Below are 52,581 nucleotides of genomic sequence, written 5' to 3'. Positions count from 1 at the left end.
TCTTCACCCCCACTAAGGCGAATCAGGCTTTTCCCACCCGCAGCCAAATCAGACGCAAAGTCCGCGATATATGTAAAACCCTGGATGATTCCATCGCATATCGCGACACCCGCCCCAAGGATGCCTACCGCTTCTCCTCCAACGGAACCTCCGCCTGGCTAGAACTCCAAGTTACTGAAGATACCGGCATTAAACTCGATGCCTTCATCCACCACACCGCTGCCAAGCATGATCTGACGATTCCGGATGCTGTCAAAAAACTGCTTTCCGGTGAGATTGAGCCACCAGCCACCGTAGTCTTACACACCTACCAAGCCTGCGATATAGATGATGCCCCGACCTTCATCGAAGGCTTCGGCTGGCGCCAAACGCCCATGCCGCATGATAAAACCCGGGATTTAACCGGCGAGGTAGCCGAAGCAGACGGCTACCAACCAGGTGTTGTCATGCGCAAACACGTCGAAGGCCGCGACGGGACCTGCCGAGTCGGCGGATGCAACAAACCAGCTTTCCTCACCCAGTTAGACCACCGACATAACTGGGCTGAAGGCGGGCCAACACACCCGAAGAACCTGGCATGTTTATGCCAAGGACATCACAACATGAAAACCGATGGCACCCTCAAATACTTGCTGGACCCCTACAGTGGGGATGTTATCTGGCTTTTCGCTGACGGTACCTGGACCATCAACGAAGCAGAAGGACCCCTGGCGCCCAAGCAAAAACGGTGGGCACAAACCGTAGCCCAACACATCACCGCCACCAGAAAACGCGTGCGTGAAGAAGCCCAACAGCTCAAACAAGAACTCGACGACTACCACGCACAACAACAAGCCAAAGCCAAGGCCGAAACCAAAGCCGAAACCCAAACCAACACCAACACCGGCGACGAGGACATCCCCTTCTAAAACCTGGGTCGTCGAATCAAACGACGAAAAAGGCGAAAACACCCGTCGATTCAAACGACGACGATGACGAAGAACAGGGGCCTAGCCCTCGTCGAATCAAACGACGACACCACTCCAAACAACCGAAAGGACAAGAACCCAAGAACACACCCACCGTCGAAAAGAACGACGACTGTATCACTCAGCCCTAGTCAGGTCTCCCCTGCTGCAGGCAGGGCCGTCGGCGTGGTTTCGTCATGCTCGTTTATATGGGGCGAATGCAGATCTACATTGCTTCAGTACCTGTCGATGACGTTGCTCGCGCGCACGACTTCTATGTCAATACGCTCGGCTTTCGAGTCAAGGTCGATGTGACCCACGGAGACTTTCGATGGCTCACGGTGACCAATGCTGAAGGTCAGGGAAATACGGAGCCCCTCCTCGAGCCAAAGGCCCACCCGGCGTCCAAGGACTACGCAGCAGCGCTCAAGGCCGATGGCATTCCTGCCACCCAGTTCTTGTCCGCAGACGTGGAGAAGGAATATAGGGAGCTCACTGAAAAGGGCGTGGATTTCACTATGGAGCCCACCGACGTCGGCCCCTCTATCATCGCTGTCTTCGATGACACCGTAGGAAACCTCATCCAACTGGTACAGCTTAAGAGATAGCGAAATTGTCGCGCCTAGTTTCTTCCGCTTCCATCGTCGCAATCATCACCGCTGTATGTATCATGCCGCTGGGCGGATGCGCGGATCGCGTCGCGGATACTTTACCGGCGCCGCTGGTCAGCACGATTCCGTCGAGCACAGGCACCGCCGATGCACCGCAGCAGTCCAGTGACACGCAAGCACCTCCTTCCCGGCAGGTAGCCAATGCCGCTGCTTTTAAGGAAGCGCTTTTCTCAACCTGGGAATCGAAGGCACCCCGTGGCCTTCCACTCCCCAGCTTGAAGAAAAATATATGAAGCCGGGAAATACACCTGGTGCCGGCGTGGTGAGCGAAGTCGTATACACCACCTCATTCGAGGCACAAACCCAACTGGTCATTGGCCTGAACAAGAAGACGCCGTATTCGGCGACTTTCCTTGAGCACCCCTAGCGCTTGGTACTCGATTTCCAAGAATAGCGGCCGCAGCAACGCTAAGGGCCCTGCCTCAGCTACTTAAGAGCTGGGTGGCAGGGCCCTCGTCCTAGTAGTTCCTAGGCGATCTGAGGATTAGTCCTCCTCAACCGGAACCAGGGAAATCTTGCCGCGGTTATCAATGTCCGCGATTTCAACCTGGATCTTGTCACCAACGTTGACGACGTCCTCGACCTTTTCGATGCGCTCGTCGCCGCCCAGCTTCGAGATGTGCACCAAGCCATCGCGGCCCGGGGTCAGGGAGACGAAGGCACCAAAGGCCACGGTCTTAACTACGGTGCCAAGGAAACGCTCGCCAACCTTGGGTAGCTGCGGGTTAGCGATGCCATTTACTCGCTCAATGGCTGCCTCAGCGGCTTCGCCGGTAGCGGCAGAGATATACACCGTGCCGTCTTCCTCAATGGAGACATCGGCACCGGTCTCCTCGGTGATGGCGTTGATGGTCTTGCCCTTCGGGCCAATGAGCTCACCAATCTTGTTCACCGGAATGGTCACAGAGGTAATGCGCGGAGCCAGGCCAGACATCTCATCAGGGCCTTCGATGACCTCAGCCATGGTGTCAAGGATGGCGGCACGGGCGTCGCGGGCTTGCTCGAGGGCGTCGGCAAGCACGTGCGAAGGAATGCCGTCCAATTTGGTATCCAGCTGCAGTGCAGTGATGAACTCGGAGGTGCCGGCGACCTTGAAGTCCATATCGCCGAAAGCGTCCTCAGCGCCGAGAATATCGGTGAGCGCCACGAACTTTTCCTTGCCATTGACCTCACCGGAAACAAGGCCCATGGCGATACCTGCCACCGGTGCCTTCAGCGGAACGCCCGCGTTGTAGAGGGACAGGGTGGATGCACAGACGGAACCCATGGAGGTGGAACCGTTGGAGCCGAGGGCCTCAGAAACCTGGCGGATGGCATAAGGGAAATCCTCGCGGGACGGGATAACCGGCAGCAAGGCACGCTCAGCCAGAGCACCGTGGCCGATTTCGCGGCGCTTCGGGGAGCCCACACGGCCGGTCTCACCGGTGGAATACGGCGGGAAGTTGTAGTGGTGCATGTAGCGCTTGGACTCCACTGGGGTCAGGGAGTCGATCTGCTGCTCCATCTTCAGCATGTCCAGGGTGGTCACACCCAGAATCTGGGTCTCGCCACGCTCAAAGAGGGAGGAACCATGGGCGCGCGGAACGAGATCGACCTCAACGCCGAGGTCGCGGATATCGGTGACGCCGCGGCCATCGATGCGGAACCCTTCAGTGAGGATCTTGTTGCGGACGATGGCCTTCATCACGGCGTTGAAAGCATTGCGGATCTGCTTGGAGGCATCGGCCTCATCGAGGTCATCAAAGTCCTCGATGAGCTGTGCCTCAACCTGCTCCATGTAGTCATTGGTAGCATCGTCGCGGTCCTGCTTGCCCGGGATAGTAAGCAGCTTCTCCAGCTTCTTGGAGGCAGCCTTTTCGACAGCAGCGTAGACATCATCCCCATAGGCCGGGAAGAGCGGGAATTCCTGGGTCTCCTTGGCGGCGCGCTCGGCCAGGCCTGCCTGCGCTTCGCACAGGGTCTTAATGAAAGGCTTGGCAGCCTCAAGGCCCTCAGCCACGGTGGATTCCTGCGGAGCCGGGGCACCTTCCTTGATGCGCTCGGCCACGTTCACGCCGGCACCCGCCTCCACCATCATGATGGCGACGTCGTCCTTGCGGCCCTTCTTCACGATGCGGCCGGCAACGACCATCTCGAAGAGAGCACGCTCGTGCTGCTCGTTGTTCGGGAAGGCCACCCACTGTCCCTTCGGGTGCTTGTCATCGGCAATCAATGCCATGCGCACGCCACCCACCGGGCCAGAAACCGGCAGACCGGAGAGCTGAGTGGAGGCAGAAGCGCCGTTGATGGCAACGACGTCGTAGTACTCCTCCGGGTCCATGGAGAGGACCGTGACAACGACCTGAACCTCGTTGCGCAACCCCTTCACGAAGGTCGGACGCAGCGGACGGTCAATGAGGCGGCAAGCCAAAATCGCCTCGGTAGAGGGACGGCCCTCGCGGCGGAAGAAGGAGCCCGGGATCTTACCCGCGGCGTACATGCGCTCTTCCACATCCACGGTCAGCGGGAAGAAGTCGAAGCCCTCACGCGGCTGGTTGGAAGCGGTGGTCGTGGACAGCAGCATAGTGTCCTCGTCCAGGTAGGTGGTCACGGAGCCACCAGCCTGTCGGGCAAGCTGGCCCGTCTCAAAACGGATAGTACGGGTGCCGAAATCGCCGTTATCCAGGGTGGCGATGGCCTCGGTAATGCCGTAGTCCTCGTCGATTGCGAACTCGACGGAGTTGTTCGTTTGATTCTTAGCGTTCTTAGCGCTCATGTATGAAACTCTCCTTGGAGCTGTCATGGCGATCTTCGGTGCCGCCTCTTCTTCGATGTTTTCTGACAACGCCCAAGGATTTTAGCAGATGGGACAAGAAAACCCCCGCACACTTGGTGCGGGGGCTAAAAAGTCGAGCGCTTAGCGGCGCAGACCCAGACGAGAAATCAGGTCGCGGTAACGGTCAACGTCGTTAGCGGCCAGGTACTTCAGCAGGCCACGACGGCGACCAACCATGAGCAGCAGACCACGACGGGAGTGGTGATCGTGCTTGTGATCCTTGAGGTGCTCGGTCAGGTTGTTGATGCGGGAAGTCAGCAGCGCAACCTGTGCCTCCGGGGAACCGGTGTCGGTCTCGTGCAGGCCGTACTCCTTGAGGATTTCAGCCTTCTTCTCGGTGCTCAAAGCCATGGAAAAATCTCCTATTGTATTTCAGTCCACATGAAATGTTGCGCCTGAAAGACGCTGCCCGTGACTACTGTGGACCGCAGTCAGCAAGCCGAAGTAGAAGTATAGAGGCTGCCCAGCTTCGACATCAAATCCTCGACGAAGCGCGCGTCGTCGACAGCAACGGCCACGCGGGTGGTGGGATTGTTTAGGCGCTCAGGGTCACCGATGGTGCGTCCGTTCTCCTCACACCGCAGATTGAGGTCGAGGCATGTGACCAGCGAAGGATCCGCTGCCACTGCCACCGCCAAGGGATCGTGGAGCCCACAACCGCCGAGGTGCGGAGACGTCGTTTTGTAGGCGCGGATGTAGTAGTCCACGATGTCCGCGTAGATCCGGCCCGTCCGCGTGCCTCGCCACTGCTTCGTATGCTCCCTGGTGAGCAACGTGCGCAACGTGACGTCGAGCCCCACCATCGTGAGGTTCTGTGCATGACGGAAGACATAGTCCGTGGCTTGGGGATCTTGGAAGACGTTGGCCTCGGCATAAGGAGTGACGTTTCCGGGCACGGTTAGCGCGCCGCCCATCATGACGATGCGGGCGTTGCGGGCAAAGTCCGGGTCCTCGCGCATGGCGGCTGCAATGCTTGTCGACGGCCCCGTCGGCACTATAACCAGGTCCTCGCCATGCTCGCGGACCGAACGGACAAGAAAGCCCACCGCATCCTCGTAGGCTTTGCGCCGCGGCGGAGGCAAGAGAACCTCGCCGAGGCCATTGCGTCCATGAATGAACGCCGAAATGGGAGCCACGCTAAAGCCCGGCCGCGTCGGGCCGGAAAAGACGGGGACGTCCGAGGCGTCGAGAAGCTCGAGCAACGCCAGCGAGTTGCGCACTCCCAAGGCCACCGGCACGTTGCCATAGGTGCCGGTGACCCCGATCAGCTCGAGGTCAGGGTGCGCAACGGCATAGGCGAGCGCGAGGGCGTCGTCGATTCCTGTGTCGAGGTCGAGGATGATCTTCATTTAGGCCTCACGGGCAAGAATCTCACGAACTCGGGCGACGTCGCGCTCCATAGCCGCTAGGAGCTCCTCAACGGAGTTGAATTTCTCCATGTCGCGCACGTGATCGACAAAATGCACGGTGGCCTCGTGGCCGTAGAGGTCGGCGTCGCGGTCCAGCACGAAGGACTCCACAGAGCGCTCCTCGTCGCCGAAGGTGGGGTTCGTGCCCACCGAAATGGCCGCTGGATAAGGAACGCCGGGTTCCATGTCTCCTTCCAAAGGGGCGCCGGTGGGCTCGACCACGAACCAGCCCGCGTAGACGCCATCGGCTGGGATGGCAACGGATTCCGGGAAGTACTGGTTGGCGGTCGGGAAACCAAGTTCCTTTCCGCCGCGCCCCGCACCACGCACGACGGGCCCAGTCACCGTGAAATGACGGCCCAGCGCCCAATTCGCGCGTGCAATATCGCCCTTGGCAAGAGCGGCGCGGATGTTGGTGGAGCAGATGCGCTCGCCGTCGTCGTCAAGCAAGGGCACGATGTCAACGCCGAAGCCGAACTCGGCTCCGAACTCCGCCAGCGCCGCCGCCGTACCAGCCGCGCCCGCGCCAAAGGTGAAGTTCTCCCCCACCACGACGTGTTCCGCATGCAAGCGCCCCACAAGGAGGTCCGTCACGTACTCGCGCGGCTCGACGCCCCGGAGCTCCTCAGTAAAGTCGATGACGAGCACGGCCTCGATGCCCATTTCTTCCGCCAGTTGCATGCGGCGCTCAAATGTAATGACGGACAACGGCGCGCGCTCCGGAAGGAACACCGAAACTGGGTGCGGATCGAAGGTCACCATGACCGCACTATGACCGTGTTCGCGCGCGTGCTCGACGGCCTTCGTCACGAGCTGCTGGTGGCCGCGGTGCAGGCCGTCGAAGACGCCAATTGTCACCGACGTCGGACCGAGGTCAGCGGGGATGCTATCGATTCCGTACCAAATATCCACGGGCACCATGCTATCCCACAGCAGACGGTGCCCTAGACTGCAGGGCATGACTGATCCGCTCGAACGTTCTGGCCTCGTGGTCGTCGACAAGCCCGCCGGCATGACCTCGCACGATGTCGTGGGAAAACTGCGGCGCTTCTTCCACACCCGCAAGGTGGGGCACGCAGGCACGCTAGATCCCATGGCCACGGGGGTGCTCATCGTGGGCATTGAGCGCGGCACCAAGTTCCTCGCCCACATGGTGGCCTCTACCAAGGCTTACGACGCGACGATTCGCCTCGGCATGGCGACCCACACCGACGACGCGGAGGGGGAAAGCACGTGGGGCGAACCGGCAACCGCTGTGGAAGATTCAGCCATTGCGCAGGAAGTTGATGCCTTGACCGGCGATATTATGCAGCGTCCGGCAGCGGTGTCCGCGATCAAAATCGATGGCAAGCGTGCCCACGAACGGGTGCGGGCGGGCGAAGAGGTTGAGATTCCAGCTCGCCCGGTAACGGTCAGCCGCTTCGATATCCTCGATACGCGGCGCACCGGAGAGTTCATTGATCTGGACGTGTCGGTGGCCTGTTCTTCAGGCACCTACATCCGCTCGCTGGCTCGGGATTTGGGGGAAGCGCTTGGCGTCGGCGGGCATCTCACCGCGCTGCGCCGCACGGAGGTAGGGCCTTTTACGCTTGACGACGCCCTCCCCCTCGACGCCCTCGAGACCTCCCCGAGGCTGTCCTTGAGCCTCGACGAGGCGCTCGCTCGTAGCTATCCGGTCTTGGAGGTCACCGATGACGAGGCTCAGGCCTTGGCCATGGGTAAGTGGCTGGAGCCGCGTGGGTTGAAAGGCACCTACGCGGCCGTCGATCCGCAGGGCCGATCCGTCGCCCTAATCAAAGAGAAGGGCAAGCGCCTGGCCACGGTTTTTGTCGCTCGCCCCTCCACTCTTTAGTTCTCAAAGTTGAGCGCCGGGACGGCGGCGGCGACGATGACATAGCCGTCCCGAATGATCCAGTGGCCGGTAATGAACGGCACCGGGGTCGGTCGCGCTAGGAGGTAGGAGACTAAAGTTCCGTCGAGGCGCAAGTCAATTTCGGCCTGATCGAAATCGAGCCACCGCCGCGTCATGGGGAACCACGTCTTGTAGGTGGCTTCCTTCGCACAAAACAACAGGCGGTCCGGGCAGGAGATGCCCGCCGCGCGGAGGCGGGACAACTGCGGCATCTCCCCTGGCCGGGCGATCATCGTCAACACGTGTTCCGGCAAGGGCTCCGCTGGCTCGGCGTCGAGTCCCATCGAGCGCACGTGTGTGGTGGGCGCTGCCACCGCTGCGCGCAACCCCTCGGTGTGCGTCATCGATCCCGTGTAGCCTTCCGGCCACAGCGGCATGCCCCGCTCACCGCGCAGAATAGGTTCGTCGCCGGTGTAGTTAAGCTCCTTCAGCGCGCGGTGAGCGCACCAGCGGGCATCCCCAAATTCCGACTTGCGGACGTCCACGGCCTGCGAGACCACAGCGCGCTCCTCAGGGGATAGGTGATGGAAATTGAGGAGATTAGTCATCGACTCTTCCGTGCGCACGTAGCAGTAGCGCGCAGACTCTGGGAAGAGGGAAGGCTCAAGCATGCTCGGCCCTCCCCGTCGTCTCATCGATGGTGAGCACCGGATACGGCCACTGCTGGAGGCCACCGTGTGCCTGCCATTCACGCGGATACCCTAGCGAAACCTCGATGTGGTCCACACCGTCGATATTGGCTCGGTTTGGCATGTGAAGATGCCCATAGACCACGGCTTTGGCGTTGTAGCGCCGCGGCCACGAACGCGTGTGGCGGGTACCGCACCACAAGGCCACTTCGGGCCAGCGCAAGTAGAGGGTCGGCTCCTGGACCAATGGCCAGTGATTGATGAGGACGGTCTCCCCTTCCACCCGGGACAGGCGCTTAATTGAATAGGCCAGCCGGTCCCAGCACCAAGCACGCACATCGACGAAGGGGGCAATGGCGAATTCATCGGTCATGACGATTTGCTTTTGCTTTGCGCTCGCAAGCTCTTGTTCGACCGTGGTCCCCGGCGGGCGAAAGCTGTAATCGTACAGCGTAAACAGCGGGACGACGGTCACCCCTCCGAAGACCGGATAAGGATCCTCTGGGGTAATCACGCCGATCTCACGGCAGCCTTCAACAAGCCGGTCGTATTTTGCGCGCCCCTTAAATGCGTCCTGTCCCCGAGAAAACAGCTCATGGTTGCCGGGCACCCAAATGACGGTGGCATAGCGGTTCTTCAGCCGCGCCAAGGTGTTGATCACTAGGTCAATGCGCTCGGCGACGTCCCCTGCGACGATCAACCAGTCATGGGGATTCGGCGGTACGAGTTCATCGATGCGCTCACCGTTGACTCGCACCGCCGCGTGGAGATCGGAGACGGCCCACAGAGTGGTCATAATGCCTCCTTCACACGAACACTCCCTCTACTTCTACCACAGGCTTAGACCCGCGCCCACCGCATCGAGCGAAAGCGCCAGACGACGCCTACCATGCGGATGAAGATGAACGCGGCGATCCCGCCCCATACTCCGCTAAGCCCGGTGCCAAGAGCAAAAGCCAACCAGACGCCGGGAAGGAAGCCTAGAAGTACCGCCGCCAAGGTCAGCGTGCGAAGAAAAGCTGCATCCCCAGCGCCGAGGAGAACGCCGTCCAAGGCGAAGACCACCCCGCCGATGATGACGAGGAAAGTCATAACCCACCAAGGTCCGGAGATCACCTCGAGGACTTCCGGGCTCGTGGTGAAGATCCGCGGGATGATCCCGGAACCAAGCGCAAGAATCACAGCAAGTCCAAGGGAGAAGGACGTCGAATAGAGCGTCACCTTAGTACCCACCGTGCGGGCGTAGCGCGCTGAGCCTGCACCCAGTGCCGCGCCGGTCAAGGCCTGGGCGGCAATTGCCAGTGAATCCAGCACAAGGGACAAGAAGTTCCACAACTGCATCAAGATTTGATGCGCGGCCAGTTGTGCGGTTCCGATGCGCGAAGCCACAGCTGCTGCGGATAAAAAGGCCACTTGGAAACTCAACGAGCGCACAATGAGATCGCGCCCCAGCACGAGCTGCCGGCGTACGACGCGCCAGCGGACTTCCCACGAGCCGGTATGCTCGCGGCGCAGTTCCCTGAGGAAGAATGCCGCGATGATTCCCATCCCCAACACCGTGGCTAAGGCTGACCCCTGCAGCCCCCACAAGTGCACGAAAATAGGCACTGCACTAGCGCCAGGAATCATACCGGCAAGTGTGAAATACAAGGGCTTGCGGGTGTCTTGTACGCCTCGCATCCAACCGTTACCAGCCATCGTGATGAGGGTAAAGGGAATCGCGATGGCGGCGATGCGCAGCCACTGTGCGGTCCCCTTCGCTGTTTCGGGGTTGCCGGTCAACCAGGAGGCAAAGACCCCGGCGAAGAGCCACATAAGGACCGCTAGGACCAGGCCGACGCCGACCGCAACCCACGTGGCCTGAACGCCTTCGGCTACAGCTTCCTCACGTTTGCCTGCACCGAACAAACGCGAAGCACGCGCGGTTGTGCCATAGGACAAGAAGGTCAGCTGGGTAGTGACCACCGAATGGATCGTGGCCGCAGCCCCCAGCGAGGCCAGATCCTGCGCGCCCAACCGTCCCACTACCGCGGTGTCCAGAAGCAAATACAGCGGCATGGCCGCTAAGACACCCAAAGCGGGCACGGCAAGGCGGAAGACTTCCGCCGCAGAAACCTTGACGGGTTGCTCGGAAGCCATTTAAGACAACACACCTACCAGCTGCGCAATAACCTCCTCAGGCGTGCCGTGCGCGGTATAGCCGGCGGCTGGAATATGGCCTCCTCCGCCAAAGGTGAGGGCCACCTCGGCACAGTTCACTGCTGAGGAGCGCAGAGACACCGCCCACACTTCAGGGGCCTGTTCCTTGAACACAACCCCGATGTCTGTGCCTTTCAGGGCGCGGACATAGTCGACGAAGGACTCGATCGCGGAATCTGCGTGCGTACTGACTTCCTCATGCGGCACGAAGAGGACAGCGAGGCGGTGCTCTCCTGCTGCTTCGATCCTGAGGCCCGAGAGGACGCGACCGATCATCTGCAGGTCATCGGCGGTGCTGGCGTCCATAAGCTCCAACGCGATCTGCTTGGTATCAAGCCCATAGAGCATCAGGCGCGCGGCAATATCGTGCATCGCTGGGCGGCCCCACCGGAAGTTACCTGTGTCGGTCACTAGCCCGGCGTACAGACAGTGCGCGATGACGCGATCAATCTGAATGGACAGCCTATCTAAGATATCGAGCAACACCACCGTGGTGGACTCACATACCGGATCCACAACATTGATCGCACCAAAGCCATCGTTAGAAGCGTGGTGATCGATGCACAGGACGCGCCCAACGGCCGCCATCTCCTCAATGCCCCGTGCTACCGACCCAGTCCGGTCGATCGATCCGCAGTCCACAGTGACATAAAGGTCATAGCCCTGCGGGAGCTCATCCACCAACTCGATTTCATCCACGGTGGGAATGGAAAACAGGTTGGCGGAAATGTCTCGGCGCTGGCCAATCACGGTGCGGGTCTGCTTACCGCGCTGACGAAGCGCCAAGGTGAGGGCGGCCGCAGAGCCAACGGCGTCGGCGTCAGGGCGCAAGTGGGTAATGATGCAAATGCTGCTGGCCTGGACCAGCGCATCAACTGCGGCTTCGTAGTTGGTTCGTGACACTTAGTCTTCTTCCTCATCCGAGGTCTTATACGGGTTCGCATCCCCAGCCGGCTTCGCGCCTTCCTTCAGCTTGGCCAGTTCTGCATCGCGTGCACGTGCGCGTGCAAGCACATCCTCCATGTGAGCGGAGGCTTCAGGGACGGTATCGAGCTCAAAAGACAACGTCGGGGTAAAGCGAACGGACAGCTCATCACCCACGATCTTGCGCAATTGGCCCTTGGCCCTTGTGAGAGCTTCGGCCGCCTGGTCAAAATTCGGCTCGGAATCAATATCCGTTCCGCGCACCGTGTAATACACGGTGGCATCATGCAGGTCACCCGTAACGCGGGCATCTGTGATGGTAACCAGTTCAAGGCGGCGATCCTTAATCTGGCGTTCAATCGCACTCGCAACGATTGTCTGAATGCGCTTAGCCATGCGTGCGGCGCGTGCGTGATCAACCATGGTGAAGCTCCTTTGCGTACGGTTACTGGCAACTAGTCTAGGATACCGATTCGCCGCCGTTCGGCCGAAACGACTAAAGCCCAGCCAGAATATTTACTGGCTGGGCTTTAGTATCTGAGCTCTGTTACTGAGTGAAGAACTCAGGTGCGGCTAGTCGCGCGGGACCTCGACTTCTTCGAAGGCCTGAATGATATCGCCTACCTGGATATCCGGGTAGGACAGAACCATACCGCACTCATAGCCGGCATTAATCTCGTTGGCGTCATCCTTCTCGTGGCGCAGGGACTCGATCTTGGCATCGGAGGTAATGACGTTTCCGTCGCGCACGAGGCGCACCTTGCCGTTGCGCTTGACCTTGCCCTCGGTAACCATACAACCGGCAATGGTGCCGACCGCGGAGGACTTGAACAGCGCGCGGATCTCCGCTGCACCGGTGTCGCGCTCCTCGTAGATGGGCTTGAGCATGCCCTTCAGCGCTGCCTCGACCTCTTCGATAGCACGGTAAATCACCGTGTAGTAGCGGATATCAACGCCCTCAGCGTTAGCTTCCTCAGTTGCCTTACCCTCAGCGCGGACGTTGAAGGCGATGATGACGGCGTCGGAGGCAGCAGCCAAGGTGACGTTAGTCTGCGTCACCGCACCAACACCACGGTCGATGATGTTGAGCTGTACCTCGTCGTCGACCTCGATATCCAAGAGGGCGTCTTCCAGTGCCTCGACGGAACCGGCGTTGTCGCCCTTAAGGATGAGGTTGAGCGTCGAGGTTTCCTTGAGCACTGCATCCAGATCCTCGAGGGAGACGCGCTTGCGCGCCTTCGCCTGCAGAGCGGAACGCTTGCGGGCATCGCGCTGTGCTGCAATCTGGCGAGCCACGCGGTCGTCCTCAACAACCAAGAGGTTATCGCCGGCACCTGGTACGCCATTGAGACCCTGCACCTGGACCGGGCGGGACGGACCGGCTTCTTCCACATCGTTACCGAATTCATCGAGCATACGACGCACGCGGCCATGGGCATCGCCGACCACGATGGAATCACCGATGCGCAGCGTACCGCGCTGGATGATGACCGTAGCCACCGGGCCTCGACCGCGGTCGAGGTGAGCCTCGATGGCAGAGCCCTGCGCGTCCATGTCCGGGTTAGCGGTGAGCTCTAGGGAAGCGTCCGCGGTCAGGATGACAGCCTCGAGCAGGTCGTCGATGTTGATGTTGTTCTTCGCAGAAATATCCACGAACATCGTGTCGCCGCCGTACTCCTCCGGAACAAGTCCGTACTCAGTGAGCTGACCACGAATCTTGTCCGGGGAAGCTTCCGGCTTATCAATCTTGTTAACCGCGACGACCACAGGGATATCCGCTGCCTTCGCGTGGTTGATTGCCTCGATGGTCTGCGGCATCACGCCGTCATCAGCAGCAACCACCAGGATGGCCAAGTCGGTGGACTTAGCACCGCGGGCACGCATGGCGGTAAACGCCTCGTGACCCGGGGTATCCAAGAAGGTGATGGTTCGCGGACCGTCTTCAACGTCCACCGTGGTTTGGTAAGCACCGATGCCCTGCGTAATGCCGCCGGCCTCGCCCGCACCTTCGTTGGTCTTACGGATGGTATCCAGAAGGCGGGTCTTACCGTGGTCAACGTGACCCATCACGGTCACGACTGGCGGGCGCTTCTCAAGGGCTTCTTCGCCGCCCTCGTCCTCACCAAATTGCAGGTCGAAGGACTCGAGCAGCTCGCGGTCCTCATCCTCAGGGGAGACAACCTGGACCTCGTAATTGATCTCCGAGCCCAAGAGCTGCAGGGTGTCCTCAGATACGGAGGCCGTAGCGGTCACCATCTCACCGAGGTTAAAGAGCGCCTGCACCAATGCTGCGGGATCCGCACCAATCTTCTCAGCGAAGTCAGCCAGGGAAGCACCGCGGCGAAGGCGAACAACCTTACCGCCGCCATCAGGCAAGCGTACGCCGCCTACCTCATGCTTCTGCTGCTCTTCAAACTCATGGCGCTTCTGACGCTTCGACTTCTTGCCGCGACGCGGTGCGCCACCGGGACGTCCGAATGCACCAGCGGTGCCACCGCGGCGTCCGCCGCGTCCACCACGGAAACCTCCGTGGCCTGGACCGCCGTGGCCTGGACCACCACCGCGGCCGCCACGACCGCGACCGCCGCCGCCGCTACCTGCGGCCTTCGACGGCATGCTGGCCGGATTAGGATGCGAAGGCATCATCGCTGGCGAAGGACGACGTCCACCGCCACGGTTGCCATCGCCTTGCGGGCGTGCGCCGCCCTTACCGCCGCGGTTATCTCCCGGCTTGCCGCCAGAGCGCTGACCCTTGCTTCCGCCCGGGCGCGGCCCTGGGCTGGGTCGATCACTGGAGCTACCCGTGGAGAACGGGTTATTGGCCACGCGGCGGGTACCGCCAGGCTTCGGCATAGAACGCGGGGTAACTGCGCGTTCGCCACCCTTGCGCTGTGCTCCGGGCTTTGGAGCGCCGCCCGGCTTCGGGGCACCGCCCGGCTTGGGAGCGGCACCCGGCTTGGGGGCGCCGCTCTGCGTCGGAGCAGCACCTGGCTTCGGGGCACCACCTGGCTTGGGGCCAGGTTTTGGTGTGGCTGCTGGCTTCGTTTCTGCCGGCTTCTTCTCTGCAGTCTTCTTGGCAGCAGATTTCTTGGCAGCGGAAGCAGGGGTGGCTGCAGACGTGTTCTTGTCTGCGGGCTTGTCGTTGCCACCCTTTGCTTCATAGTGTGCGCGCATCTTCTTGATCACCGGCGGTTCGATGGTCGAGGATGCGGTCTTGACGAACTCGCCTTGTTCCTTCAGCGTGGCGAGCAGTTCCTTGCTGGTTACACCGAGCTGCTTTGCCAACTCGTGTACGCGTAGCTTTCCGGGCACTTGTCTCCTCTTTAATCTTTCTAGGAGCCAAGGCCGCGGAACACGGCTTGACCCCTAGTTAATGGCTATGGACTTTCATCGCTGATGCTGCTTCATCGTTGTGCGCTCATCAGTGTTCGGTCTTCCTTTTTAACTCTGGGCCGCACGGGCGATTGCCCGCCGACTGCACCTGCTGCTGAGCAGCGAGGTACTCACGTACGTGACCTGTGTCCACGTCTGTGGACAATCGGAGCGCGCGCCTGAAGGCACGGGTTCGCTCCGCCAGCTCTACTGCTTCCAGATCCGGTCTAATCCACGCTCCCCTCCCGGGAAGGCGGCGGCCTGGATCCGGAACAACACGGCGTCCTGAAGGATCGTCCCTATCGGCGACCACCCTGAGCAGTTCCGTGTCGGGATGCTTTTGACGCGTAGCAATACACGTGCGGAGCCGCTGTCCTTGAGACATCCAACTCCTTACGTCGTATCGCCACTATTCCTGCGCCACAGCATTCCTGCATGTGGGCCGTTGTCTACTCTACGCGAAAACGGGCCAAACCTTTAATCCCACCGCAGGCCCGTCGGAAAGCTAATCGCGAGCGGCATCAGAGTGAATATCAATCTTCCATCCAGTCAGGCGCGCCGCGAGGCGGGCATTCTGGCCTTCCTTACCGATTGCGAGCGAGAGCTGGTAATCCGGCACAGTCACCTTGGCCACTTGCGCCTCCGAGTCGAGGATCTCTACGCGCACGACCTTTGACGGAGCAAGAGCGTTGCCCACATAGACGGCAGGATCTTCGTTGAAATCGATGATGTCAATCTTCTCACCACCAAGTTCACGCATCACGTTGCTCACGCGCGAACCCTTCGGGCCGATGCACGCGCCCTTGGCATTGAGCCCCTTAACGTGACCGCGCACGGATACCTTCGAGCGGTGGCCAGCCTCGCGGGCAATAGCAATGAGCTCAACCGAGCCATCAGCAACCTCTGGGACCTCCAGCTCGAACAGGCCACGCACCAGCTCAGGGTGAGTGCGCGACAACGTGATCTGCACCTTGGCTCCGGTGCGGTTCACGCCCACGACGTAGGCCTTAACGCGGTCGCCATGCTCGAGCTTCTCCCCCGGCAGCTGCTCGGCGGGCAGCAGGAAAGCATCCTGCGAGTCGTGTTCGGTACCCAGCTGCACCACGACGACGCCGCGCTTGTTCGCGTGAATATCGCGCTGGACGACGCCCGACACAACCGTTCCGGTGAGCTCCGAATAGGAATCGTAGGTTCGTTCCGCCTCATTCTCGCGCAGCTTACGCAGGATGGCATCGCGGACCGCCTGCGCGCCGATGCGCCCAAAGTTGTCGGGAGTGTCGTCGTATTCACTGATGACCTCTCCAGTCTCCGGATCACTCTCGGTCACGACGACGGTGACAGCACCGCTATCGGCGTCGATGTCGACGCGAGACTTCGTACCTTCCGCCTTGGTCTCGGCTGACTCGGCACGGTGATCCAGGTAGGAATACAAAAGGGCACCCGCAATCGCTTCGAGCAGGTCCTTTACCGGGACGCCGCGCTCGCGCTGAATCGTGCGAAGTGCCTCTAGGTCAATATTCACTTGTTAGTCCTCTCGGGTTGCCGAGTTCTGCTCGGCGAAGTCGAACGTCTGCTGTGCCGCCTCCAGCTCCATGGCTGAAGGTTGGGCAAATTCAATTTCTACCACTGCGCGGCTTAGATTTTCCAATCGCTCAACCTGATAGCGCACCTCCTTTTTCACAGTGGTGATGAGCGCCACGGATTCTTCATCCTCGGACAGCGCTCCGATACGGGCGACGCGGGTCGTGCCAGGTTCCTCGGTGAGCGCGTAGCCCACGAGCCTCCCTTGGTTGCGGCGCCAGTGGCGCGGGGCACTCAGCGGAAAGTCCACCCCCGGCGTCGACACCTCCAGGGTGTAACCCGCGCCAAAGTTGAGGGTGCCCGCCTCTTCCTGTGCATCAAAGAGCGCCGAAATCTCCTGCGAGAGCTCCTCAATGAGATCGGAACTTGGGCGTTCGTCACCGTCAACACGGATGATGACCTGAGATTTCTTTCCTGCACGAGTGGTCTTCACGTCCTCGATGTCGAGGCCGCGCGCGGCGGCGACAGGCTGCAGGATTTCGGTTAGTTGCGCGGGTGTTGGGAATGCCATGCGCTCTAGACTAGGACACCCGGGTAGGGTCTATCGCGTGAACCGCCGAGTAGTTGTGCCCACCCTCTTAGTCTGCGCCGCCCCCTGGCTGGGCGGCTGCCAAGCCACCGACGCGATCGTGGATTATTTTGGCCCCCATGCAGACCCTACGTTGACCTCTCTGGCTCACGATGCCAGCGCCGACGCCCACGCACTGCAGAAACTCGATCCCGATGCCGCGTCCCTGCGCGCGCAGCACGCAGACGAGCTTTACTCCGAAATTGAGCGCCTCTGCGGCCGCGACGAGGAAGGACACGTTCCGCGCTCCTGCGAAGTGAATCGTGAGGGTGAAGCACACGAGGCCACCGATGCGGCTGCCGTGCTTGCCGCAGCTTCTTCATCGACTGAGGAGCAGCTTGACGCGGTCTCCCCGGAATCTCGGCCCTTGCTCGTCGCCCAAGCCATCGCAATGGAGGCCCGCTCCACCGATGAACCGGGCGCTGTGCCGGAGCTGACGGAGGGTGACGCTGACCTCGCCACCGAACTCTTGGACTGGGAATACCAGCAGGTGTATGCCTTGGACTTTGCTCGTTCCTATGTCACACCTGACGTCGAAGAGCTGGTTGATGAGCGCCTCGCTCTGCACGAGAGCCGCGTCCTCGCACTCCAAGAAGCAGTAGCCAAAATCGGACCAGTGCCACAGCCCGCAGCGGCCTACACCTCGTCCTCCGGTGAGCTGCCCGTAGACGCCGCCTCAGCGCGCGCGTTCCTTGACGACGTCGCGCATAGTGACACGGTGACATGGGCCTTCGCCGCCTCACAGGAGGCGCCCAACCAAGCGGCACCCAATGCTGAATGGCGAAGCTGGCTTATTTCTGTAGCCGCCCAATCTCACCGCATCAGTGCAGCTTAATTCCTCCCTCGCGGGCTCGATTTTCCTGAGCTACCGACGTTTGGCGTTCTTTTCGGCGTACAGCGACCAGGCATAGCGCATGACCGGAATCTGCAACGGCAGACGCACCGCGTGGTAGATCTTCTTGCCGGTTGATGCCTTGCCGCTTTCTAAGTCCCTGTAGGCCTGGTAGAAGTTCGCCGGCCACACGGCGGCGAGCAAAGCTAGGGCTGAAAGGCCGCCTGCAGGCCGCGTCGATGGGTTCGCCAGGAGCGCACCGGTAACCACTTCCCAGGCGCCAGAGGTGAAGTTGTAGAAGCGAGCCGACCCTGGAAGTTGTGGCGGGATGATGGACTCGAAGGGCTTCGGCTTAGCAAAATGCAGCACTCCCATGGCAGAGAGTGCTGCAGCCATTGAATATGCCAGTGCGGGGTGGTGAGAACTCATACCCGCGAGCCTACGCGCTTAACGCACCTAGCCGCGGATGAGCTCCGTTAAGGTGTCCACGATGGAGTCTGCGGGGACCTCACGCGTTTCGCCGCCACGGATGCGCAACTCAATGATGCCGTCCTTGAAGGAGCGGCCCAGGATGGCGATAAAGGGCATACCCAGCAGCTCCGCATCCTTGAACTTCACGCCCGGGGAGACCTTGGGGCGGTCGTCGAAAAGCACCTCGATGCCAGCGCGATCTAGGTCCTCCACCAGCTTCTGACCGGCCTCGAGGGCAGCGGCGTCCTTGTTGGCCACGGCCACGTGCACCTGGTACGGGGCCACGGCCACCGGCCAGTTGAGGCCCTTCTCATCGTGGCGCTGCTCCGCCAGCACGGCGAGCATGCGCGTGACACCAATGCCATAGGAGCCCATGGTCGGCACGGCACGCTTGCCGTTCTCATCCAGAATCTGGACGTCGAATGCTTCGGTGTACTTGCGGCCCAGCTGGAAGATGTGGCCCAACTCAATGCCGCGCTCCAGGGTCAGAGTGCCCTGACCGTTCGGCGCCGGGTCACCCTCCTTGACCTCCGCGGCCTCGATGAACTCATCCACGGTGAAATCACGGCCGGCCACCAAGCCGACGACGTGACGCTGCGGGGCATCCGCGCCGGTAATCCAGGACGACCCGGAAACTACGCGCGGGTCGGCATAAACCTTCACGTCGTGGGCATTCAGGACACGCGGGCCAACGTAGCCCTTGACCAGGAAGGAATTCTTCTTGAAGTCACCTTCACCGGCGAGCTCAAACTCGACTGGCTCCAGCGACGCTTCGAGGCGCTTTTCATCCAGCTCGCGGTCACCCGGAATGAGAACGGCGGCCAGCTCCCATTCCTTCTCTTCCTCAGCGGCCGCGGGCGCAGCCACCTTGATCATCATGCACTTGAGGGTGTCTGCGGCGGTGACCTCGTGGCCGTCGACAGTAATGCCGGCGCTGTTAGCCCACTCCACCAGGGACTCGATGGTCTCGGAATTCGGAGTCTCGTGCTCCTGGGCCTCCGGCAGACCGTCGAAGGGAATCTCCTCCGGCGCCTGGGTCACTACTGCTTCCACGTTGGCAGCGTAATCGCCCTCCGTGGCGCGGACGAAGGTATCTTCACCCACCTCGGACACGGCAAGGAACTCCTCGGAGGCCGAGCCCCCCATCGCACCGGAGGTGGCCTTACAGATCGCGTAATCGATCTCTAGGCGGTCAAAGATGTTCTGGTAGGCCTTGCGGTGGCGGGCATAGGACTCATCGAGCCCCTCGTCCGTCATGTCGAAGGAATAGGAGTCCTTCATGGTGAACTCGCGGCCGCGCAGCACGCCAGCGCGCGGGCGCTCCTCATCGCGGTACTTCGTCTGAATCTGGTAGAGCGTGACCGGGAAGTCCTTGTAGGAGGAATACATATCCTTCACCGCGGTGGCGAACATCTCCTCATGGGTCGGGCCCAGCAGCATGTCCGCGCCCTTGCGATCCTTAAGCCTGAACAAGTTATCGCCGTATTCCGTCCAGCGGTTCGACTGCTCATAAGGATCGCGCGGCAGCAGCGCCGGGAAGAGCATCTCCTGGCCACCGATGGCGTTCATTTCCTGGCGGATAACGTCTTCGATCTTGCGCATGGCGCGCAGTCCCAATGGCAACCAGGTGTACACACCCGGCGCGACGCGGCGCACATAGCCTGCGCGGACGAGAAGCTTGTGGCTGGGGACTTCGGCATCAGCCGGATCCTCACGAAGAGTGCGGAGGAAAAGCTCAGAAAGACGTGTAATCATGGTTGTTCAGTCTACATCGCTAGCATGTAGCCATGCTGATCATCCTCCCTCCTTCTGAGACCAAAGCACACGGCGGCAGCGGCGCGCCCCTCAACTGGGAAGAGCTCTCTTTCCCCGCGCTGAATCCGATACGCCAAGAAATCGCTGCTGAATTGTCTTCTTTGGACCTCGACGAGGCGCAAAAGGTGCTCAAGCTCTCGGAGAAGCTGCGCGGGGAAGCCGAGTCCAACCGCGAGTTGGCGTCCTCCCCCACCATGCCCGCCCTTGAGCGATTTACGGGCGTGCTGTACGACGCCCTCGATTCCCCCTCCCTTCCCCCAGCCGCGCGTCAACACCTCGCTGTGGGTGATGCGCTCTTTGGGTTGCTGCGCGCCGATGACTCCATCCCGCACTACCGTCTTTCTGGTGGCACGAAGCTGGGTGGGCGCACGCTGAAGTCACGCTGGGGTACGGCCATCACGGATGAGCTGCGCGCGCTTGTCGACGCTGGCGAGTTCCTCATCGATATGCGCTCGGGCACCTACCAGCAGCTGGGCAAGCTCAAAGAAGCCTCCACGGTGCGCGTGGAGTCAGTGCAAGAGGACGGCTCCCGCAAGGTGGTCTCTCACTTCAACAAGCACTACAAGGGGGAGCTCGCTCGCGTACTCGCCCTCCAGGGCGAGAGCGTCTCCACCCTCGAGGATGCCGCCCGCGTAGCCCACGAGGCGGGCATAAGCACCGAACTGCGCGGCAGCGAGCTGGTGCTCGTGGTCTGATTTATCTATTTATCAATTTATCTACGCCCGCCGATTTATCTATTTATCAATTTATCTGCCTGCTATATACTTCCAGCATGACTGGAAACCCTTTTCGCCCAACCTTTGGTGCCAGCCCACTTAAGTGGGCTGGCCGCAGTGCGGTCCTCAATGACTTCACGGTTGGGCTCGACGGCGGAGTTGGCAACCCTAATCGCGCAATGCTTATTAGCGGTCATCGTGGGATGGGCAAAACGGTCCTGTTGACTGAGCTCGAGGACATCGCAGCCCAACAAGGATGGGCTGTTATTCGAGTCAGTGGTCGAAGCAATTCAGTCACTCAGCTCATCGACTCCATCATCCCAGAAAAGATCAACCAGCTGGCTTCTCCATCAACCCGTCGAATCAAAGACATACGTATAGCGGGCCTCGGTGGCATTGGTACTGAAGAGATTGGTACGCCACCAGTGCCAACATTAGAATCGCGCTTGCGCGAACTCTCCGCTCATCTCCGAGACAGCGGAATTCTACTTACTATCGATGAGATTCAGGACGCCGATCCTCATGACCTTGAGATAATCGCAGTCGCATTCCAGCATCTTGTTCGCGATGAACTCGACGTTTCCATCGTGATGGCAGGGCTTACTGCCGGTGTTGACAAGCTTCTACACCTGCCGGGAACAACGTTTCTGCGCCGTGCCCGCAGATTTCACCTAGGACCTGTTAACCCGCAAGCTACGACCAGCGCTTTCAAAGATACGGCAGCTTTGACTTCGATTGCTTTCAACGACGAAGCCGCCGACCGCGCTACTGAAGCGAGCCACGGTTATCCCTTCCTCATCCAGCTCATCGGGTACTTGGCCTGGAACGCTGCATCCCAAGCCAGTGAGACGACCATTTCCTCAACAACCGTCGACGCAGTTCTTGGTGAGGCAATCACGACAATGGGAACCCAAGTGCACGATCCTGCGGTACGTGCGCTCAGCCAACGACAACTTGAGTACCTTCACGCGCTGGCTGATATCGCAGATGAGGCGGGGACGGCCACATCTGGCGCTATCGCTCACGAGCTGAAGACAACGACGACGTCTCTCAGTGAAGTGCGCGCGCGTTTGCTAGAGCAGGGGCTTATCGATGCCCCACGGCACGGCACGGTTGCTCTCGCCCTGCCGTACCTCCGCGATTATCTTCACGCAGGCGGCGAACAAACCTACGTGGACTAAACGTTACTGATTACACCAGCGGGTTATAACGCAAACTATTGCGTTTGAGCTCGCACTCAGTGGCGATAGAGATGCCGGAGGCAATCTTTCCGCGCTCACGAAGGCGGAACATGGCGTCCACGACGCGATCACGCAAGCCCCATGGATCGATGGTGTTGATGTAGACCTTCGTGCCGCCTTCAAAGCCGGCCAAGGTCGATACCCTGAGCTTGATCATCACGCGCCACGGCTGCGGCAGATCCACGCTGGGTGGGCGGTGGTGCCACTCTTCATTGCATGCCACATCCGGCCCCACTGCGGCGTGTGCTGCATGGATCAGATCCGACATCCCGCGGACTTCGCCAGGTGTTTGTGCCCATGGTTCGCAGCGGGGCGACTTGGAGAAGATCTCCAGGGTGGGATACCTGTGGCCAAAACCAGCGAAGAGCACCGCATAGTCATTCTCTGCGATAACGAGGTTGCGCTTTGCCGCATACCCAACTGCCCAATCGTTGTACATGTTGGGGTGTGCGCGCAGAATCGCATTTTCTTGCTGGGCTGCCATGCCCAGAGCATCAATTGCGACGAGCTGCTTGTGCAGGTGGTCGAAGGACGCGCCCGCCGGTGCCAGCCAGTTCTGGAACACGGCGACATAAGAGGCATAGCGGTTTCGCTGGTAGAGCTCGCGCGTTGATTCCGCAGTAAACGTGGTGAGCAGGAAGTGCTCATCGGGGCTCAGCGTGCCGGAGGAAGCCAGCTGACTGTCGTCGACCGCACCTTCCACGAAGTGGCGCGAAGAAATGATGACATCGTGCCCACCGCCGAAGAAGCCATCGGCGAGGGCGAGGAGGGAGTCGTCGTCCAGCGCGGCGTCCTTGCCCGCCGCCTTGAGCTTGGTGCGCACCACGTTGAGTACGTGCAGGCGCCCGGCCTCATCGGCTTCATATTTCTCCTTGTGCTGAGCTAGGTCTGGGTCCATGGTGAAGCCATAGTTCTCATGCCAGTAGTCATAAGACACGATCTCAAAAAGGTTAGGAACCCGGCGAAACACCGGCTGGGTTGTGTCCAGCTCGTGCGGAAGGAGCCCGCGCTGGATCTCCCCCGAGGCCAGGATGCGGGACTTTTCCGGCGGGGTGTCCAGCATGCGCCCGGAGCAAAAAGCACAGCTGTGCGTCAAGGCGTCGGCCGTCAGGGGCTGCGGATCCTTCGCTGGACGCGAGAGCGGACGGTTTCCACGTCCCGGCACCGTCCACACCTCCGTTCCGGAGAAAGGGTTGACCTGTTTGACGGTCCCATCCGCCATGGTCTGGATAGGTTCGACGCGGCTAAAGAGTGCTTCGCTCATGCAGCCCAGCGTAGACCTCCCTGCTCACCGGTGCGACTAGACTTAAGCCTCATGCAGCACCGATTCTTTGAAGTAGATGTCTTTGCCACTGGGCCGTTTACGGGAAATCCCCTTGCTGTGGTGGCGGATGCCGACGGCTTGAGCACCGAAGAGATGCAGCGCATCGCACACTGGACAAACTTTTCGGAGACAACCTTCCTGTGCTCGCCTACGGATCCACGTGCAGACTACCGAGTGAGGATTTTTACCCCGTACGAGGAGTTTCCTTTCGCCGGCCACCCGACGCTGGGCAGCGCGCGCGTGGCGGCGGAACTGCTCGGAAAGAACGGCACCCTGATTCAGGAATGCGGAGTTGGGTTGGTCACCGTACGCCAGGAAGAGGGCCGCTTCGCCTTCGCTACCCCGCCCTTGGTGCGTGACGGGGCGCTCAACGACGCGGAGCAGGCCGAAGCGGCAGCTGTCCTCGGAATCGGCCAAGAGAGCATCGTTGACTCCGGCTGGGTGGACAACGGTCCTGGCTGGCGCCTAGTCCAACTCGAGTCTGCCGAGGCCGTGCGCGGGCTTAACCCCAAGCCCACCCCGGGCGTCAAGGTAGGCGTGGTCGGCCTCACCGAAGCCGAAGATCCGGCATACGAAGTCCGCGCCATCACCGGGCAATTCGAGGATCCCGTCACAGGTTCTTTCAACGGCGGAGCGGCCCAATTCCTCCGCGCCAAGGGCGTTGTACCTGCCCGCTATACCGCTGCACAGGGCGGCCAGGTAGGACGCAATGGCCGCGTCTATATCGATGACGATGGCGAAGACATCTGGGTCGGCGGCAACGTCCACGTACGCGTTCGCGGAACCCTGGAGTCCCAGGGATGACTGATCATTCCCTCCCCTTCGAGCTGCACAATGATTTTGCACAACGCCTGCCCCACATGGTCTCAGCGAGCCGCGGGGAAGAACAGCCAGCGCCACGAATCCTAATTCTCAATGAGCACCTAGCCGCCGAATTAGGACTCGATCCGGACTGGTTGCGCAGCGAAGCCGGACTAGCATTCCTTCTAGGCCGCGGACCAATTACTCCCCACGCAATGGCCTATGCCGGCTTCCAATTCGGCCAGTACAACCCAGCAATGGGTGATGGACGCGCCCTTCTCTTGGGCGAAGTCACCGGCCCAACTACAACACACAATCCCACGGGACTCTGGGATCTGCATGCCAAGGGAACGGGGCTGACGCCCTACTCACGTTATGGCTCTGACGGGCGTGGCACGCTGCGCTCAATGCTGCGTGAGTACCTCTTCTCCGAATCGATGCATGCCCTCGGTGTGCCCACCACGCGGTCGCTGGCGGTCATTGCCACCGGCCGCCCGATCCAACGGCAGATGGTGGAGGAAGCAGGCGTGCTTGTACGCGTTGCCGCGAGCCACATTCGTGTCGGCTCCTTCCACTTCGCCGCGCACTCGCAGGTGCCCGGACTGCTCCAACAGCTCGCCGATTACACCAGTGAACGCCACTACCCTGGCGCCGACTACCGGGAGCTGTTTACCCGCGTCATGGACGCACAGGCAGCGACGGTTGCCGGGTGGATGCAGGTGGGTTTCATCCACGGCGTGATGAACACCGATAACACCACGCTATCGGGTGAGACGATTGACTACGGGCCGTGCGCGTTCTTGGAGAGCTATGACCTCAATACCTGGTTTAGCTCCATCGATACGCAGGGGCGCTACCGCTTTGGGCGCCAGCCCGACATGCTGGGATGGAACCTAGCGCGGTTGGCGGAATCACTGCTGCCGCTTTTCGACGTCTCCCCCAACGCCGCCCTCACCTGGGCTCAGGAGGCCATCAATTCCTTTGGCGAGCGCTATGAAAAGGCGCGCCGCCGCGAAGCCGCGAGCCGTTTGCAGATTCCCGATGAGCTCTTCCAGGACTATAGTGCGGCCCTTGCACAGTCCGCTCCGGATCTCACACAAGCCAACCGCAGTCTCGTCAGCGCTGCGGCGGGTGAACCGGCAGTAGCCTATGAGATGTTTGGTGACGCCCGTTTCGTTGATGTCTACCGTGCTAGTAGCCCCAACGCCGAGTCCCTCGAGCAAACTGTGCCCCGCGTGATTCCCCGCCCGCGTCTGGTCGAGGCCGCACTCAGCGATGCTGAAGAATTCCCCCGCTTGCTTCACGCCACCACGCATCCCTTTACTGCCGCGCCAGAATACGAGCAACCGGGTGGCACGGAAGGCTACCTCACCTACTGCGGAACGTAAGAGAAGAAAAGGAAAACACACCGCCGCCCCGAGGCCTCCGTAGGAAAGGAAACGGAGTCTCGGGGCGGCGGTGCGTCTCTATCTTTCACTGCCACGCTCCCAGTCGGTTTCTCGGGCCGACCGCCCCGCGCGGCTGGGGTTCTCTCTATCTCTCTCGCATGCGCTCTCTCAAACGCACACCATTATTATGGGGCGCTCTCCTTGGTGGAGCGTTCCGGTGCACTGGACGCTCCCTGCCAGTTGCTGAGAATTACCTGCGAGGCAAGCACCTACGAGCCGAAAGGAGAAATTACTTGGACGCAAGCTGCAGGGTCTTCTGCGTGTACTCCCACATCTCGTTGTAGAGCTTCTTGTCCTTGGAGAGCTTGGTGCCGTAGGAAGGAATCATCTCCTGAATCTTATCGCCCCACTGGATCATGTGCTCACCGAAGCAGCGCTCCAGCAGCTCCACCATGATGGCCGGGGTGATGGACGCTCCCGGGGAAGCGCCGAGCAGGCCGGCGATGTTGCCCTCAGGGTTATTGATGAGGGTGGTACCGAACTCCAAGGAGCCGAACTGCGGTGCACCCGCCGGCTTAATCACCTGGACGCGCTGGCCGGCGATGACGGTCTCCCAATCTGCCGGATCTGCGCTCGGGACGTACTCCTTCAAGGTCTCGACGCGCTTGTCAAAGTCCTTGAGGACCTCAGTAACCAGGTACTTGGTCAGGCCGAACTCCTGTGCAGCAACGCCCAGGTAAGAGGTGATGTTATCCGGGCGAATGGACTTAAACAGGTCCAGGTAGGAGCCCTTCTTGAGGAACTTCGGGGACCAGCCGCCATACGGGCCAAACAGCAGGCCTTGCTCGCCATCGATGACGCGGGTATCCAGGTGCGGCACGGACATCGGCGGAGCGCCCACGGCAGCCTTGCCATAAACCTTGGCGTGGTGCTGCTTAATCAGATCCGGGTTCTTAGAGCGCAGCCACAGACCGGAAACCGGGAAGCCTGCGAAACCAGAGACCTCACGGACCCCAGCCTTGCGCAGCAGGTCAAGCGCGTAGCCGCCTGCGCCCACAAAGACGAACTTGGCGTGGATAGCCTCGTAGTCACCGGTGTGCAGGTTCTTTGCCACCACGCGCCACTTGGAACCATCGCGCTTGATATCAACGACCTCGTGGCCGTAGCGGATCTCGGTGCCTGCTGCCTTAGCCGCAGTGAAGAACTGCTTGGCCAGGGCACCAAAGTTGACGTCGGTACCAACCTCAGTCCAGGAAATGGCGACCTTCTGGGCGTTGAAGTCGCGGCCCTGCGACATCAGGGGAAGCTTTTCCTGGAAGGTAGCGTCATCATCGCTGAACTGCATGTTTGGGAACATGTGATTGTCCTTCAGCGCATCGAAGCGGCGCTTCAGGTAGTCAACCTGGATGGAACCCTGCGCAAAGGACACATGCGGAACTGGGTTGATGAAGGCCTTCGGGTCAGTAAGAATGCCGTTGTTGAGCTGGTGGGACCAGAACTGGCGCGAGATCTGGAACTTCTCATTAATGTTCATGGCCTTGGAAACATCAATGCGGCCGTTCTTCTCCGGGGTGTAGTTCAACTCGCACAACGCGGAGTGGCCAGTACCAGCGTTATTCCACGGGGAGGAGGACTCAAGCGCAGGGCCATCCAGGCGCTCGAAGACCATCTGGGTCCAGCTGGGCTCGAGCTCACGCAGCATGGCGCCGAGGGTGGCGCTCATAATACCTGCACCAATGAGTGCGACCTCAACCTCGTCTACTACTTGTGCTGTCTTCTTATCGGAGGACACTGTACTTATTACCTCTTTAAGTCGATGTATTCGATGTGGTCAAATGCCCCGCACATGTGGGTGCACAGGGCGCGGTGAGAAAGCGCTCGACGATGCTAGGGTCCAAGCTGGCATACAGACCACCCCTGCGGAAGGTCCGTCAAGCATTAATTCCACTTTACGCCCCTAATTGCGAAATAGGCATTCCTGAATGAATAAATGCCCGAATTCGAAGTTGCTACCCCATTTGTGGTGCAGGGCATTTTTCGGCGGCGCTCCGCCCTGTCGGACGCATCTGGCCGCGCGACCTATCATGAATCCCATGACGCATAACGAACTCGAATGGTCAGAAGATATCCTCGGCCATGACTTCCAGGCCGCCTCACTCGAACTCGGCACCGACCCTGACGGCGAAGGCAATGTCTGCGCGACGCTCGTGCGCTATTGCCCCAGCGGCGATGCCCATGATGATCGGCCCGCCTTACTGTGGGTCCACGGGATGACGGACTATTTCTTCCACGACCACGTGGCGCGGTACTTTTATGAGCTCGGCTATGCCTTCTACGCCCTCGACCTGCGCAAGTGCGGACGCTCTCGACGAGACGGACAGACCTGGCACTACATCAGCGACTTGCAGTACTACGACGCTGATCTCAACGCGGCTCTCGATGCCCTCCCCAACCAACGTGCCATCATCATGGGCCACTCCACCGCTGGCACCATCACTGCGCTCTGGCTCGATCGCCTTCGCCGCCATGATCGCGAGCGATTCGCACGCATCGCTGGTGTCGTGTTCAACAGCCCCTGGCTTGCCATGATGGGAATACCGAATAGTGCCTTTGAGGCACTCAAGCACGTTATCTATGCCGGCGCTGCCATCGCCCCACGACTCGAAATACCCGCCGGTGCCCTCACAACCTATGGGGAGTCAGTCTATTCCGGGGAACAGGGTGACTGGGACTTCGATCTTCGCCTGAAGCCGTTGGGCGGGCACCCCAAGTTCCTGGGTTGGGTTGCGGCAGTCTTCCGCGGCTTCGACGCAATCCACTCCGGCCGCGTCAACATTGGGCTTCCGCTGCTCACTATGACCTCTGGGCGCTCCGAGCTCAACCGGCCATACAGCGAGTCTTCCAATACCGCCGATGTTGTGGTCGACGTACGCCAAAGCCAGCGCTGGGCCAAGGAGCTCAGTGCTCGCTACACGCTCCACGTTGTCAACAATGGGCGCCACGATCTTTTCCTCTCGCGCCCCGAGCCGCTACAAGACGCTCTCTCCACCACGGCGGAATGGTTGAGGACAGTAGCACCACTTGAGACGGATTAACTTCCCGCGCCTCGCGCTCCCTTAAAGCCTGCACGGTTTGCGGCTAGTCAACCTTTAGAATGATCGGCATGACTTCCGCACAGCACTTTGATCTCGTCATCATCGGCACCGGCTCGGGAAATTCAATCCCCTCTCCCGAGTTTGACGATAAATCCATCGCCATCATTGAGAAGGGAACTTTCGGCGGCACGTGCCTCAACGTAGGCTGCATCCCCACGAAGATGTACGTCTACGCCGCCGACGTTGCGCTTGCCGCGCGCGAGGCCACGCGCCTTGGGCTCAGCGCCCACGTGGATGCGGTGGATTGGGAGGGCATCGTCAAGCGCGTGTTCCACAACCGTATTGATCAGATCGCCCGAGGCGGCGAAGAGTACCGCCGCGGCGAGGAAACGCCTAATATTACAGTCTTCGATCAGCACGCCCGATTCATCGGGCCAAAGACCCTGCAGGCGGGTGAGGACATCATCACCGGTGACAATATTGTCATTGCTACCGGCTCACGTCCCGTGCTACCCGAGCCTTATGCCAGCGCCACTGCCCCGGTTCACACCAACGAAGACATCATGCGGCTTGAGAAGCAGCCGCGCAGCCTCATAGTGGTCGGTGGCGGTTATATCGCCATGGAGTTTGCTCACGTCTTCGACGGCCTGGGGACCGACGTCACCGTGGTCAACCGCTCGGAGAAATTCCTCCGTTTCCTCGATGAGGACCTAAGCTCCCGCTTCAACGACATCGCACGCAAGCGCTTCGACGTCCGCATCGGCACCGCCACAGCGCTCGATGAAACCGAGGATGGAGTACGCCTTACCTTGGATAGCGGGGACGCCGTGGAGGCAGAAGCCATCCTCGTTGCCACGGGACGCCAGCCCAACGGCGACCAGATGGATCTTTCCGCCAGCGGCATCGAGATGCACGAGGACGGACGCATTAAGGTCGACGAGTTCGGCCGCACAACGTGTGAAGGCGTATGGGCGCTCGGGGATGTTTCATCTCCATACATGCTCAAGCATGTGGCCAATGCGGAGCAACGAGCAGTGCAGCATAATCTGCTGCACCCGGATGATCTCCAGCCCATGCCCCACGAACACGTTCCCGCCGCCGTCTTTACGCACCCACAGATTGCGACGGTCGGCCTCACTGAGACGCAAGCCCGCGAGGAGGGCTACGACGTCACAGTAAAGGTGCAAAACTTTGGCGACGTTGCCTATGGCTGGGCCATGGAAGACTCAACGGGCATCTGCAAGCTCGTGGCCGACCGGGCGACCGGCAAGCTCCTCGGCGCCCACATCATGGGCCCACAGGCCTCCACCCTTATACAGCAACTGATCACCGCGATGAGCTACGACCTCGACATGCGCAATTTCGCCCGCTCTCAATATTGGATCCATCCGGCACTGCCAGAAGTAGTGGAAAACGCAGTTTTGGGACTAGAGTAGCTGGAGTGAAAGTTACATCGAAATGAGTGACGTTTTTCACATTGGCGTTGAACTAGTTTCACCATTCCCGCTGAACACCACTACAAGCACGTTTTAACGCCAGCAACATCTACCAGAAACCTTTACGAAACTCACCCATTTCGGGGGTAATAACAGGCAGGCGATAAAAGAACGCTCAAACTGACGTGCATTTTGCCTGACCGTTGGCTAGGTTAATTACGGACACCGGAACGAGCCGATACTCTCTACCGGCTCAGTGTGTTTTGGGGATACCAAACTAATCCCTATCCCTGTAAATCAAGACCTCCCAACCAGAGGCCTTGCACGTACGACACTAAGGACTTTTGATATGCGTATCCGCAATGCAGCCCTCGCCGGCGCTACTGCTCTCGCTGTTGCCTTCGGCGGCTCCACCGTCGCTTTCGCTGAGACCACTGAGCAGGGCGATAACACCGTCACCGTTGAGGACCAGAGCCAGTCTAATCAGAGCCAGTCTAATACCGCTCCGGGCGGCAAAGCCGACACCACCCCTGAGGATTACACGCCTTCCCTGTCCTCCAAGATTGGCAGCAAGGTTGAGGGCGACCAGGCAGCCGACGGCACTGCCATCTTCGGTTCCTCCAAGGACTTCTCCGGCCAGCCGGAGTGGGCAAAGATCCTCTACGGTCTAACCGTTGTTGCTGGCCTCGGCACTCTGCTCGGCACCATCATCGGCCCCGTACACAACTTCCTCGTACACGGCCCGTCCTTCTAAGCAACAGCCACACGGCTTCACCAAAACTTCCGAAAGGTAATTTTCACAATGCGTAACTTCCGCACTGCAGCCGTTGCAGCTGCTACCGCTGTCACCGTAGCTTTCGGCGGCACCGTCGTTGCCTCCGCAGAGACCGCGAACACCAACGAGGGCACCACCTCCTCGACCGAGAACACCAACGAGGGCTCCTCCAACGAGGGCTCCTCCAGCTCCTTTACCCAGCTGGGTAAGAAGTGGGGCGCATGGGAAGAGGGCGAGGACGGCAAGCCTGTCGTTAAACCTGAGCACAAGGTCACCGGCGAGGATATGTGGGGCACCGAGACCGACCCGAACATGCCGGAGTGGGCTTCCAAGTGGAAGAAGGGTGCTATCGCCCTGGGCGTCTCCTCCGTCATCGGCGCTATCATCGGTGCCTACAACTACGCTGTGTACAACAACATCATCCCGCAGCACGTGCTGGATCCGATTTTCCGCCGCTAATTAAGTTGCGGGTACGCTGACTTAGTTCAGCGCACTTTTCTAGCGCCCATCCTCTTGTCGTGAGGATGGGCGCTTTTGCATGCTTGGGCCCAATGCTGAGTAGCTGGGACGCTTTAAGCGGGATATGCGGGCATATTAATGATAGGAATTCCGTGAATCCCTCCAATGTTTACGCTAGAATCGCTCAAGTGACTTGGGGCACCCTATAGTTACTGCAGTTCCTACGATGTTTAAAAGGATTCACACTATGCGCATTCGCAAGGCCACCATTGCCGGTGCTACCGCTCTCGCTGTTACATTCGGCGGCGCCACCGTTGCTTCCGCTGCAGAGGGCAGCAGCAACGACTCCGCAACCAACTCTTCCGCAACCGCTGGTGAGCAGCAGGGCAACCAGAAGGCGGGCGGCTCCTCCGAGCTGGGCAAGGCACTCGACGCCGACAAGGAAGCCAACGCCCAGAACATCTTCGGCCAGAAGTCTTCTATCTCCGGTGAGCCGAAGTGGGCACAGGCCCTCGCTGGCATCGGCATCGTCGCCACCATCATCACCATCGCCGGTGGTCTGGTTGGCCCGGCACTGAACTACCTCAAGTACGGCATGTAGTTCTCCCCTTCCCCTTCTAACCCACTTTCTGAAAGGCTTTACTCAAGATGCGTAAATTCCGCACCGCCGCCGTTGCTGCTGCAACCGCCGCTACCATCGCCTTCGCTGGCACCACCGTTGCTTCCGCCGCTGAGGCTGTTGAGGGCTCCGGCCTGACCGAGCAGCAGGTTCAGGAGGAGCTCCAGAAGGACGCTACCTCCTCCGAAATGTCCTCCGCGCTCTCCTCTGAGGGCGAGGGCTCCCTCTCCTCCAAGCTGGGTGGCGTGACCGACGGCAACATCACCGGCAACGGCGCCGACGCTTTCGGCTCCACCAAGAACGAGTCCCAGGTTCCGCAGTGGCTGGACCTCTGGCGTGGTGGCACCATCGCTATGGTCGCCGCTGCCGCTGTCTCCACCGCAGTCGCCGGCTACAACTACGCCGTGTTCTCCGGCATGATTCCGGACTACGTTGGCCAGGCTTTGAAGAACGTCTCCTTCTAGTTAGCGCTCTTTACTGGCACCACAAAGCCCTCCACCCCACCGTGTAGTGCACGGGAGGTGGAGGGCTTTGTTTCATCTTGGCTAGGTTTAAGCGCTCGGCGCTTAAACGCTGGCGCTTAAACGCTAGGCCTCGTCCGGCAAAGTGAGGATCTCGTTGCCGTCATCGGTAATGACGATGGTGTGCTCGAACTGGGCAGTGAACTTGCCATCGGTGTTCTGGACGGTCCAGCCGTTATCCCAGATCTCATAATCCAGGGAGCCCAGGTTGATCATCGGCTCGATGGTCAAGGTCATCCCGGGCTCGAGGATGTCGCGGTAGGTCATGGAATCATAGTGCAGCACGACCAGCCCGTTGTGGAAGGTGGGGCCCACGCCGTGACCGGTAAAGTCAGTGACCACGTTGTAGCCAAAGCGGTGAGCGTAGGACTCAATCACGCGTCCAATAACGTTAATCTCACGGCCGGGCTTCGCGGCCTTAATGCCACGCATCATCGCTTCTTTGGTGCGCTCAACCAGCAGCTTGTGTTCCTCGGTGACGTTGCCGGCAAGGAACGTAGCGTTCGTATCGCCATGGACACCGTTCTTAAAGGCAGTGACGTCGATATTGACAATGTCTCCATCCTCAATCACCGTCGTGTCCGGAATGCCGTGGCAGACAATCTCATTGAGGGAGACACAGCAGGACTTCGTGAACCCCAGGTAGCCCAAAGTCGACGGGTAAGCACCGTGGTCACACATGTACTCGTGCGCCACGCGGTCGATCTCATCCGTGGTCACGCCAGGCGCCACTGCTTTTCCGGCCTCCTGGAGAGCATTGGCGGCGATTCGGGAGGCCTCACGCATGGCCTCAATAACCTCTGGGGTCTGCACGAATGGCTCGCCCTGGGCTTCCTGGACCGAGTCCTTCCACACGTACTCCGGGCGCTCAATGTCCTTCGGTACCTTGCGGATTGGAGTATCTTTTTCTTGCTTCAGCATCGCGCGCTTAGTCATAACTACTCATGGTAGCCCTCTTCCCCAGCGCCCGACAAAGGACACCACAGGCGCGCTGACTACGACGCGCTACTGCTCTTGTGCGGGGGCCACCTCGCCGTGGCCTTCCGCGCGGAGGGCGTCGAGGCGCTGCAGGAAATTGTCCGTGATGTTGACCGAAATCGTCGAGCCACCGCCCAGAACAACCAGAGTTGCGAAAGCGATATCGTCGTCGCGGTAGCCGGTGAACCAGGCATGCGAGCCACCATTGATCTCCGCTTCACCGGTCTTGCCGTAGACGGTGCCCTGCGCCTGCATCCCTGATGCCGTACCGCTTGCCACCACCTGGCGCATCATGTCCCGCACCTGAGTCAATGTTTCCTCGCTGGGCGCGGGGACCTTTTCGGACACCTTGGTCTCACGTGACTCAATAAGCGTCGGCGTCGGGGTCTTGCCCGCCGCGACCGTCGAGGAGACAAGCGCCATGCCGAAGGGAGAGACAAGGTCGAGGCCCTGTCCATAACCAGATTCCGTGCGCTCGAGGGGTGTCTCGCCCTCGGGGACGGAGCCGGTGAGCGTCGATAAGCCCGGCACCTCATAGTCAATTCCCAGACCATATTGTTTGCCCACATCACGTAGCTCACCCTTCGGCAGATCCGTTGAGATCTGCGCAAAAGTGGTGTTGCAGGATTGTGCAAAGGCTTGACGCAGCGGCACCGAGCCAAGGGAGAACCCGTTGTAGTTGGTGACGGTGCGCCCATACAGCTCCATGGTGCCGGGGCACGGAACGATAGAGTCTGGAGACAGGCCTTGCTTGTCGACGCCCGCCGAGGCCGTAATGATCTTAAACACCGAACCCGGTGGGAACTGACCTTGGAGGGCGATATCGCCCTTCTTATCTGCCTCCGGGGTTTGGGCCACGGCTAGAATCTCGCCGGTCGAAGGGCGCATGGCCACGAGCATGGCCTCGTATTCAGCACGCTGATTGACGGCTTCTTGCGCGGCACGCTGGACGTCATAGTCCAGCGATACCTTGATGGACGGAGCTGCCTCGGGTTCGTGATGCTCGACGTCGGAAAGCGCGGCTCCGTGTTCGTTGACGACAGAAACGGACCATCCATTTGTTCCGTCGACCTCCTCGGAGACCATGGAGCGCACGCGGGCGAGGATGTCCGGGGCCAAGCCAGTATCGCGCGTGATAAGCGCGGGTTCCTCGTTGAAGCGGATCCCTTTCTGGTTCTCCAGAACCGGGCGCAGCCGCGCTGCCTGAGCCTCATTGAGCATGGTGACTGAGTAGGAACCATCGACCTCCTCGAGATTCTTGGCTAGCTCACCAGAGTCAATCTCCGGGATGGAATCATCCTCTTGATGAGCTTGGCTCAGCGCGCCGGATACTTTCGCGGCGACGGGGCGTGGGTCGTCTACGGCGTCGGTATCGACAACGAGGCGGTATTGCAAGCCCGGAGACATGAGTTCCACTCCATCGGAGGAGACCACGCCGGCGCGTTTCGGCGCAATTGAGCGCAATTCGAGGTGTTGGTGCGCGCCGAGATCGGGATGGATAATGCTGGGCTGCCAGCGCACCGTCCAGTCTTTCTCCTTGCGCGTTAAGGCCATCGAGGTGTCATAGCGCAGGGAACGATTGCGAGGCAGGGTCCACGTCACCGAATAGTGCGCGGTGGCTTGGGCCTCTTGTTGATCAACCCCGGTCAATTCGACGTCGAGCCCCTCCGCTTGCAGGCCCGCGAAGGTTGCGTCAAGCGTGTTCGTAGCTGTGCTGCCATCATCGACAAGCTGCGCCAAGTCCTCATTATTGCGGGTTTCCATGTCTTCCAGGAATTGCTCAGCGACTGGACGTGCGGACACCGGCTTGGGGGTGCATCCCACCAATGACGACGCCGCGATACCTGCCGCACCGAGCAGCGCCACGAACCTCTTCATGCTTGGGCAGCGTAGCAGCCTGGGGCGGCTAGACGGCCGCCCCACACCGCAGGTGGGTTACTTGGTAACGCGGACCTCAGCCTTGGCGCCCTCCACAGCTTCCAAACCTTGTTCTTCAGCTAAGCGCATTGCCTCTTCGATGAGCGTTTCCACGATCTTGGACTCGGGAACGGTCTTGATGACCTCACCCTTGACAAAGATCTGGCCCTTGCCGTTACCGGAGGCCACGCCGAGGTCGGCATCGCGGGCCTCGCCCGGACCGTTGACCACGCAGCCCATGACAGCCACGCGCAGCGGGAACTCCATGCCGTCGAGGCCTTCGGTGACCTCGTTGGCGAGCTTGTAGACGTCCACCTGTGCGCGACCACAGGACGGGCAGGAAACAATCTCGAGCTTGCGCGGGCGCAGGTTGAGGGACTGCAGGATCTGGTCACCGACCTTGATCTCCTCGACCGGATCCGCCGACAAGGACACGCGGATGGTGTCACCGATGCCCTCGGCGAGCAGGGCGCCGAAAGCCACGGAAGACTTGATGGTGCCCTGGAATGCCGGGCCGGCCTCGGTGACGCCGAGGTGCAGCGGGTAGTCGCACTGAGCGGCGAGCTGGCGGTAGGCCTCCACCATGACGACGGGGTCGTTGTGCTTGACGGAAATGGCGATATCGCCGTAGCCGTGCTCCTCGAAGAGGCCGGCCTCCCACAACGCAGACTCGACGAGAGCCTCCGGGGTGGCCTTGCCGTACTTCTCCATGATGCGCTTATCCAGGGAGCCCGCGTTGACGCCGATGCGAATCGGGATACCGGCATCGCCGGCGGCCTTCGCCACCTCTTTAACGCGGCCATCAAATTCCTTGATGTTGCCCGGGTTGACGCGCACCGCAGCGCAGCCGGCATCGATGGCGGCAAAGATGTACTTGGGTTGGAAGTGGATATCTGCGATCACCGGGATCGGGGACTTCTGCGCAATCGCCGGCAAAGCCTCCGCATCAACCGTCTTCGGGCAGGCAACGCGAACGATGTCGCAGCCGCTCGCGGTCAGCTGTGCAATCTGCTGAAGGGTGGCGTTGACGTCGTGCGTCTTCGTCGTGGTCATCGACTGCACTGAAATCGGGTGTTCAGAGCCCACGCCCACCTGGCCAACCATGAGCTGACGCGTCTTGCGGCGCGGCGCCAGGGTGGGAGGCGGGCCGTCGGGGATTCCAAGACCAATAGGGGTCGACATGTGTGCTCCTTGCTAATTGGGTTTTAACGCCCCTACTCTAGCACCGCGCACCGCAGGTGGATCACTAGCCAAACAGCCGGATTGGGTTAACCACGTCCGCAATCATGATGAGAGCACCCACCGCCATGAGGAGGAAAGCCAGCACATAGGTCACCGGCATGAGCTTGGTGTAATCCGCGGGCCCCTTCGGGTCCTTGCCCATGAGGCGGCGCAGGGCGTCGCGGATTTTCTCATAAATAATGACGGCGATATGGCCGCCATCGAACGGCGGGAGTGGGATGAGGTTAAACAGCGCGAGGAAGAAGTTGAGGGTGGCCAGCATCATGAAGAAGGATGACCACAGGCTCCGCTCGACCAACTCGCCGCCCACCCGGGAGGCTCCCACCACAGACATTGGTCCGTTAACATCGCGCTCCTGCCCAAAGATGGAGGCCACCACGCCCGGGATCTTGGCTGGGAATTGCGCGATTCCTTGGACCGTGGCGTTGAGCGCATAGCCCGAGTAGCGGGCGGTCGCCGGGAAGGCGTCGACGAAGGAGTAGGTCTCCCTGATATCGATAATCTGGTTGCTCATACCGATGGCACCGACCTTCACCAATTGCCCCTCGGCATTGAGCCGAGTCACTGTAGCAAGTGTGATGTCGAAGTCACGCGGCTCGCCATCGCGTTCGACTTTGAGGGTGACAGTGTCACCGGGGTAGCTCATGACGGTATCGCGAAGCTGCGCAAAGGAGTCCATGGTCTCGCCGTTCAGCGCGAGAATGATGTCCCCAGGTTCCACGCCCGCCTCACCAGCAGGGCCTACACCCTGGCACGGTTCGAGTTCGCCATCGGCCTTCTGATTCGCCGCGCAGGACACCTCGCCAACGCGCGGGCGCACATCCGCGTCTGGGTTGGGCAAACCCGTCGTCATGGCGATGATCAGCAGGATAATAAATCCTAAAAGCAGGTTGACGGTGATGCCGCCGGCCAGCACGATGATGCGCTGCCACGCCGGTTTGGTGTACATGGCATAGGGCTTTTCCTCTTCCGTGAGGAACTCATCCTGCGCCGTCATGCCTGCGATATCGCAGAAACCACCCACCGGGAAGGCAGCGAGGCCATACTCGGTGTGTCCACGCGTAAAGGACGCAACGCGCGGACCGAAGCCGATGAAATAGCGGCGCACACGCATGCCGAAGGCACGAGCGCTAAACATGTGACCGGCCTCGTGCAGGGCAACGGTGATGCCGATCCCCAAGGCGAAGAGAACTATGCCGAGGACATTTGCCATAGATCGTAGGGCTTTCTAACGAGCGAGCGAATCCACCATCGCGTTGGCGCGACGGCGGGCCTCGCCTTCCACGGCGAGGACATCATCGACGCTAGAGGGTACACCAGCGAACTGCGCGGCCTGATCCACGACGTGGCTGACAACGTCAACAATTTCCGGGAAGTGAATGCGCCCCGCCAAGAAGGCCGCGGCCGCCTCCTCGTTGGCGGCGTTGTACACGGCAGCGTGGGTACCTCCGGCGGCGGCAACCTCGCGCGCCAAGCGAACGGCCGGGAAGGCCTCATCATCCAGCGGCTCAAAGCGCCAATCATGCGCGGTGGAAAAATCCAATGCCGGCTGGGCACCCGGCACGCGGCGCGGCCAATCCAATGCGAGGGAGATCGGCAGCTTCATCGACGGTGGCGAGCACTGCGCGATGGTGCAGCCGTCAGTGAACGTTGCCATCGAGTGGACGATGGACTGGGGGTGGACGGTGACCTCGATGCGCTCTGGGGAGACGTCGAAAAGCAGCGTGGCCTCAATGAGCTCCAAGCCCTTGTTGACCAGCGTGGCGGAATTCAGGGTGTTCATCTGCCCCATCGACCACGTTGGGTGCTGCGCAGCCTGCTGCGGGGTGACATCCCACATCTCCTCGCGGGTCCAGCCTCGGAAGGGACCACCGGAGGCGGTGAGGACGAGGCGATCAAGCTCCACATCACTGCCCGCTCGCAAGCATTGCGCCATGGCGGAATGCTCGGAATCCACCGGAATGATCTGACCCTCCCCCGCCAGGCGGGTCACGATGGAGCCACCGGCGACGAGGGACTCCTTATTCGCTAGCGCTAGAAGCTCGCCTTTTTCCAAAGTCGCGACCGTGGAGGCTAGGCCCATTGAACCGACGAGCGCGTTGAGGACCTTATCCGCATCGATGGCCCGGACCAGCTGCTCTGCGGAATCTGGGCCGGAGAGCACGGTGCCGCCGAGGGCCTCGGAGACGGTGCGTGCCGCATCGGGCTTGGCGACGGCCACGTGGTCAAACGAAAGGTTGAGGGCACGAGCCTGCTCGATGATGAGCTGCGGGTTGGAGCCGCCGGCGGCAATGCCTACGACTGTGAACTTATCCGGGTTATCCGCGATAACGTCCAGAGCCTGGGTGCCGATCGAGCCAGTAGAGCCGAGAATAAGAATGCGTTGGGTACTCACCCTCTCAACCCTAGCCGGTCACCCCTAGTCGGAGTCCCGTGCGCTCCGATAACGATAGGCGGGGGTGTTTAATCGCGGTTATCGGTGGGATCATTTAAACTACTACACAGAATAACTGGCATTTTCGTGCGCTCGCCTCACGCAACTAGTTCTAACCAGGGCGAGCCGCATGTACACGCAAAGGAGAGCAAGTGTCTTCCCACAAGCCGGCATCGCAGGTTTTCGACGGCGTATCCACCGATGACGTCCCGTCCGCAGGTTTCGGTTGGTCCCGCATCAGCCGCTCGGGCGTACAGATCGCCGGTTGGACGTCCGTCGTGTTCCTGCTTGCGTATAACTTTGGTAACCATAAGGGCCACGTAGAGACGGTCTGGCTTATCGCCCTGGCAGTCCTCATCGCCCTCGGCTTGGTCATTTACGCTCTGCAGCCGAAGCTCTCCCAGGTACGCACCTTGACCGCCCGCAACAAGCCGGTGGGCCACGAGGAGCCGGACTGGGCATACGAGCAGAAGACCGTTGGCAACGTCTACGCTTCCCTGACCGATGACGAGCTGCGTGCCCTCAACATTGAGCCCTCCCGCGTCGCTCACCTCCGCGGCGTGTCCGACGGCCGCCACGCTGCCAAGCCGGTGGCTAACTAAAGCTTCTTCGCTGTAAACAAAAGCTCCCTTCCCGCAGTTCATGAATGAACTGCACATGGAAGGGAGCTTTTGTACTATCTGCTCAACCCCTAGCTCACGTAACGGTTTACCGTGGCGTAAATCTCCGGGGTTCGCTCCTGCGCCCTCTTTCCGGCGAAGCGCCAGACAGCGGCGTAGACAAGTGACGGAACCAGCAGAGAAACTATCACAGCGGCATACAGCAGCCAGCCGCCGCGCTCATAGCTGAGGGCAGAAACTACGATGCCGGGAAGCGCGGGCACCCACACCAGCATCATGCCGACGAACGCCGTGAAGAAAGCGCCAGCGGAATAGCCGGATTTGTCATTCCACCGGTTCTGTCCCGGGGCTGACAAGGGATAAGGGTTGAGCACGGTCAGTCCCAAGCCCACCGCCGCCGTGGAAATGAACACGCCTAGAGCCACAGCTGTGCACAACATGCCCAAGGTGAAGTTGTCGCTAAAGACAAGAACCACTACAGCAAGCAGCACAAACCCGATCAAGGGAATAGTGACGTGTGCGAGGTGGCGCGCATGAAGGATGGTACGCGGAGCAACCGGCGCCACCATGTGGACCCAATTCGACGGCCCATCGAAGCCATAATCATTAGCCAAGAGCGAAGAGAGCACGATCGCGCTGAAGCACAGCATGAAATATGCGGTGAAATCATCGCCCTTCCACAACTGATATAGGGTCAGCACGCCAAACAAAGGCATCGTGTAGAGCATGCCGGTTTGCCGCTTATCGCGGGTGAGATAACGCAGTGCGCGAGAGTATTCCATCGCCGCCGGGCTGGAATAAGACCAAGCGCCCAACTCCAACTTGGACACACCCTTGCCCGTCACTTCGCTGGCTGCGTCACCGCCTGTTCCGGGGTTGCGCATGAGGCCGCCTATCTGACGGGACCATGCCCATACCAGCAGGACAAGGCTGCCCACCGCGATCAGTAGTTGGGATAGGGCGGTGATGAGGTGGCCGTCGGCAAGCGCGAGCGCCCACCCCACCCCGGCACCCAACGGGGTCCAGGCCATGATGGTGCCCACCGAATCGAGCGGAGGCAAGGACTCGAGGACGCTCTGTGCCTGCAGCATGCCAAAGACCAGCAGGCCCATAACCACCATCGCCGCAATTTGGGTGCGCGACTTTTGGGAATCCGCGATAGCGGAAGCCACTTGGCCAAGACATTCGCCAACGATGATGGTCGTCGCGCACGACAGCACCATGCCCACGACGAAGGGCACCGCAGCCCACCCGGTTCCTGTCAGGATGAGGAAAATGCTGCCGATGATCGCATACACCAGGGAAAAGACGACCGACATGATGGCGCGGGTGGTCAGCAGACCGGAGAAGAACAAGCCCGGAAGGACCTCACGGGGAGTCAGAGGAAGGGCTCCCAGAGTTGTCGGGCTCAATTGATTCTCCCCCGCCGGCATAAAGAGAGCGAGGAGTATGTAAATGAGCATGCCGCCCGCCACGCCGACGGTCAGTGCTTGGTAGCCGTGTCCGGGCGTGGTGATATCTGCATACACCATGGCTGCGATGGAAAAGAGGCCGATTGCTCCGTAGATCAGCATCATGAGCCCCATCATGAGCGTCGCCGGATTGGAAGAAACGCTTCGCCACCACAGAGTGCGATGAAGGCTGAACAGAGTGGATGTCATTCAGCCTCACCTGCCGCTGGCGAGCGCAGCCACCCAAACTTCGAGGCATCCAGGTCCCGCCCGCCGACGGCCGCGATAAACAGGTCGCTCAAGCTTTGGCCTTGACGGACATCGTCGACGTGGCCCGCGGTGATGACTTGGCCGCCGTTGATGATGGCGACGTGGTCGCACAGCCCCTCGACGAGCTCCATGACGTGCGAGGACAAAATAACCGTGCCGCCGCGGGAGGCATAGGCGCGCAGCATCTGCTGGATGAGGCGCCCGGAGACCGGATCCACGGCTTCCAGAGGCTCGTCAAGGATAAGCACCTCCGGGTTGTGCAGGACGGCCCCGGCCAGGAGAATCTTTTTGGTCATGCCGGCGGAATAGTCCGCGATGCGTTTATCGGCGGCCTCGGAGAGGGAGAGGGCATCGAGAAGCTCCTGCGCACGGCGCAGCGACTCGGAGCGCTCCAACTTGTGAAGGGCGCCGAGGTAGTGAAGGTATTCAGCGCCAGTGAGACGGTCAAAGACCGGCGCCCCATCCATGAGCAGCCCCATGGCCTGTTTGGCGGGGATGGGCTCCTCCCACACGTTGTGGCCGGCGATGAAGCTGTGGCCGGCATCAGGGCGCTGGAGGCCACACGCCATGGTCAGCATCGTGGTTTTGCCCGCGCCATTGGGACCCACAATTCCGTAGATGGAACCGCGCGGTACATCCAGGTTGAGGCTGTTGACGGCAATCTGAGAACCAAAAGACTTGCGCAGATCGCGCACCGCTAAAGCTTGGGTGCGTGGATCTGCCGCTAAGTCCTCGCGATAAGGATGAGTCATAAGCATTAACGGTATCAAGAACCATTAATGCTTTCTCCTCCGGCGAAACTATTGTTAGGAAACTGTAAGCAGAGCTCTTAAGCGCTCTCACGCTCGTCGGCGGCGAGCTGGCCACAGGCCGCAGCAATTTCATCGCCCTTGGTATCGCGCACGGTGCACGGCACGCCCTGCGCGATGACGCGGCGAACGAACTCGTCCTGGCGCGCCTTCGGGGCAGCATCCCACTCCGAGCCCGGCGTGGGGTTCAGCGGGATCACATTGACGTGAACCTTGGAGCCCAGAGCCGCATGCAGCTTCCGGCCCAACATGTCAGCGCGGAAATCCTGATCATTCTTATCGCGGATCAGCGCGTACTCGATGGAGACGCGGCGGCCAGACTTGTCGGCGTAGTACTTAGCGGCATCGAGGACCTCCTCAACCGGCCAGCGGTTGTTGACCGGCACGAGGGTATCGCGCAGCTCATCGTCCGGGGTGTGCAAGGAGACGGCGAGGGTGCAGGACAAGTCCTCATCCGCGAGCTTGCGGATGGCCGGAGCCAAGCCGACCGTCGACACCGTGACATTGCGCTGGGAAAGGCCGAAACCGGTGAGGTCAGCGCCGGTAATCTGGCGCACCGCGTGAACCACGCGCTTGTAGTTAGCCAACGGCTCACCCATGCCCATGAAAACAACGTTGCTTAGGCGCCCGCCCTCCTCTTCCATGAGGCGGGCAGCGTGCCTAAACTGCTCCACGATTTCCGCGGTGGACAGGTTGCGGTCCAACCCGCCCTGGCCGGTGGCGCAGAACGGGCAGGCCATGCCGCAGCCAGCCTGGGAGGAGATACACAATGTTGCGCGCCCTGGGTAGCGCATGAGCACGGATTCCAGCAAAGTGCCGTCGTGCAAACGCCACAGGGACTTGGTGGTTTCCCCATCATCGGTAGAGGTCTGACGAATGGGCTCCATGAGCGTGGGGAACAAACGCTCCTGCACCGCCTCGCGGGAGGCGGCCGGGATATCCGTCATCTCAGAGACATCGGCGGTGTGGTGGACGTAGTAGTGCTTGGCCAGCTGCTTTGCCCGGAACTTGGGCAGGCCAAGTTCCGCGAGCGCCTCAATGCGCTCGGCCTCGGTCAGGTCCGCGAAGTGCTTCGGGGGTAGCCCGCGCCGCGGAGCGGAGAAATTCAGTTTCAGTGGTTCAGCCATGATAGAGCCCATTTTCCACGTTTTCGGCCACATTATCCAATCTAAGTTCTGCTGGAGTGGCGAAAGTGACATCTCAACCTATTTAATGGATGCATGACGAATCCAGAAAACTCCCCTGAGGAATTCCGCACCAGCACTCCGGCCGAGGAGCCGCTGAATGATTACACCGCGGAAGCCCCCGCGACCGAAGGGCCAGTAGAGCCGGTTCCGACAACTTCGGACTATGCGGAGAAAAATGATGGCAAGGTGAAGGGCTCCTTCGCAGCCAGCACGTGGATCGCCCTGATCGTGGGCTTCCTACTGCTCATCGTCCTCATCATTTTCATCCTGCAGAACCAGCACCAGGTACCGCTCAACTTCCTTAACTGGACCGTCCAGTTCCCTGCCGGCGTCACCTACCTCATCTGCGCCATCTCCGGTGCGCTCATCATGGCCCTAGTAGGCGGCTGGCGCATGTTCGAGCTACGCCGCCAGGTGCGCAAGCAAGCTCGCCGCTAAGCCTTAAGGTGCGAGGGTGGTAAGGAAGCTCATTGCCACCCACGTCACCATCGCGGACGGCAGCATGCCGTCCAAGCGGTCCATGATGCCGCCGTGTCCCGGCAACAAGGCAGACATGTCCTTGATGCCTAGCTCGCGCTTGAACTGGGATTCCACCAAGTCACCGAGGGTGGCGCAAAAGACAAGACCCAATCCCATCAGTGCGCCCACCCACGGCTTGTGGTGAAGCAGGAATGCGAAAGAAAGCGCGCCGGTAAGGGTTCCGAAAACAACCGAACCGGCAAAACCTTCCCACGATTTTTTGGGGCTGACCGCCGGGGCCATGGGGTGCGAGCCAAACATCACGCCGGCGATAAAGCCACCGGTGTCTGAGGCGACGACACAGAGCATAAACACGACAATCGACGCCGCCCCCGAAGCAAAGGGCGTCTCCACCCGCGAAAGCATCGCGGCAAACGTGCCAAAGAGGGGTATCCAGGTCAGCACGAAGATGCCCATCGACATATCACGGAGATAGTTAATTGGCGGACGGTGCCTGCCGTTGTGGAAGAGGCGCCCGAACATGAGCGCCAGAACCGCAACCACATACACCGCAACGAGGCCCGGGGCGTTGAGGAACCACGAGACCCACACCATGGCTTGGCCAAGAACGATCAGCAGGGTGCGCGGGACATAGTAGGAGTGCTCCCGCAACCGGGTGAGAACCTCCCACATGCCCAAGCCCACTGCGGTGGCGACGACGAGATACCACACCAAAGGCCCGGCCCACACCGCAAAAACGACGAGCGCGCCCAAGCCGACGCCGACGGCAATCGCCGCGGGCATGTCTCGGCCCGCGGAATTCTTGGGTTTCGGCATCCGGCTCGGGTGCTCAGTGCTCACGCATGCTCCTCAGGTAGTCGTGGGTGCTTAAGCTCTACACAGAAAAGACCGCCGTGCTGGTCGGTGCCTGGCGCGGCGGCAAGTCAAAGCTCGTGTGTGGAGGCTACACCTCCATGAGCTCCTCTTCCTTATTGGCGACGAGCTTGTCCACCTGCTCGATGTAGCCGGAAGTAATCTTTTCCATTTCCTTCTCTGCAGCGATGACCTCGTCCTCGCCAGCATCGCCGTCCTTCTGCAGCTTCTTCAGCTGCTCCATGGCACGGCGGCGAATGTTACGGATAGCAATCTTGCCGTCCTCACCCTTGCTCTTAGCCAGCTTGACCATCTCACGGCGGCGTTCCTCAGTCAGCTGCGGAATAGTAACGCGCAGCACCTGACCATCATTGGTCGGGTTCACACCGAGATCCGAGTTGCGGATTGCGTTCTCAATCTCATTCATCACGGACTGCTCATAAGGCTTGATGAGCAGCATGCGCGGCTCAGGAACCGAGATGGTTGCCATCTGGGTAATCGGGGTCGGCACACCGTAGTACTCAGCGACCAAGCCGTTAAACATGGCTGGGTTGGCGCGGCCGGTGCGGATGGTGATCAGCTGCTCGCGGGCGTGCTCCACCGAGGCGGTCATGTGCTCTTCAGCTTCGAGCTGAATCTCGTCGATCATGAGGGTTACAACTCCCTTGAAATAGTCAAAAGTACTGGGAAAGAATGTAGCAGGTCGCGGCCCGTTTGTACTAAGACTGGACCAGCGTGCCGATCTTCTCGCCGTTCACGGCGCGCTTGATATTGCCCTCGGTAAGGAGGTTGAAGACCAGAATCGGCATATTATTATCCATGCACAGGCTGAACGCCGTAGCATCAGCCACCTTGAGGTTCTTCTCGATGACCTCGCGCGGGGTGATCTCGGAGTAGAGCTCCGCGTCCGGATTCGTGCGCGGGTCGGCGGAATAGACGCCGTCGACAGCCTTGGCCAGGAAGAGGACTTCTGCACCAATCTCCAGCGCGCGCTGCGCTGCGGTGGTGTCGGTGGAGAAGTACGGCATGCCCATGCCGGCGCCAAAGATAACCACGCGCCCCTTTTCTAGGTGGCGGTCGGCGCGCAGCGGCAGATACGGCTCCGCAATCTGTGCCATGTTGATGGACGTCTGCACACGGCAGTCGATGCCCTGCTGCTTGAGGAAGTCCTGCAGCGCCAGGGAGTTCATGACTGTACCCAGCATGCCCATGTAGTCGGAGCGAGCGCGGTCCATACCGCGCTGGGACAGCTCCGCTCCGCGGAAGAAGTTACCGCCACCGATAACGACGGCAATCTCAGTTCCTTGTTCGGCCACCTCGGCGATTTGGCGGGCGACGTTTTCTACAACATCAGGATCGATGCCGACCTTGCCACCGCCGAACATCTCACCGCCCAGCTTCAGCATGACTCGCTTGTATCCGGTTCGCTTCGGTTCAGGGTTAGTCACGGTCTTCATCGTCTCCTTCACGCATGGCGACGCTTCAGTTAAGCGCACGAATAATTCCGTTCCATCTTAACCATAGGAAGCCGCTCTTATATATTCAGCTGCGCACAACCCCCACCCTAAGGGGCGGCAGAAAACAGCAAACTCCCTCCCCCGCTTCTTCCCCACCGGCCAGGCGGCCACAGGGATGAAGAGGAGGAGGGAGAAACCGCAGCTACGGAGCAATACTCCCTAGCTACGAAAGCTCTAGTAAAGCTTAAGCGCCAACCTCGTAGCGGATGAAACCGGTGATGGTGGTGCCGGCCTCGTCTGCGACCTGCTTGACGGTCTTCTTGGAGTCAGACAGAGCTGCCTGCTCAAGCAGAACCACAGACTTGTAGAAGCCATTGAGACGGCCTTCCACGATCTTCGGCAGGGCTGCCTCCGGCTTGCCCTCCTCGCGGGTGGTGGCCTCAGCGATCTCGCGCTCCTTCTCAACGACCTCAGCCGGAACGTCCTCGCGGGTGAGGTACTCGGCGTTCATGGCCGCAATCTGCAGTGCCACTGCGTGAGCGCCTTCTGCGTTGCCCTCGTAGGAGACCAGGACACCCACTGCCGGCGGCAGGTCAGCGGAACGCTGGTGCAGGTAGACAGCAACGTTGTCGCCCTCGATGGTGACTGCGCGGCGGGCCTGCAGCTTCTCGCCGGTCTTTGCGGACTCTTCGTCAACGATCTCAGAGACCTTCTTGCCGTCGATCTCCAGGTTGTTGAGCTCCTCACCGGAGTTGACCTTGGCCTCACCGGCAGCCTCAGCGATCTTGGCGGCAAAAGCCTTGAAAGCCTCGTTCTTAGCCACGAAGTCGGTCTCACAGTTGATCTCGACCATCGTGTTGCCGGAAACGGCGATCAGGCCCTCGGTGGCCTCACGCTCGGCGCGCTTGGACACGTTCTTTGCGCCCTTGATGCGCAGGTATTCAACGGCCTTGTCGTAGTCACCCTGGGACTCTTCGAGAGCCTTCTTGCAATCGAGCATGCCGGAGCCGGTGGCCTCACGCAATGCCTTTACGTCTGCAGCAGTGTAGTTCGCCATAGTTGGAGCGATCCTCCTTGGAATTGAACGGTATTCGTTGAAACAGCGTAGCGGAATCACTACCACCACGTCGCGTTGAGGGGGTGCTAGTTTTTCGCCAGCTCCCCCAGCGAAGAATCTGAAGACCTTCAGCGTGGTGTTTTCAACCCTTTAATGTGCCACGCGTCTTAGCACGCTAAGAAAACACGTGAGAAAAAGCCCCCATCGCCGCGGACACTGTGGGCCGTGCGGTACGGGGGCTTAAGGTGTGCAGATTACTCTGCGGACTTCTCAGCGTCCTCAGACTTCTCTGCGGAAGCCGGGTCAGACGCAGCGGCGGCCTCAGCGGCGTCGCGGGCGTCCTTCTCAGCGCTGTCGCCGGCGGCCTCCTTGGCCTGAGCCAGCTGGCGCTCCTCGCGAGCCTTCTTGCCCTCTTCCACAGCGGTGGCGATGATACCGGAGAGCAGCTTGGTAGCGCGGATGGCGTCGTCGTTACCCGGAATCGGGAAGTCAACCTCATCCGGATCACAGTTGGTGTCCAGGATGGCGACGACCGGGATGTTCAGCTTCTGAGCTTCCTTGACCGCGATGTGCTCCTTGTTGGTGTCAACGATCCACAGTGCGGACGGAGCCTTGGTCATGTCGGAGATACCGCCCAGGACGCGCTCCAGCTTGGTGCGCTCACGGGTCAGCATCAGAACTTCCTTCTTGGTGCGGCCCTTGTAGCCGTCCTCAGCCGCATCCATAGCCTGCAGCTCCTTCATGCGCTTCAGGCGCTTGGAGACAGTCTGGAAGTTGGTGAGCATACCGCCGAGCCAGCGGTGGTTAACGTAGGGCATTCCCACGCGGGTTGCCTCTTCAGCAACGGCTTCCTGAGCCTGCTTCTTGGTACCAACGAAGAGGATGGTGCCGCCGTGTGCGACGGTTTCCTTAACGAACTCGAAGGCCTCATCGATGTAGGTCAGCGTCTGCTGCAGGTCGATGATGTAGATGCCGTTACGGTCGGTGAAGATGAAGCGCTTCATCTTCGGGTTCCAGCGACGGGTCTGGTGACCGAAGTGGACGCCAGCGTCGAGGAGCTCGCGCATGGTTACGACTGCCATGTTTCGCTCGCTTTCTATATGTTGTTTCGGTTTTGCAAAAATTGTGCGGTGTTTTATTCCGCACCCTAGCAACGAAGGCCCTGGTCAACACCCCACTATTGCGGGGACCACGTCAACCACAGACTGCCTCTTCCTTAACCCAGGAAGCGGCTGCTTCGCCGCGCGTAGTCAATCCATGCACCAGCCTTTAGGCCTGAGCACAGACTGCTGTGGGCTAGCTTAGTACTGCACACACGGTGATTCCAAACGACGGGCCTGATTTATCTCAGCAGGATTGTTGATGACTCTACGGTCTTCTCCTCTGCCGCAACAGTGGCCTCTTCTTTAACAGGTTATCCACAACAGCGGCTGCACCCCTTCTCTGAAGAGGCGTCAGCGCGCAGGCTTGGAGGCATGCGTCACCGTCTTCTTTATGTATCCGTCTTGCTGTGTGCTTGGGCCGCGCTTGTCGACGTCCCCCTAGCCGCCGCCTACGTCGACCCCACCACCGGGGAACCTGTCGTTTCGCGTGTTTTGCGCGGCTTCGAGCCTCCCGAAAAGCGCTGGATGGCGGGCCACCGCGGTGTCGATCTGGACCTGCCTGTCGGCGGGGTGGTCCTCGCGGCCGGCGATGGCGTCGTGTATTTCGCCGGCTCGATCGCGGGCAAACCCGCCCTATCGATTGCCCATGGAAACGGCCTGCGCACGACCTATCAACCAGTGTTTGCGCGGGTCAAGAAAGGTGACCGGGTACAGGAAGGAGACGTGATTGGCACCCTCGCCCCGTCCGTGGACGGCTATCCGGGACTGCATTGGGGCGCGATTGAAGGACGCGAGGACTACATCAATCCGCTGGACTTGCTTGGGGAACCTGTCATTCGCCTCAAGCCCGTGGGTGGGCGCGGGCGTAGACGTCCTTAAGCCGCTGGGCGGAGACGTGCGTGTAGACCTGCGTGGTCTGTAATGAAGAGTGCCCGAGCAGCTCCTGGACAATACGCAAATCCGCTCCGCCCTCGAGCAGATGCGTTGCCGCCGAGTGACGCAATCCGTGCGGGGTCAAACCCGGCGTTCCCGTCACTTGCGCGGCGCGCTCGACAACACGGCGGACTTGGCGGGGGTCGATACGCCCGCCGCGGGTCCCCACGAACGCCGCGTCCGTATCACCCGCAAGCTGGGGACGGCCCGTTTCCAACCAGGCACAAAGCGCATCGTGAGCTGCATCCCCGAACGGGACGACGCGCTGTTTATTGCCCTTACCTGTGACGCGGGCAGTACGCCGGGACACATCGATATCCCCGATGTTAAGACCGACGAGCTCAGCCACGCGCGCGCCAGTGGCGTAGAGGAATTCGAGCATGGCGCTATCGCGTAGGAAATGGATTTCATCGGCGGAGACGGCATTGCCCATCAGCTCCCCCGCCGCTGAAGGCGACATCACCGTCGGCAAGTGTTTGCCTACCTTGGGCGTGGCCAGACGCTGCGCCACATCAGTTTTTAAATAGCCTTCACGCGCAGCCCATGTGGAAAAAGCGCGCACCGCGGCGGTGCGGCGCGCCAGTGTGGAGCGGGACTTGCCCTCGGAAACGGCGTGGGCCAACCATTCGCGCAGGGAATTCAGTGTGAACGCTGAGAAGTCCGGAACCTCCGTCGCCAGCAAGCGCAGGTCGGAGCAATAGCCGCGAACGGTCGCATCGGAACGGCCGCGGACGATGCGCTGGAAGTCCGCGAAGTCTTCGATCGCCTCGTCCAGCTGTCCGCCCACGTGCCGCTCACCGTTACCACTTGCACCACTCATGTCTCATGAGTGTACTCAGGTGCGCTGCCACATCGCCCCCGAGCGAGTAATCACCCCCATCTTCTGCATCGCCACGAGAAGGTGAATGGTCAACGCCACCCGCATTCCCGCGGCCGCCGCGATGTCCTCAGCGCTCGCGCCTTCCTCCGCGCTTTCCGGTGGAGTGGAGTCATACACCCGAAGCTCATTACGGGACAGGCGCTGCACAGCAGTCGGCTGAAACTCGAGCTCATACTGCCCCACCACATCTACCTCCCCTGCTTTGCCGACCAACCCCCGAACTTCATCCGCAGACGCCACCAATTGGGCCCGCCCATCCTGAATTCGTTGATGACACCCCAAGGAACCAGACGTCGTGATTGGCCCCGGTACGGCCATGGCAACCCTGCCCAGTGCTTCCGCCCAATTCAGCGTGTTAAGAGCACCAGAGCGGAACCCCGCTTCGACCACCACAGTGCCACTTGTCATCGCCGCCACGAGGCGGTTGCGGGACAAGAAGCGGAATCGCTGCGGCCGCGTGCCCGGCGCGAACTCAGACACGATGCATCCTTTCTCGGCGATTCTGTCAAAGAGTTTCGCATTTCGCGCTGGGTAAGAAATATCGATGCCGCAGGCCGCCACGGCGACGGTCAGTCCGCCCGCATCGAGGGCCGCTTCATGGATCGCCGTATCAACGCCTACCGCTCCGCCGGACACCGCTGTCCATTGATGAGCCGCAAGGCCACCCGCTAAGAGTGACGCAGCCTCCCAGCCATACCTGCTCACCGCGCGCGTGCCCACGAGGGCCACAGATTGAGATACCACTTCGCGCAGGTTTCCACCGCGTACCCACAGACTGTGCGGTGGAACTGCTTGGTCATCAAACGTTGCCGGGGCATCAACCACCCCTTGGTGATAGAAACCGAAGGCACGGGAGAACTCTTCCCCGGGCCACTCAGCGTCCGCGGGCGTAATAAGCCGAGCGCCTTGCGCTTCTGCTACAGCCAGGTCTTCATCTTGCCGCAGCCACTCACGCCGCGAAGCCGTGGCTTGCCTCAGGGGCCCAATCCAATCCTCTCCTTTGTAGATTCCCCGAGCAATCTCCTCAGCCGAGTATTGGGTCAACAGCCCGTGAAGAGTTGGTGAAGGACCCTCCACCACGCGATTGAGATAGGCCCAGGTATGCCGGCTACTCGATAGATTGAGCTCACTCATGCCGCCAGCCTTTCGATCGTCCCAGCCCCGCGGAGATCCAGCGCCCGGCTGACGTGCTCGAGCTCAGGGCGAGATGAGCCGTCGAGGTCTGCCAGCGTCCAGGCTAGGCGCAGAACACGGTCGACCCCGCGCTGGCTCAGCTCCCCTTCCGCCAGGTAGGCGGCGAGCATGATCATCGCAGACTCCGCTGCTGGGCGGTGGCGCCGCAAATATGAAGCCGGAACTGCTCCATTGACCACGCTTCCCAACCCGTCGCCCTCCCAGCGCGCCTTCATGCGTTCCCGGGCTGCGGCCACGCGCTGAGCGATGACCTCAGAGGTCTCTTCACCTTCCGCTTGGAGCACCGCTGATTGCCCCGACAGGGACACGATGATGTCGAGGCGGTCCCGCAGCGGCCCCGACAGATTGGATAAGTAATTCATCCTGTCTGATACGCGGCACTCGCAACGCGCCGGTTCTTCGGCTCCACACCGGCAGGGATTTGCAGCCAGCACTAGTTGGAATTGGGCGGGGAAGATAACCTCCCGGCTCGCCCGCGTCAGGCGCACCTGTCCTTCTTCCAAGGGGGCGCGCAAACTATCGAGAACCTGCGCGGGCACCTCACTGACCTCGTCGAGGAAGAGCACGCCATGGTGCGCCAAGCTCACTGCTCCTGGCCGTGGGCGCCCTGAGCCGCCACCGATCAGCGCGGCCCTCGTTACCGAAGCGTGCGGCGCAATGAACGGAGCCCGTGAGATGGCGGTGCCGACGGCTCCCGCCACCGAGTGGATGGCCGTGGCTTCCACTGCTTGCTCTGTGCTCAGGCGCGGCAGAATCCCCGGCAAACGCGAGGCAATCATCGACTTACCGGAGCCGGGTGGACCCACCATCATCACGTGGTGGCCGCCGGCAGCGGCAACTTCCGCCGCCCACTTGGCTTCCTTCTGGCCTGCCACCTCGCTGAAATCGGCGACTTGCTCACACGCAGGCGCTGCCGCATGCGCAATGAGGTGCGCGTCCGGCAGGCAATCACTCCCGCACGCCCACGCAAAAGCATCCCACAGCGTTTCAGCCACGAGTACCGTGATGCCGGACACCAATGCTGCTTCCGCAGCGTTTCCCACCGGAATGATCAGGGTGTCATAGCCCTGTGAACGCGCAGCCAGAATGGCCGGGATGATGCCGGAGACCGGGCGTACCTGCCCGTCCAACCCCAGCTCACCAAGAACCAGCGCCCCGCTAAGGCGACTCTTCTCCGCCTGGCCTGCTCCTAGAATT

51 protein-coding genes (1 of these 51 cut by a window edge) are annotated in these 52,581 nt (G+C 60.6%); 17 read left to right on the top strand and 34 right to left on the bottom strand.

The window, feature by feature from the left end; all coding sequences use genetic code 11:
• Both HMPREF2912_RS04245 and HMPREF2912_RS04240 read left to right on the top strand, forming a co-directional pair.
• On the top strand, positions 1-908 hold a 908-nt coding region (locus HMPREF2912_RS04245; RefSeq protein ID WP_070683374.1), incomplete at its 5' end, for an HNH endonuclease signature motif containing protein.
• Positions 909-1,165: 257 nt separating this feature from the next.
• The gene (locus HMPREF2912_RS04240; RefSeq protein WP_070520126.1) at positions 1,166-1,555 is read left to right on the top strand and encodes a VOC family protein; all 390 of its coding nucleotides are present in this window, start codon (positions 1,166-1,168) and stop codon (positions 1,553-1,555) included.
• Here HMPREF2912_RS04240 and HMPREF2912_RS12845 read toward each other — a convergent pair.
• The 5 genes from HMPREF2912_RS12845 to HMPREF2912_RS04220 form a co-directional block, all read right to left on the bottom strand.
• A complete protein-coding gene (locus HMPREF2912_RS12845; protein ID WP_141752575.1) occupies positions 1,545-1,730 on the bottom strand; it encodes a hypothetical protein in 186 nt (61 codons plus the stop codon). The two genes, HMPREF2912_RS04240 and HMPREF2912_RS12845, sit on opposite strands and share 11 nt — an antisense overlap.
• A 372-nt stretch (positions 1,731-2,102) precedes the next feature.
• A complete protein-coding gene (locus HMPREF2912_RS04235) occupies positions 2,103-4,373 on the bottom strand; it encodes a polyribonucleotide nucleotidyltransferase (protein ID WP_070520124.1) in 2,271 nt (756 codons plus the stop codon).
• A 141-nt stretch (positions 4,374-4,514) separates the two neighbouring features.
• Positions 4,515-4,784: a 30S ribosomal protein S15 gene (gene rpsO / locus HMPREF2912_RS04230; RefSeq protein WP_010190317.1), complete on the bottom strand. Its 270-nt coding sequence runs from the start codon at positions 4,782-4,784 to the stop codon at positions 4,515-4,517.
• Positions 4,785-4,864: 80 nt separating this feature from the next.
• Positions 4,865-5,782: a nucleoside hydrolase gene (locus HMPREF2912_RS04225; RefSeq protein WP_070683372.1), complete on the bottom strand. Its 918-nt coding sequence runs from the start codon at positions 5,780-5,782 to the stop codon at positions 4,865-4,867.
• Positions 5,783-6,763: a bifunctional riboflavin kinase/FAD synthetase gene (locus HMPREF2912_RS04220; protein WP_070683370.1), complete on the bottom strand. Its 981-nt coding sequence runs from the start codon at positions 6,761-6,763 to the stop codon at positions 5,783-5,785. It abuts the gene before it with no gap.
• A 37-nt stretch (positions 6,764-6,800) separates the two neighbouring features.
• Between HMPREF2912_RS04220 and truB the strand changes: the two genes are divergently transcribed.
• Positions 6,801-7,694 carry a tRNA pseudouridine(55) synthase TruB gene (gene truB, locus HMPREF2912_RS04215; protein ID WP_070683368.1) on the top strand — a complete coding sequence of 298 codons (894 nt, stop codon included), beginning with the start codon at positions 6,801-6,803 and terminating at the stop codon, positions 7,692-7,694.
• Here truB and HMPREF2912_RS04210 read toward each other — a convergent pair.
• From HMPREF2912_RS04210 to rimP, 9 genes are all read right to left on the bottom strand, one after another.
• Positions 7,691-8,365, bottom strand: coding sequence for a 4'-phosphopantetheinyl transferase family protein (locus HMPREF2912_RS04210; RefSeq protein WP_070683366.1), 675 nt, complete (start codon positions 8,363-8,365; stop codon positions 7,691-7,693). The two genes, truB and HMPREF2912_RS04210, sit on opposite strands and share 4 nt — an antisense overlap.
• A complete protein-coding gene (locus tag HMPREF2912_RS04205; protein ID WP_070520114.1) occupies positions 8,358-9,179 on the bottom strand; it encodes a metallophosphoesterase family protein in 822 nt (273 codons plus the stop codon). Before HMPREF2912_RS04205 ends, HMPREF2912_RS04210 begins: the two co-directional genes overlap by 8 nt.
• 44 nt (positions 9,180-9,223) lie before the next feature.
• Positions 9,224-10,522 carry an MATE family efflux transporter gene (locus HMPREF2912_RS04200; protein ID WP_070596915.1) on the bottom strand — a complete coding sequence of 433 codons (1,299 nt, stop codon included), beginning with the start codon at positions 10,520-10,522 and terminating at the stop codon, positions 9,224-9,226.
• Complete coding sequence (locus HMPREF2912_RS04195; protein ID WP_070520110.1) at positions 10,523-11,485, bottom strand: DHH family phosphoesterase; 963 nt, start codon at positions 11,483-11,485, stop codon at positions 10,523-10,525.
• Positions 11,486-11,929 carry a 30S ribosome-binding factor RbfA gene (gene rbfA / locus HMPREF2912_RS04190; RefSeq protein WP_070520108.1) on the bottom strand — a complete coding sequence of 148 codons (444 nt, stop codon included), beginning with the start codon at positions 11,927-11,929 and terminating at the stop codon, positions 11,486-11,488.
• 150 nt (positions 11,930-12,079) lie between these two features.
• Positions 12,080-14,818 (bottom strand): translation initiation factor IF-2, encoded by a 2,739-nt coding sequence (infB, locus tag HMPREF2912_RS04185; RefSeq protein WP_070683364.1) that lies wholly within the window; start codon positions 14,816-14,818, stop codon positions 12,080-12,082.
• 109 nt (positions 14,819-14,927) lie between these two features.
• On the bottom strand, positions 14,928-15,263 hold the full coding sequence (locus HMPREF2912_RS12575) for a YlxR family protein (RefSeq protein WP_083304493.1): 336 nt from the start codon (positions 15,261-15,263) through the stop codon (positions 14,928-14,930).
• A gap of 120 nt (positions 15,264-15,383) precedes the next feature.
• Positions 15,384-16,400: a transcription termination factor NusA gene (nusA, locus tag HMPREF2912_RS04180; protein WP_070533127.1), complete on the bottom strand. Its 1,017-nt coding sequence runs from the start codon at positions 16,398-16,400 to the stop codon at positions 15,384-15,386.
• A gap of 3 nt (positions 16,401-16,403) precedes the next feature.
• The gene (gene rimP / locus HMPREF2912_RS04175) at positions 16,404-16,970 is read right to left on the bottom strand and encodes a ribosome maturation factor RimP (protein WP_070533129.1); all 567 of its coding nucleotides are present in this window, start codon (positions 16,968-16,970) and stop codon (positions 16,404-16,406) included.
• 37 nt (positions 16,971-17,007) lie between these two features.
• Between rimP and HMPREF2912_RS04170 the strand changes: the two genes are divergently transcribed.
• Positions 17,008-17,862 (top strand): hypothetical protein, encoded by an 855-nt coding sequence (locus tag HMPREF2912_RS04170; protein ID WP_070683361.1) that lies wholly within the window; start codon positions 17,008-17,010, stop codon positions 17,860-17,862.
• Positions 17,863-17,892: 30 nt separating this feature from the next.
• Here the strand turns inward: HMPREF2912_RS04170 and HMPREF2912_RS04165 are convergent, their stop codons facing one another.
• Complete coding sequence (locus HMPREF2912_RS04165) at positions 17,893-18,288, bottom strand: DoxX family protein (protein WP_070533133.1); 396 nt, start codon at positions 18,286-18,288, stop codon at positions 17,893-17,895.
• A gap of 27 nt (positions 18,289-18,315) precedes the next feature.
• Positions 18,316-20,085 (bottom strand): proline--tRNA ligase, encoded by a 1,770-nt coding sequence (locus HMPREF2912_RS04160; protein ID WP_070683359.1) that lies wholly within the window; start codon positions 20,083-20,085, stop codon positions 18,316-18,318.
• Positions 20,086-20,117: 32 nt separating this feature from the next.
• Here HMPREF2912_RS04160 and yaaA point away from each other — a divergent pair, with 32 nt between their 5' ends.
• Both yaaA and HMPREF2912_RS04150 read left to right on the top strand, forming a co-directional pair.
• Positions 20,118-20,840 (top strand): peroxide stress protein YaaA, encoded by a 723-nt coding sequence (gene yaaA, locus HMPREF2912_RS04155; RefSeq protein WP_070683357.1) that lies wholly within the window; start codon positions 20,118-20,120, stop codon positions 20,838-20,840.
• A gap of 77 nt (positions 20,841-20,917) precedes the next feature.
• Positions 20,918-22,042: an ATP-binding protein gene (locus HMPREF2912_RS04150; protein ID WP_070520090.1), complete on the top strand. Its 1,125-nt coding sequence runs from the start codon at positions 20,918-20,920 to the stop codon at positions 22,040-22,042.
• 10 nt (positions 22,043-22,052) lie between these two features.
• On the opposite strand, the gene HMPREF2912_RS04145 is transcribed toward HMPREF2912_RS04150, so the two are convergent.
• Complete coding sequence (locus tag HMPREF2912_RS04145) at positions 22,053-23,366, bottom strand: DUF4921 family protein (RefSeq protein WP_210396365.1); 1,314 nt, start codon at positions 23,364-23,366, stop codon at positions 22,053-22,055.
• 51 nt (positions 23,367-23,417) lie between these two features.
• Between HMPREF2912_RS04145 and HMPREF2912_RS04140 the strand changes: the two genes are divergently transcribed.
• Both HMPREF2912_RS04140 and HMPREF2912_RS04135 read left to right on the top strand, forming a co-directional pair.
• Positions 23,418-24,230, top strand: a complete 813-nt coding sequence (locus HMPREF2912_RS04140) for a PhzF family phenazine biosynthesis protein (RefSeq protein ID WP_070683355.1) — start codon at positions 23,418-23,420, stop codon at positions 24,228-24,230.
• Complete coding sequence (locus tag HMPREF2912_RS04135) at positions 24,227-25,615, top strand: protein adenylyltransferase SelO family protein (protein WP_070683353.1); 1,389 nt, start codon at positions 24,227-24,229, stop codon at positions 25,613-25,615. Before HMPREF2912_RS04140 ends, HMPREF2912_RS04135 begins: the two co-directional genes overlap by 4 nt.
• A 289-nt stretch (positions 25,616-25,904) precedes the next feature.
• On the opposite strand, the gene mqo is transcribed toward HMPREF2912_RS04135, so the two are convergent.
• A complete protein-coding gene (gene mqo, locus HMPREF2912_RS04130; RefSeq protein ID WP_070683351.1) occupies positions 25,905-27,407 on the bottom strand; it encodes a malate dehydrogenase (quinone) in 1,503 nt (500 codons plus the stop codon).
• A gap of 301 nt (positions 27,408-27,708) precedes the next feature.
• Here mqo and HMPREF2912_RS04125 point away from each other — a divergent pair, with 301 nt between their 5' ends.
• From HMPREF2912_RS04125 to HMPREF2912_RS13175, 6 genes are all read left to right on the top strand, one after another.
• On the top strand, positions 27,709-28,710 hold the full coding sequence (locus tag HMPREF2912_RS04125) for an alpha/beta hydrolase (protein ID WP_180952023.1): 1,002 nt from the start codon (positions 27,709-27,711) through the stop codon (positions 28,708-28,710).
• A 59-nt stretch (positions 28,711-28,769) separates the two neighbouring features.
• Positions 28,770-30,146, top strand: a complete 1,377-nt coding sequence (mtr, locus tag HMPREF2912_RS04120; RefSeq protein ID WP_070683347.1) for a mycothione reductase — start codon at positions 28,770-28,772, stop codon at positions 30,144-30,146.
• Between the two features lie 349 nt (positions 30,147-30,495).
• Positions 30,496-30,900: a hypothetical protein gene (locus HMPREF2912_RS04115; protein WP_070596908.1), complete on the top strand. Its 405-nt coding sequence runs from the start codon at positions 30,496-30,498 to the stop codon at positions 30,898-30,900.
• Positions 30,901-30,948: 48 nt separating this feature from the next.
• Positions 30,949-31,380 (top strand): hypothetical protein, encoded by a 432-nt coding sequence (locus HMPREF2912_RS04110; RefSeq protein ID WP_070683345.1) that lies wholly within the window; start codon positions 30,949-30,951, stop codon positions 31,378-31,380.
• A 247-nt stretch (positions 31,381-31,627) separates the two neighbouring features.
• Positions 31,628-31,981: a hypothetical protein gene (locus HMPREF2912_RS04105; RefSeq protein ID WP_070596906.1), complete on the top strand. Its 354-nt coding sequence runs from the start codon at positions 31,628-31,630 to the stop codon at positions 31,979-31,981.
• 47 nt (positions 31,982-32,028) lie between these two features.
• On the top strand, positions 32,029-32,463 hold the full coding sequence (locus HMPREF2912_RS13175) for a hypothetical protein (RefSeq protein ID WP_230310860.1): 435 nt from the start codon (positions 32,029-32,031) through the stop codon (positions 32,461-32,463).
• Between the two features lie 123 nt (positions 32,464-32,586).
• Here HMPREF2912_RS13175 and map read toward each other — a convergent pair whose 3' ends face one another.
• From map to dxr, 5 genes are all read right to left on the bottom strand, one after another.
• Positions 32,587-33,456, bottom strand: a complete 870-nt coding sequence (gene map / locus HMPREF2912_RS04095; protein ID WP_070533153.1) for a type I methionyl aminopeptidase — start codon at positions 33,454-33,456, stop codon at positions 32,587-32,589.
• Positions 33,457-33,525: 69 nt separating this feature from the next.
• On the bottom strand, positions 33,526-35,376 hold the full coding sequence (locus tag HMPREF2912_RS04090) for a penicillin-binding transpeptidase domain-containing protein (protein WP_070683343.1): 1,851 nt from the start codon (positions 35,374-35,376) through the stop codon (positions 33,526-33,528).
• A 57-nt stretch (positions 35,377-35,433) separates the two neighbouring features.
• Positions 35,434-36,597, bottom strand: a complete 1,164-nt coding sequence (gene ispG, locus HMPREF2912_RS04085; protein ID WP_070565576.1) for a flavodoxin-dependent (E)-4-hydroxy-3-methylbut-2-enyl-diphosphate synthase — start codon at positions 36,595-36,597, stop codon at positions 35,434-35,436.
• A 64-nt stretch (positions 36,598-36,661) separates the two neighbouring features.
• Positions 36,662-37,870, bottom strand: coding sequence for a M50 family metallopeptidase (locus HMPREF2912_RS04080; protein WP_070565574.1), 1,209 nt, complete (start codon positions 37,868-37,870; stop codon positions 36,662-36,664).
• A gap of 15 nt (positions 37,871-37,885) precedes the next feature.
• Entirely contained in the window at positions 37,886-39,052 is a 1,167-nt protein-coding gene (gene dxr, locus HMPREF2912_RS04075; protein ID WP_070683341.1) for a 1-deoxy-D-xylulose-5-phosphate reductoisomerase, read from the bottom strand.
• A 191-nt stretch (positions 39,053-39,243) separates the two neighbouring features.
• Here dxr and HMPREF2912_RS04070 point away from each other — a divergent pair, with 191 nt between their 5' ends.
• Complete coding sequence (locus HMPREF2912_RS04070; protein WP_070683339.1) at positions 39,244-39,693, top strand: DUF2631 domain-containing protein; 450 nt, start codon at positions 39,244-39,246, stop codon at positions 39,691-39,693.
• 89 nt (positions 39,694-39,782) lie between these two features.
• Here HMPREF2912_RS04070 and HMPREF2912_RS04065 read toward each other — a convergent pair whose 3' ends face one another.
• From HMPREF2912_RS04065 to rlmN, 3 genes are all read right to left on the bottom strand, one after another.
• On the bottom strand, positions 39,783-41,372 hold the full coding sequence (locus tag HMPREF2912_RS04065) for an ABC transporter permease (RefSeq protein WP_246816458.1): 1,590 nt from the start codon (positions 41,370-41,372) through the stop codon (positions 39,783-39,785).
• Positions 41,369-42,190: an ABC transporter ATP-binding protein gene (locus HMPREF2912_RS04060; protein WP_070683337.1), complete on the bottom strand. Its 822-nt coding sequence runs from the start codon at positions 42,188-42,190 to the stop codon at positions 41,369-41,371. Before HMPREF2912_RS04060 ends, HMPREF2912_RS04065 begins: the two co-directional genes overlap by 4 nt.
• A 71-nt stretch (positions 42,191-42,261) precedes the next feature.
• Positions 42,262-43,368, bottom strand: a complete 1,107-nt coding sequence (gene rlmN / locus HMPREF2912_RS04055) for a dual-specificity RNA methyltransferase RlmN (RefSeq protein ID WP_070533381.1) — start codon at positions 43,366-43,368, stop codon at positions 42,262-42,264.
• 93 nt (positions 43,369-43,461) lie between these two features.
• Here rlmN and HMPREF2912_RS04050 point away from each other — a divergent pair, with 93 nt between their 5' ends.
• Positions 43,462-43,866: a LapA family protein gene (locus HMPREF2912_RS04050; RefSeq protein WP_070683335.1), complete on the top strand. Its 405-nt coding sequence runs from the start codon at positions 43,462-43,464 to the stop codon at positions 43,864-43,866.
• A gap of 3 nt (positions 43,867-43,869) precedes the next feature.
• Here the strand turns inward: HMPREF2912_RS04050 and HMPREF2912_RS04045 are convergent, their stop codons facing one another.
• From HMPREF2912_RS04045 to rpsB, 5 genes are all read right to left on the bottom strand, one after another.
• Positions 43,870-44,724 carry a phosphatidate cytidylyltransferase gene (locus tag HMPREF2912_RS04045; RefSeq protein WP_180952038.1) on the bottom strand — a complete coding sequence of 285 codons (855 nt, stop codon included), beginning with the start codon at positions 44,722-44,724 and terminating at the stop codon, positions 43,870-43,872.
• A gap of 127 nt (positions 44,725-44,851) precedes the next feature.
• A complete protein-coding gene (gene frr, locus HMPREF2912_RS04040) occupies positions 44,852-45,409 on the bottom strand; it encodes a ribosome recycling factor (RefSeq protein ID WP_070533163.1) in 558 nt (185 codons plus the stop codon).
• A 70-nt stretch (positions 45,410-45,479) separates the two neighbouring features.
• Complete coding sequence (gene pyrH, locus HMPREF2912_RS04035) at positions 45,480-46,217, bottom strand: UMP kinase (protein ID WP_070533165.1); 738 nt, start codon at positions 46,215-46,217, stop codon at positions 45,480-45,482.
• 244 nt (positions 46,218-46,461) lie between these two features.
• Positions 46,462-47,274: a translation elongation factor Ts gene (gene tsf / locus HMPREF2912_RS04030; protein WP_070596900.1), complete on the bottom strand. Its 813-nt coding sequence runs from the start codon at positions 47,272-47,274 to the stop codon at positions 46,462-46,464.
• Positions 47,275-47,528: 254 nt separating this feature from the next.
• On the bottom strand, positions 47,529-48,356 hold the full coding sequence (gene rpsB / locus HMPREF2912_RS04025) for a 30S ribosomal protein S2 (RefSeq protein ID WP_070533169.1): 828 nt from the start codon (positions 48,354-48,356) through the stop codon (positions 47,529-47,531).
• Positions 48,357-48,749: 393 nt separating this feature from the next.
• Between rpsB and HMPREF2912_RS04020 the strand changes: the two genes are divergently transcribed.
• A complete protein-coding gene (locus HMPREF2912_RS04020) occupies positions 48,750-49,256 on the top strand; it encodes a M23 family metallopeptidase (protein ID WP_070533171.1) in 507 nt (168 codons plus the stop codon).
• Here the strand turns inward: HMPREF2912_RS04020 and HMPREF2912_RS04015 are convergent.
• The 3 genes in view from HMPREF2912_RS04015 to HMPREF2912_RS04005 are tightly spaced (at most 15 nt apart) and all read right to left on the bottom strand, a layout consistent with a single transcriptional unit that may run on beyond the window.
• A complete protein-coding gene (locus HMPREF2912_RS04015) occupies positions 49,219-50,130 on the bottom strand; it encodes a tyrosine recombinase XerC (protein ID WP_070683333.1) in 912 nt (303 codons plus the stop codon). The genes HMPREF2912_RS04020 and HMPREF2912_RS04015 overlap by 38 nt on opposite strands.
• Positions 50,131-50,145: 15 nt before the next feature.
• On the bottom strand, positions 50,146-51,324 hold the full coding sequence (gene dprA, locus HMPREF2912_RS04010; protein WP_070683331.1) for a DNA-processing protein DprA: 1,179 nt from the start codon (positions 51,322-51,324) through the stop codon (positions 50,146-50,148).
• Positions 51,321-52,581: the 3' portion of a YifB family Mg chelatase-like AAA ATPase gene (locus HMPREF2912_RS04005; RefSeq protein WP_070562816.1), read on the bottom strand. It continues 263 nt past the right edge of the window; only the last 1,261 of its 1,524 coding nucleotides appear in the window; its start codon lies beyond the right edge, outside the window; it ends in the stop codon at positions 51,321-51,323. The genes dprA and HMPREF2912_RS04005 overlap by 4 nt, the downstream gene beginning before the upstream one ends.

The sequence above is a fragment of the Corynebacterium sp. HMSC056E09 genome (assembly GCF_001813425.1).
Lineage (GTDB): Bacteria > Actinomycetota > Actinomycetes > Mycobacteriales > Mycobacteriaceae > Corynebacterium > Corynebacterium hesseae.
This window is presented reverse-complemented; position numbering and strand designations above follow the sequence as displayed.

Coding starts and splice junctions, on each gene's coding strand:
- frr (WP_070533163.1), bottom strand. CDS start 45,409: ATGATCGACGAGATTCAGCTCGAAGCTGAAGAGCACATGACCGCCTCG.
- HMPREF2912_RS04020 (WP_070533171.1), top strand. CDS start 48,750: ATGCGTCACCGTCTTCTTTATGTATCCGTCTTGCTGTGTGCTTGGGCC.
- HMPREF2912_RS04115 (WP_070596908.1), top strand. CDS start 30,496: ATGCGTATCCGCAATGCAGCCCTCGCCGGCGCTACTGCTCTCGCTGTT.
- HMPREF2912_RS04240 (WP_070520126.1), top strand. CDS start 1,166: ATGCAGATCTACATTGCTTCAGTACCTGTCGATGACGTTGCTCGCGCG.
- pyrH (WP_070533165.1), bottom strand. CDS start 46,217: ATGAAGACCGTGACTAACCCTGAACCGAAGCGAACCGGATACAAGCGA.
- rpsB (WP_070533169.1), bottom strand. CDS start 48,356: ATGGCAGTCGTAACCATGCGCGAGCTCCTCGACGCTGGCGTCCACTTC.
- HMPREF2912_RS04060 (WP_070683337.1), bottom strand. CDS start 42,190: ATGCTTATGACTCATCCTTATCGCGAGGACTTAGCGGCAGATCCACGC.
- HMPREF2912_RS04225 (WP_070683372.1), bottom strand. CDS start 5,782: ATGAAGATCATCCTCGACCTCGACACAGGAATCGACGACGCCCTCGCG.
- HMPREF2912_RS13175 (WP_230310860.1), top strand. CDS start 32,029: ATGCGTAAATTCCGCACCGCCGCCGTTGCTGCTGCAACCGCCGCTACC.
- HMPREF2912_RS04205 (WP_070520114.1), bottom strand. CDS start 9,179: ATGACCACTCTGTGGGCCGTCTCCGATCTCCACGCGGCGGTGCGAGTC.
- dprA (WP_070683331.1), bottom strand. CDS start 51,324: ATGAGTGAGCTCAATCTATCGAGTAGCCGGCATACCTGGGCCTATCTC.
- rbfA (WP_070520108.1), bottom strand. CDS start 11,929: ATGGTTGATCACGCACGCGCCGCACGCATGGCTAAGCGCATTCAGACA.
- tsf (WP_070596900.1), bottom strand. CDS start 47,274: ATGGCGAACTACACTGCTGCAGACGTAAAGGCATTGCGTGAGGCCACC.
- HMPREF2912_RS04160 (WP_070683359.1), bottom strand. CDS start 20,085: ATGATTACACGTCTTTCTGAGCTTTTCCTCCGCACTCTTCGTGAGGAT.
- HMPREF2912_RS04135 (WP_070683353.1), top strand. CDS start 24,227: ATGACTGATCATTCCCTCCCCTTCGAGCTGCACAATGATTTTGCACAA.
- HMPREF2912_RS04145 (WP_210396365.1), bottom strand. CDS start 23,366: ATGAGCGAAGCACTCTTTAGCCGCGTCGAACCTATCCAGACCATGGCG.
- HMPREF2912_RS04125 (WP_180952023.1), top strand. CDS start 27,709: ATGACGCATAACGAACTCGAATGGTCAGAAGATATCCTCGGCCATGAC.
- HMPREF2912_RS04015 (WP_070683333.1), bottom strand. CDS start 50,130: ATGAGTGGTGCAAGTGGTAACGGTGAGCGGCACGTGGGCGGACAGCTG.
- HMPREF2912_RS04080 (WP_070565574.1), bottom strand. CDS start 37,870: ATGGCAAATGTCCTCGGCATAGTTCTCTTCGCCTTGGGGATCGGCATC.
- HMPREF2912_RS04235 (WP_070520124.1), bottom strand. CDS start 4,373: ATGAGCGCTAAGAACGCTAAGAATCAAACGAACAACTCCGTCGAGTTC.
- HMPREF2912_RS04050 (WP_070683335.1), top strand. CDS start 43,462: ATGACGAATCCAGAAAACTCCCCTGAGGAATTCCGCACCAGCACTCCG.
- HMPREF2912_RS04090 (WP_070683343.1), bottom strand. CDS start 35,376: ATGAAGAGGTTCGTGGCGCTGCTCGGTGCGGCAGGTATCGCGGCGTCG.
- HMPREF2912_RS12575 (WP_083304493.1), bottom strand. CDS start 15,263: ATGTCTCAAGGACAGCGGCTCCGCACGTGTATTGCTACGCGTCAAAAG.
- HMPREF2912_RS04105 (WP_070596906.1), top strand. CDS start 31,628: ATGCGCATTCGCAAGGCCACCATTGCCGGTGCTACCGCTCTCGCTGTT.
- HMPREF2912_RS04200 (WP_070596915.1), bottom strand. CDS start 10,522: ATGGCTTCCGAGCAACCCGTCAAGGTTTCTGCGGCGGAAGTCTTCCGC.
- HMPREF2912_RS04140 (WP_070683355.1), top strand. CDS start 23,418: ATGCAGCACCGATTCTTTGAAGTAGATGTCTTTGCCACTGGGCCGTTT.
- HMPREF2912_RS04045 (WP_180952038.1), bottom strand. CDS start 44,724: ATGCCGAAACCCAAGAATTCCGCGGGCCGAGACATGCCCGCGGCGATT.
- HMPREF2912_RS04150 (WP_070520090.1), top strand. CDS start 20,918: ATGACTGGAAACCCTTTTCGCCCAACCTTTGGTGCCAGCCCACTTAAG.
- HMPREF2912_RS04210 (WP_070683366.1), bottom strand. CDS start 8,365: ATGCTTGAGCCTTCCCTCTTCCCAGAGTCTGCGCGCTACTGCTACGTG.
- truB (WP_070683368.1), top strand. CDS start 6,801: ATGACTGATCCGCTCGAACGTTCTGGCCTCGTGGTCGTCGACAAGCCC.
- HMPREF2912_RS04165 (WP_070533133.1), bottom strand. CDS start 18,288: ATGAGTTCTCACCACCCCGCACTGGCATATTCAATGGCTGCAGCACTC.
- HMPREF2912_RS04220 (WP_070683370.1), bottom strand. CDS start 6,763: ATGGTGCCCGTGGATATTTGGTACGGAATCGATAGCATCCCCGCTGAC.
- HMPREF2912_RS04110 (WP_070683345.1), top strand. CDS start 30,949: ATGCGTAACTTCCGCACTGCAGCCGTTGCAGCTGCTACCGCTGTCACC.
- mtr (WP_070683347.1), top strand. CDS start 28,770: ATGATCGGCATGACTTCCGCACAGCACTTTGATCTCGTCATCATCGGC.
- HMPREF2912_RS04065 (WP_246816458.1), bottom strand. CDS start 41,372: ATGACATCCACTCTGTTCAGCCTTCATCGCACTCTGTGGTGGCGAAGC.
- rimP (WP_070533129.1), bottom strand. CDS start 16,970: ATGGCATTCCCAACACCCGCGCAACTAACCGAAATCCTGCAGCCTGTC.
- yaaA (WP_070683357.1), top strand. CDS start 20,118: ATGCTGATCATCCTCCCTCCTTCTGAGACCAAAGCACACGGCGGCAGC.
- rlmN (WP_070533381.1), bottom strand. CDS start 43,368: ATGGCTGAACCACTGAAACTGAATTTCTCCGCTCCGCGGCGCGGGCTA.
- map (WP_070533153.1), bottom strand. CDS start 33,456: ATGACTAAGCGCGCGATGCTGAAGCAAGAAAAAGATACTCCAATCCGC.
- ispG (WP_070565576.1), bottom strand. CDS start 36,597: ATGTCGACCCCTATTGGTCTTGGAATCCCCGACGGCCCGCCTCCCACC.
- rpsO (WP_010190317.1), bottom strand. CDS start 4,784: ATGGCTTTGAGCACCGAGAAGAAGGCTGAAATCCTCAAGGAGTACGGC.